General features: G+C 64.4%; 56 protein-coding genes and 2 tRNA genes. 23 read left to right on the top strand and 35 right to left on the bottom strand.

Features of this window, described 5'->3' with window-relative positions; all coding sequences use genetic code 11:
• Nucleotides 1-7 precede the first annotated feature (7 nt).
• Entirely contained in the window at nt 8-190 is a 183-nt protein-coding gene (locus ACSSV4_RS18140) for a DUF3553 domain-containing protein (protein ID WP_454276518.1), read from the bottom strand.
• A 29-nt stretch (nt 191-219) separates the two neighbouring features.
• On the opposite strand from ACSSV4_RS18140, the gene ACSSV4_RS18135 reads away from it, so the two are divergent.
• Nucleotides 220-822: a histidine phosphotransferase family protein gene (locus ACSSV4_RS18135; RefSeq protein WP_454276517.1), complete on the top strand. Its 603-nt coding sequence runs from the start codon at nt 220-222 to the stop codon at nt 820-822.
• An 18-nt stretch (nt 823-840) separates the two neighbouring features.
• Here the strand turns inward: ACSSV4_RS18135 and ACSSV4_RS18130 are convergent, their stop codons facing one another.
• The 7 genes from ACSSV4_RS18130 to ACSSV4_RS18100 all read right to left on the bottom strand — a co-directional run bounded on the left by ACSSV4_RS18130 (nt 841) and on the right by ACSSV4_RS18100 (nt 7,014).
• Nucleotides 841-2,106 (bottom strand): glutamate-5-semialdehyde dehydrogenase, encoded by a 1,266-nt coding sequence (locus tag ACSSV4_RS18130; protein ID WP_454276516.1) that lies wholly within the window; start codon nt 2,104-2,106, stop codon nt 841-843.
• 24 nt (nt 2,107-2,130) lie between these two features.
• Nucleotides 2,131-3,237 carry a glutamate 5-kinase gene (gene proB / locus ACSSV4_RS18125; protein WP_454276515.1) on the bottom strand — a complete coding sequence of 369 codons (1,107 nt, stop codon included), beginning with the start codon at nt 3,235-3,237 and terminating at the stop codon, nt 2,131-2,133.
• A complete protein-coding gene (gene obgE, locus ACSSV4_RS18120; RefSeq protein ID WP_454276514.1) occupies nt 3,225-4,262 on the bottom strand; it encodes a GTPase ObgE in 1,038 nt (345 codons plus the stop codon). The genes proB and obgE overlap by 13 nt, the downstream gene beginning before the upstream one ends.
• Before the next feature lie 38 nt (nt 4,263-4,300).
• Nucleotides 4,301-4,840, bottom strand: a complete 540-nt coding sequence (locus ACSSV4_RS18115; protein ID WP_454276513.1) for a GNAT family N-acetyltransferase — start codon at nt 4,838-4,840, stop codon at nt 4,301-4,303.
• A 189-nt stretch (nt 4,841-5,029) separates the two neighbouring features.
• Complete coding sequence (gene rpmA, locus ACSSV4_RS18110) at nt 5,030-5,299, bottom strand: 50S ribosomal protein L27 (protein WP_454276512.1); 270 nt, start codon at nt 5,297-5,299, stop codon at nt 5,030-5,032.
• An 11-nt stretch (nt 5,300-5,310) separates the two neighbouring features.
• On the bottom strand, nt 5,311-5,949 hold the full coding sequence (locus tag ACSSV4_RS18105) for a 50S ribosomal protein L21 (RefSeq protein ID WP_454276511.1): 639 nt from the start codon (nt 5,947-5,949) through the stop codon (nt 5,311-5,313).
• Between the two features lie 210 nt (nt 5,950-6,159).
• Nucleotides 6,160-7,014 (bottom strand): DUF2059 domain-containing protein, encoded by an 855-nt coding sequence (locus tag ACSSV4_RS18100; RefSeq protein WP_454276510.1) that lies wholly within the window; start codon nt 7,012-7,014, stop codon nt 6,160-6,162.
• A 118-nt stretch (nt 7,015-7,132) separates the two neighbouring features.
• Here ACSSV4_RS18100 and ACSSV4_RS18095 point away from each other — a divergent pair.
• Both ACSSV4_RS18095 and gap read left to right on the top strand, forming a co-directional pair.
• Nucleotides 7,133-7,222: transfer RNA gene (locus tag ACSSV4_RS18095), tRNA-Ser, on the top strand.
• A gap of 563 nt (nt 7,223-7,785) precedes the next feature.
• Nucleotides 7,786-8,790: a type I glyceraldehyde-3-phosphate dehydrogenase gene (gene gap, locus ACSSV4_RS18090; RefSeq protein ID WP_454276509.1), complete on the top strand. Its 1,005-nt coding sequence runs from the start codon at nt 7,786-7,788 to the stop codon at nt 8,788-8,790.
• Here gap and coaD read toward each other — a convergent pair whose 3' ends face one another.
• From coaD to ACSSV4_RS18075, 3 genes are all read right to left on the bottom strand, one after another.
• The gene (coaD, locus tag ACSSV4_RS18085) at nt 8,791-9,282 is read right to left on the bottom strand and encodes a pantetheine-phosphate adenylyltransferase (protein WP_454276508.1); all 492 of its coding nucleotides are present in this window, start codon (nt 9,280-9,282) and stop codon (nt 8,791-8,793) included.
• A 62-nt stretch (nt 9,283-9,344) separates the two neighbouring features.
• Nucleotides 9,345-9,779: a CBS domain-containing protein gene (locus ACSSV4_RS18080; RefSeq protein ID WP_454276507.1), complete on the bottom strand. Its 435-nt coding sequence runs from the start codon at nt 9,777-9,779 to the stop codon at nt 9,345-9,347.
• A gap of 58 nt (nt 9,780-9,837) precedes the next feature.
• Nucleotides 9,838-10,734: a LysR family transcriptional regulator gene (locus tag ACSSV4_RS18075; RefSeq protein ID WP_454276506.1), complete on the bottom strand. Its 897-nt coding sequence runs from the start codon at nt 10,732-10,734 to the stop codon at nt 9,838-9,840.
• A gap of 103 nt (nt 10,735-10,837) precedes the next feature.
• Between ACSSV4_RS18075 and ACSSV4_RS18070 the strand changes: the two genes are divergently transcribed.
• Complete coding sequence (locus tag ACSSV4_RS18070; protein ID WP_454276505.1) at nt 10,838-12,337, top strand: CoA-acylating methylmalonate-semialdehyde dehydrogenase; 1,500 nt, start codon at nt 10,838-10,840, stop codon at nt 12,335-12,337.
• Between the two features lie 262 nt (nt 12,338-12,599).
• Here ACSSV4_RS18070 and ACSSV4_RS18065 read toward each other — a convergent pair whose 3' ends face one another.
• The 5 genes from ACSSV4_RS18065 to sciP all read right to left on the bottom strand — a co-directional run bounded on the left by ACSSV4_RS18065 (nt 12,600) and on the right by sciP (nt 18,227).
• On the bottom strand, nt 12,600-12,722 hold the full coding sequence (locus tag ACSSV4_RS18065) for a hypothetical protein (RefSeq protein WP_454276504.1): 123 nt from the start codon (nt 12,720-12,722) through the stop codon (nt 12,600-12,602).
• Between the two features lie 107 nt (nt 12,723-12,829).
• Nucleotides 12,830-14,920 carry an ATP-dependent DNA helicase RecG gene (gene recG / locus ACSSV4_RS18060; RefSeq protein WP_454276503.1) on the bottom strand — a complete coding sequence of 697 codons (2,091 nt, stop codon included), beginning with the start codon at nt 14,918-14,920 and terminating at the stop codon, nt 12,830-12,832.
• A complete protein-coding gene (gene ligA, locus ACSSV4_RS18055) occupies nt 14,917-17,052 on the bottom strand; it encodes an NAD-dependent DNA ligase LigA (RefSeq protein ID WP_454276502.1) in 2,136 nt (711 codons plus the stop codon). Before ligA ends, recG begins: the two co-directional genes overlap by 4 nt.
• Nucleotides 17,053-17,136: 84 nt before the next feature.
• A complete protein-coding gene (gene ctrA, locus ACSSV4_RS18050) occupies nt 17,137-17,853 on the bottom strand; it encodes a response regulator transcription factor CtrA (protein WP_454276501.1) in 717 nt (238 codons plus the stop codon).
• A gap of 95 nt (nt 17,854-17,948) precedes the next feature.
• The gene (sciP, locus tag ACSSV4_RS18045) at nt 17,949-18,227 is read right to left on the bottom strand and encodes a CtrA inhibitor SciP (protein WP_454276500.1); all 279 of its coding nucleotides are present in this window, start codon (nt 18,225-18,227) and stop codon (nt 17,949-17,951) included.
• A 126-nt stretch (nt 18,228-18,353) separates the two neighbouring features.
• Between sciP and mnmA the strand changes: the two genes are divergently transcribed.
• Nucleotides 18,354-19,499: a tRNA 2-thiouridine(34) synthase MnmA gene (mnmA, locus tag ACSSV4_RS18040; RefSeq protein ID WP_454276499.1), complete on the top strand. Its 1,146-nt coding sequence runs from the start codon at nt 18,354-18,356 to the stop codon at nt 19,497-19,499.
• 25 nt (nt 19,500-19,524) lie between these two features.
• Here mnmA and ACSSV4_RS18035 read toward each other — a convergent pair whose 3' ends face one another.
• From ACSSV4_RS18035 to ACSSV4_RS18025, 3 genes are read right to left on the bottom strand one after another with little or no spacing between them, the layout of a single operon-like run.
• The gene (locus tag ACSSV4_RS18035; RefSeq protein WP_454276498.1) at nt 19,525-19,701 is read right to left on the bottom strand and encodes a hypothetical protein; all 177 of its coding nucleotides are present in this window, start codon (nt 19,699-19,701) and stop codon (nt 19,525-19,527) included.
• Nucleotides 19,698-20,837 (bottom strand): YeeE/YedE thiosulfate transporter family protein, encoded by a 1,140-nt coding sequence (locus ACSSV4_RS18030; protein ID WP_454276497.1) that lies wholly within the window; start codon nt 20,835-20,837, stop codon nt 19,698-19,700. The genes ACSSV4_RS18035 and ACSSV4_RS18030 overlap by 4 nt, the downstream gene beginning before the upstream one ends.
• Nucleotides 20,838-20,847: 10 nt before the next feature.
• A complete protein-coding gene (locus ACSSV4_RS18025; RefSeq protein WP_454276496.1) occupies nt 20,848-21,789 on the bottom strand; it encodes a sulfurtransferase in 942 nt (313 codons plus the stop codon).
• Between the two features lie 192 nt (nt 21,790-21,981).
• On the opposite strand from ACSSV4_RS18025, the gene ACSSV4_RS18020 reads away from it, so the two are divergent.
• From ACSSV4_RS18020 to ACSSV4_RS18005, 4 genes are all read left to right on the top strand, one after another.
• Entirely contained in the window at nt 21,982-22,674 is a 693-nt protein-coding gene (locus tag ACSSV4_RS18020) for a response regulator transcription factor (RefSeq protein ID WP_454276495.1), read from the top strand.
• A 40-nt stretch (nt 22,675-22,714) separates the two neighbouring features.
• Nucleotides 22,715-23,911, top strand: a complete 1,197-nt coding sequence (locus ACSSV4_RS18015) for an FIST N-terminal domain-containing protein (protein WP_454276494.1) — start codon at nt 22,715-22,717, stop codon at nt 23,909-23,911.
• Nucleotides 23,908-26,109, top strand: a complete 2,202-nt coding sequence (locus ACSSV4_RS18010) for a PAS-domain containing protein (RefSeq protein WP_454276493.1) — start codon at nt 23,908-23,910, stop codon at nt 26,107-26,109. Before ACSSV4_RS18015 ends, ACSSV4_RS18010 begins: the two co-directional genes overlap by 4 nt.
• Nucleotides 26,110-26,348: 239 nt before the next feature.
• Nucleotides 26,349-27,890, top strand: a complete 1,542-nt coding sequence (locus tag ACSSV4_RS18005) for a trimethylamine methyltransferase family protein (protein WP_454276492.1) — start codon at nt 26,349-26,351, stop codon at nt 27,888-27,890.
• A 160-nt stretch (nt 27,891-28,050) separates the two neighbouring features.
• Here ACSSV4_RS18005 and ychF read toward each other — a convergent pair whose 3' ends face one another.
• Nucleotides 28,051-29,148 (bottom strand): redox-regulated ATPase YchF, encoded by a 1,098-nt coding sequence (gene ychF, locus ACSSV4_RS18000; protein ID WP_454276491.1) that lies wholly within the window; start codon nt 29,146-29,148, stop codon nt 28,051-28,053.
• Between the two features lie 127 nt (nt 29,149-29,275).
• Here ychF and trpA point away from each other — a divergent pair, with 127 nt between their 5' ends.
• The 3 genes from trpA (at nt 29,276) to ACSSV4_RS17985 (ending at nt 32,392) form a co-directional block, all read left to right on the top strand.
• The gene (gene trpA / locus ACSSV4_RS17995) at nt 29,276-30,067 is read left to right on the top strand and encodes a tryptophan synthase subunit alpha (RefSeq protein ID WP_454276490.1); all 792 of its coding nucleotides are present in this window, start codon (nt 29,276-29,278) and stop codon (nt 30,065-30,067) included.
• Nucleotides 30,068-30,420: 353 nt separating this feature from the next.
• Nucleotides 30,421-31,584 carry an alpha-hydroxy acid oxidase gene (locus ACSSV4_RS17990; RefSeq protein WP_454276489.1) on the top strand — a complete coding sequence of 388 codons (1,164 nt, stop codon included), beginning with the start codon at nt 30,421-30,423 and terminating at the stop codon, nt 31,582-31,584.
• 160 nt (nt 31,585-31,744) lie between these two features.
• Complete coding sequence (locus ACSSV4_RS17985) at nt 31,745-32,392, top strand: 50S ribosomal protein L25/general stress protein Ctc (RefSeq protein WP_454276488.1); 648 nt, start codon at nt 31,745-31,747, stop codon at nt 32,390-32,392.
• A gap of 75 nt (nt 32,393-32,467) precedes the next feature.
• Here ACSSV4_RS17985 and ACSSV4_RS17980 read toward each other — a convergent pair whose 3' ends face one another.
• The 5 genes from ACSSV4_RS17980 to pth form a co-directional block, all read right to left on the bottom strand.
• Nucleotides 32,468-32,839, bottom strand: coding sequence for a DUF2237 family protein (locus tag ACSSV4_RS17980; RefSeq protein WP_454276487.1), 372 nt, complete (start codon nt 32,837-32,839; stop codon nt 32,468-32,470).
• Nucleotides 32,840-32,858: 19 nt separating this feature from the next.
• Nucleotides 32,859-33,179 (bottom strand): antibiotic biosynthesis monooxygenase family protein, encoded by a 321-nt coding sequence (locus tag ACSSV4_RS17975; RefSeq protein WP_454276486.1) that lies wholly within the window; start codon nt 33,177-33,179, stop codon nt 32,859-32,861.
• 104 nt (nt 33,180-33,283) lie between these two features.
• Nucleotides 33,284-34,447 (bottom strand): serine hydrolase domain-containing protein, encoded by a 1,164-nt coding sequence (locus tag ACSSV4_RS17970; RefSeq protein WP_454276484.1) that lies wholly within the window; start codon nt 34,445-34,447, stop codon nt 33,284-33,286.
• 366 nt (nt 34,448-34,813) lie between these two features.
• On the bottom strand, nt 34,814-36,235 hold the full coding sequence (locus ACSSV4_RS17965) for an IS1182 family transposase (protein ID WP_454276482.1): 1,422 nt from the start codon (nt 36,233-36,235) through the stop codon (nt 34,814-34,816).
• A 96-nt stretch (nt 36,236-36,331) separates the two neighbouring features.
• Nucleotides 36,332-37,018: an aminoacyl-tRNA hydrolase gene (gene pth / locus ACSSV4_RS17960; protein WP_454276481.1), complete on the bottom strand. Its 687-nt coding sequence runs from the start codon at nt 37,016-37,018 to the stop codon at nt 36,332-36,334.
• Nucleotides 37,019-37,093: 75 nt separating this feature from the next.
• On the opposite strand from pth, the gene ACSSV4_RS17955 reads away from it, so the two are divergent.
• Nucleotides 37,094-37,774: an FkbM family methyltransferase gene (locus ACSSV4_RS17955; RefSeq protein WP_454276479.1), complete on the top strand. Its 681-nt coding sequence runs from the start codon at nt 37,094-37,096 to the stop codon at nt 37,772-37,774.
• Between the two features lie 55 nt (nt 37,775-37,829).
• On the opposite strand, the gene trpB is transcribed toward ACSSV4_RS17955, so the two are convergent.
• The 5 genes from trpB to ihfB form a co-directional block, all read right to left on the bottom strand.
• Nucleotides 37,830-39,053 carry a tryptophan synthase subunit beta gene (gene trpB / locus ACSSV4_RS17950; RefSeq protein ID WP_454276477.1) on the bottom strand — a complete coding sequence of 408 codons (1,224 nt, stop codon included), beginning with the start codon at nt 39,051-39,053 and terminating at the stop codon, nt 37,830-37,832.
• Nucleotides 39,054-39,134: 81 nt separating this feature from the next.
• On the bottom strand, nt 39,135-39,782 hold the full coding sequence (locus ACSSV4_RS17945; protein WP_454276476.1) for a class I SAM-dependent DNA methyltransferase: 648 nt from the start codon (nt 39,780-39,782) through the stop codon (nt 39,135-39,137).
• Between the two features lie 3 nt (nt 39,783-39,785).
• The gene (locus ACSSV4_RS17940; RefSeq protein WP_454276474.1) at nt 39,786-40,430 is read right to left on the bottom strand and encodes a phosphoribosylanthranilate isomerase; all 645 of its coding nucleotides are present in this window, start codon (nt 40,428-40,430) and stop codon (nt 39,786-39,788) included.
• A 10-nt stretch (nt 40,431-40,440) separates the two neighbouring features.
• The gene (locus tag ACSSV4_RS17935) at nt 40,441-40,791 is read right to left on the bottom strand and encodes a DUF1049 domain-containing protein (protein ID WP_454276473.1); all 351 of its coding nucleotides are present in this window, start codon (nt 40,789-40,791) and stop codon (nt 40,441-40,443) included.
• 3 nt (nt 40,792-40,794) lie between these two features.
• On the bottom strand, nt 40,795-41,076 hold the full coding sequence (gene ihfB / locus ACSSV4_RS17930) for an integration host factor subunit beta (protein ID WP_454276472.1): 282 nt from the start codon (nt 41,074-41,076) through the stop codon (nt 40,795-40,797).
• A 306-nt stretch (nt 41,077-41,382) separates the two neighbouring features.
• Here ihfB and ACSSV4_RS17925 point away from each other — a divergent pair, with 306 nt between their 5' ends.
• Genes ACSSV4_RS17925 through ACSSV4_RS17915 form a run of 3 tightly spaced genes read left to right on the top strand, consistent with a single transcriptional unit; the run spans nt 41,383 to nt 44,220 of the window.
• Nucleotides 41,383-42,324 (top strand): nucleoside hydrolase, encoded by a 942-nt coding sequence (locus ACSSV4_RS17925; protein ID WP_454276471.1) that lies wholly within the window; start codon nt 41,383-41,385, stop codon nt 42,322-42,324.
• Nucleotides 42,321-42,767: a GNAT family N-acetyltransferase gene (locus tag ACSSV4_RS17920; protein WP_454276469.1), complete on the top strand. Its 447-nt coding sequence runs from the start codon at nt 42,321-42,323 to the stop codon at nt 42,765-42,767. Before ACSSV4_RS17925 ends, ACSSV4_RS17920 begins: the two co-directional genes overlap by 4 nt.
• Before the next feature lie 31 nt (nt 42,768-42,798).
• Complete coding sequence (locus tag ACSSV4_RS17915; RefSeq protein ID WP_454276467.1) at nt 42,799-44,220, top strand: protein adenylyltransferase SelO; 1,422 nt, start codon at nt 42,799-42,801, stop codon at nt 44,218-44,220.
• Here the strand turns inward: ACSSV4_RS17915 and ACSSV4_RS17910 are convergent, their stop codons facing one another.
• Complete coding sequence (locus ACSSV4_RS17910) at nt 44,221-44,859, bottom strand: hypothetical protein (RefSeq protein WP_454276465.1); 639 nt, start codon at nt 44,857-44,859, stop codon at nt 44,221-44,223. It abuts the gene before it with no gap.
• Nucleotides 44,860-44,908: 49 nt separating this feature from the next.
• Between ACSSV4_RS17910 and ACSSV4_RS17905 the strand changes: the two genes are divergently transcribed.
• Both ACSSV4_RS17905 and ACSSV4_RS17900 read left to right on the top strand, forming a co-directional pair.
• On the top strand, nt 44,909-45,646 hold the full coding sequence (locus ACSSV4_RS17905) for an endonuclease/exonuclease/phosphatase family protein (RefSeq protein ID WP_454276463.1): 738 nt from the start codon (nt 44,909-44,911) through the stop codon (nt 45,644-45,646).
• Between the two features lie 133 nt (nt 45,647-45,779).
• Nucleotides 45,780-46,217 carry a hypothetical protein gene (locus ACSSV4_RS17900; RefSeq protein WP_454276462.1) on the top strand — a complete coding sequence of 146 codons (438 nt, stop codon included), beginning with the start codon at nt 45,780-45,782 and terminating at the stop codon, nt 46,215-46,217.
• Between the two features lie 127 nt (nt 46,218-46,344).
• Here the strand turns inward: ACSSV4_RS17900 and argE are convergent, their stop codons facing one another.
• The 3 genes from argE to ACSSV4_RS17885 are packed head-to-tail and all read right to left on the bottom strand — an operon-like array spanning nt 46,345 to nt 49,628.
• The gene (argE, locus tag ACSSV4_RS17895; protein WP_454276460.1) at nt 46,345-47,511 is read right to left on the bottom strand and encodes an acetylornithine deacetylase; all 1,167 of its coding nucleotides are present in this window, start codon (nt 47,509-47,511) and stop codon (nt 46,345-46,347) included.
• 2 nt (nt 47,512-47,513) lie between these two features.
• A complete protein-coding gene (locus tag ACSSV4_RS17890; protein ID WP_454276458.1) occupies nt 47,514-49,334 on the bottom strand; it encodes an ABC transporter ATP-binding protein in 1,821 nt (606 codons plus the stop codon).
• 48 nt (nt 49,335-49,382) lie between these two features.
• Nucleotides 49,383-49,628: a hypothetical protein gene (locus tag ACSSV4_RS17885; RefSeq protein WP_454276457.1), complete on the bottom strand. Its 246-nt coding sequence runs from the start codon at nt 49,626-49,628 to the stop codon at nt 49,383-49,385.
• On the opposite strand from ACSSV4_RS17885, the gene ACSSV4_RS17880 reads away from it, so the two are divergent.
• The 4 genes from ACSSV4_RS17880 (at nt 49,627) to ACSSV4_RS17865 (ending at nt 54,681) form a co-directional block, all read left to right on the top strand.
• A complete protein-coding gene (locus tag ACSSV4_RS17880) occupies nt 49,627-51,333 on the top strand; it encodes a peptide ABC transporter substrate-binding protein (protein ID WP_454276456.1) in 1,707 nt (568 codons plus the stop codon). The two genes, ACSSV4_RS17885 and ACSSV4_RS17880, sit on opposite strands and share 2 nt — an antisense overlap.
• 90 nt (nt 51,334-51,423) lie before the next feature.
• Entirely contained in the window at nt 51,424-52,431 is a 1,008-nt protein-coding gene (locus ACSSV4_RS17875) for an ABC transporter permease (protein ID WP_454276455.1), read from the top strand.
• Nucleotides 52,424-53,356, top strand: a complete 933-nt coding sequence (locus ACSSV4_RS17870; protein ID WP_454276454.1) for an ABC transporter permease — start codon at nt 52,424-52,426, stop codon at nt 53,354-53,356. The genes ACSSV4_RS17875 and ACSSV4_RS17870 overlap by 8 nt, the downstream gene beginning before the upstream one ends.
• 1,249 nt (nt 53,357-54,605) lie before the next feature.
• Nucleotides 54,606-54,681: transfer RNA gene (locus ACSSV4_RS17865), tRNA-Thr, on the top strand.
• A 13-nt stretch (nt 54,682-54,694) separates the two neighbouring features.
• Here the strand turns inward: ACSSV4_RS17865 and ACSSV4_RS17860 are convergent.
• Nucleotides 54,695-54,904 (bottom strand): helix-turn-helix domain-containing protein, encoded by a 210-nt coding sequence (locus ACSSV4_RS17860; protein ID WP_454276453.1) that lies wholly within the window; start codon nt 54,902-54,904, stop codon nt 54,695-54,697.
• Nucleotides 54,905-54,980: 76 nt separating this feature from the next.
• Between ACSSV4_RS17860 and ACSSV4_RS17855 the strand changes: the two genes are divergently transcribed.
• Entirely contained in the window at nt 54,981-55,205 is a 225-nt protein-coding gene (locus ACSSV4_RS17855; RefSeq protein ID WP_454276452.1) for a hypothetical protein, read from the top strand.
• Nucleotides 55,206-55,252 lie beyond the last annotated feature (47 nt).

Here is a 55,252-nt window from a genome sequence, read left to right as displayed (position 1 = left end):
ACCTTGATCAGGGATCAAGAACCGGAAGCAGTTCCACCCGTGATCCGTCGATCACAACCTTGCCCTCTTCGCGAAAGTTGACCGTGATGCGCCCGCCGATATTCGACTGTACCTGCCCCACACCCCAATCGGGGCGCTCGGGGTGCTCGACGAACATGCCCGGCGAGAGGATCGAATTCATGTCGCTCATGGCACCCTCCGCGCCGCACGGCATCTGTCATGCCGCAGGATGATCCCGCGCTTGCCGCGCTGATAGGCTCGCGCATCTGTCACGATCTGGCAAGCCCCCTTGGGGCCATCGCCAACGGCCTGGAACTGCTCACGCTTTCGGGCCTGGGCGAGAGCGCGGAACTGACCCTCCTGCGCGACAGCCTGCAGGGCGCGCGCGCCTCGCTCGATCTTGCGCGGCTGGCCTTCGGGCGCGCCGGGACGGTCGGCGATATCACCGCCGAGGCGCTGCACGCTGTCCTGTCGGCGCATTACACGGCCCGCCCGCGCCTGACGCTCGACTGGCAGGTGACCGGCACCATGCCACGCGCCCGCGCCCAGATCATCGCGCTTGCCTGTCTCGCCTCCGAGACGGCGCTGCCGCGCGGCGGCGTGTTGCAGGTCTCGGGCCGCCCGACGGCCACGCGCATCACCGCCACCGGGGTCGGTGTAAGCGTCGATGCCGCGCTCTGGAATGGGCTAGCCGGCGACACGCCCCTGCCCGTCTCGGACCCGCGCCACGTGGAATTTCGCCTGCTGCGCGACTGTCTCGCGGCACAGGGCGCGCGCGCTGAACATTGCCACACCGCGGACCGGCTCACGCTCACGGTCTGACGCCGCCGCTGCCCGCGCTCAGGCCCGCGTCGCGCCGTCGCCCTCGACCAGATACTTGAAACTCGTCAGCTGCGCCGCGCCCACCGGGCCGCGCGCGTGCATCTTGCCGGTGGCGATGCCGATCTCGGCCCCCATCCCGAACTCACCCCCATCAGCGAACTGGGTGGAGGCATTGCGCATCAGGATCGCGCTGTCGAGCCGGGCAAAGAACCGCTCGGCCGCCGCGTCATCCTCGGTGATGATGCAATCGGTGTGGTTGGAGCCGTAGCGCCGGATATGGGCAATCGCGCCGTTGATATCCTCGACCACCTTGGCCGCGATGATACTGTCGAGATACTCGCAGCCCCAATCCTCAGGCTTGGCGGGTACCGTGCCGTCAATCCCCGACAGCGCCTCATCGGCGCGCACCTCGACGCCTGCGTCGATCAGCGCGCGGATCACCCCCTCCCCGATGGTGCCCGCCACGTCGCGATGGATCAGCAGGCATTCCGCAGCCCCGCAAATCCCCGTGCGCCGCGTCTTGGCGTTGAGCACGACGCGCAGGGCTTTCTCCGGATCCGCCGCCGCATCGAGATAGACATGCACGATCCCTTCGAGATGGGCAAAGACCGGCACCCGCGCCTCGCGCTGCACGAGGCCCACCAGCCCCTTGCCGCCACGCGGCACGATCACGTCAATCGTGTCGGTCATGGTCAGCATTTCCTGCACCGCCGCGCGGTCCCGGGTCGGCACGCGCTGAATCGCGTCCTCGGGCAGCCCAGCGGCGCGCAGCCCCTCGACCAGACAGGCGTGGATCGCGCCCGACGAATGAAAGCTCTCCGAACCACCACGCAGAATCACCGCATTGCCGGATTTCAGGCAGAGCGCGCCTGCATCCGCCGTCACATTGGGGCGGCTCTCGTAGATCACGCCGATCACACCCAGGGGCGTGCGCACGCGGCGGATGTGAATACCCGAAGGCTGGTCCCATTCCGCCAGAACCTCGCCCACCGGATCGTGCTGTGCGGCCACGGCGCGCAGCCCCTCGACCATGGCCCTGATCCGGGCCTCATCGAGCGCCAGCCGGTCCATCATCGCCGGGGACAGCCCCTTGTCGCGGCCAAGCGCCAGATCCTCGGCATTGGCGGTCAGGATTGTCTCGCGCCCCTGCCAGACCGCATCGGCGGCGGTCTCGAGCGCATGGCGCTTGGTGGCGGGATCGGCTACGGCCAGTTCGGCGGCGGCGGCACGCGCCCGCGCGCCGATCCCGGCCATCAGCGCGGCAATATCGGTCTGGTCCTTCATGGTCTCGCCCCTCGCAAACAGGTTTCAGATTGCCATATCGTCGCGATGGATCAAAGGCCCGCGCGCCGGATAGCCCAGCACGTCCTCGATCTGATCCGAGCGCAGGTGCTTGATCCGGTCGGCATCGCCCGCGTCATAGCGCGTCAGCCCCTGCCCCAGCACGCGGCCCGTCTCATCGGCTACCTCGACCGGATCGCCCCGACCGAAACGGCCCGTGACCTGCATGACCCCGGCGGGCAACAGGCTGCTGCCCTTGGCCAAGGCGCCCGCCGCACCCGCATCGACGGTAAACCGCCCCTTGGGCTTCATCGCGGCAATCCAGGCCTTGCGCTTTTGCTGCGGATCACCCTGCGCCAGGAACCACGTCGCCGGTGCGCCCTCTTCCAGCGCGCGCACCGGGTGCAGCACGCCGCCGTGGGTAATCGCCATGTCGCAGCCGCCCGCGGTGGCGGTCTTGGCGGCCATCAGCTTGGTCTTCATCCCGCCCTTGCTCAGGCCCGATCCGGCATCGCCCGCCATCGCCTCGATCTCGGGCGTGATCGCCTCGATCACGTCGAACCGGCGCGCGCCCGCGTCCTGCATCGGGTTGGCGGAATAGAACCCGTCCACATCCGACAGCAGGATCAACTGATCCGCCCCCGCCGTCACCGCCACCTGCGCCGCCATCCGGTCATTGTCGCCATAGCGGATTTCATCCGTCGCAACGGTGTCGTTCTCGTTGACGATCGGCACCGCGCCAAACCGCAACAACTGCTCCAGCGTCGCGCGGGAATTGAGATAACGGCGGCGGTCGGCGCTGTCCTCCAGCGTCACCAGCACCTGCGCCGAGGTCAGCCCGTGCCGGGCGAGCGCGGCATCATAAGCCCCGGCAAGGCGGATCTGCCCCACGGCAGCAGCAGCTTGGCTCTGCTCCAGGCTGAGATCGGTCGCAGGCAGCCCCAGCACCCCGCGCCCGAGCGCGATGGAGCCCGACGACACCAGGATCACATCCGTCCCGCGCGCGCGCAACCGCGCCACATCCTCGGCCAGTGAGGCCAGCCAGTCGGCGCGCAACGCGCCCGTGCCCCGGTCGACCAGCAGCGCCGAGCCGACCTTGATCACCAGCCGTTTCGCGTCTTTTACGGTTGCCACGGTGCGTCGTCGTCCTCTGCCGGTCGGTGGCGCAGTCGGTTGGCGTCGATCCGCTCGCGCAGCGCGCGCAGCACCTCGGTGACACCCTCGCCGGACACACCCGACATCAGCATCACCGGCGTGCCGCAGGCGGTCTCCAGTTCATCGCGCAGGAACGCGCGTTCCTCCTCGTCCAGCGTGTCGATCTTGTTGAGCACGGTCAGGCGCGGCTTGTGCGCCAGCCCCTCGCCATAAGCCTCCAACTCATTGATGATGGTCTGATAATCGCGCACGAGATCGCCCGAGCTGCCATCCACCAGATGCAAGAGCACCGCGCAACGCTCGACATGGCCCAGGAAAAGATCGCCCAGCCCCCGGCCCTCGGACGCGCCGTCGATCAGCCCCGGAATATCGGCCACCACGAATTCCACATTATCCACGCCGACAACGCCGAGATTGGGATGCAGCGTGGTGAACGGATAGTCCGCGATCTTGGGCCGGGCATTGGACGTGGCCGCGAGGAACGTGGACTTGCCCGCATTCGGCAGCCCCAACAGCCCCACATCTGCAATCAGCTTCAATCGCAGCCAGATCGTGCGTTCGACCCCCTCCTGCCCGGGATTGGCCCGGCGCGGGGCCTGGTTGGTCGAGGTCTTGAACCGCACATTGCCCCAGCCGCCATTGCCACCCTTGGCCAGCTGCACACGCTGACCGATCTCGGTCATGTCGGCGATCACCGTCTCTTCGTCCTCGTCGAGGATCTCGGTGCCCACAGGCACGCGCAGCACGATATCCTCGCCGGTAAAGCCGGTGCGCTCACGGCCCATGCCGTGCTGACCGTTCTGGGCAAAGAAATGCTGCTGATACCGAAAGTCGATCAGCGTGTTGAGCCCGTCCACCGCCTCGGCCCAGACCGAACCGCCATGCCCGCCATCGCCGCCATCGGGACCGCCGAACTCGATGTATTTCTCGCGCCGAAAGCTGACGCAGCCCGCGCCGCCCGAACCGGAGCGGATATAGACCTTTGCGAGATCGAGAAATTTCATGTGTCGTCCTTACGCAAAGGCCACGCGCCACGCGCGCCTTATGTCATCTTCTTGCTATAGGTCCAGGTCGGCACATTGGCCGCGCGCGCCACGGAATAGCTCTCGGCATCCCCAAGATACTGAAAGCCGCAATTCGTCAAGACCCGGGCCGAGGCGGCATTGTCCTGAAACACGCTGGCGAAAATCGCCTGCGCCTGGTGCGGATTGGCGGCCAGAACCGCCTCCACCGCGGCCGAAGCGACGCCGGTATTCCAATAGGCCGGAGCCACCCAATAGGCGATTTCCGACCGGCCCACATCGACGCGGGTCAGGCTCACCAGCCCCATCACCTCGGTACGGCCCGATTTGGTGCCATCAATGGCCCAGATATCCTCGACCCGGTCCTCGGCCTGCGCCCGCGCGATCAGCGCCTCGGTGCTGCCCGGCGGCAAGGGGTGCGGGATCGACGACGTCCCCCGCGCCACCCGCTCGTCGCCTGCATTGTGCGAGATCAGCCCCGCATCCGACGCCCGCAAGGGCCGCAAATCGAACCGCTCGGCCTCGATCACCGGCTGGTTGACGATGGGTTCCAGTTTCATGCGCTCCTCCTCATGCTCCGGGCGCGTCTCGTGTCTCATCAGATGGGGGCACCGGGTCGGGTCACAAGACGGCGCACTCCTCTTCGCACCCGATTGTGACGCATGCTTGACCGATGCTTGGCCCTGAGACGGAAAAGGGGACCGGCAGCTTTGCCGATCCCCTCATGTCATTGACCTGTCAAGGACGGCTTATTCGGCGGCCTCCGCCACTGGCAGAACCGAAATGAAGGTGCGGCCCTTGATCCCCTTGTGGAATTTCACCGCGCCCTCGGCCACGGCAAAAAGGGTGTGATCCTTGCCCTGCCCCACGCCTTGGCCCGGCCAGAACTTGTTGCCGCGCTGACGCGCGATGATGTTGCCGGGGATCACGGCTTCGCCGCCGTATTTCTTGACGCCAAGGCGGCGACCGGCAGAGTCGCGACCGTTACGGGATGAACCGCCTGCTTTTTTATGTGCCATCTGGTCTCTCCTTAGCCTTTGGTCAGCTCTTGGGCCTGTGCGATCCAGCCTTCACGCTCGATACGGCCCTTGAACGACAGTTTTTCGTCCATATCAGCAACATCGGCCTCCGTCCATGCCGCGATCTGGGCAAAGGACGTCACACCGGCCTCGTGCAGCTTCTTCTCAAGCGCGGGGCCAACGCCCGACAGTTGCTTGAGATCATCACCACCGGCGGCGGCTTTGGGCGCTTCGGCCTTGGCGGCGGCTTTCTTGGTGGGTGCCGTCGTCTCGGTGGCGGCCACGGCCCCGACGGACCCCGCACCGATTGCGGCCTTGACGCCCGACTTGTCGCCGCCCTTGGCGAGAATCTCGGTCACGCGCAGCAGGGTCAGCTGCTGACGGTGGCCCTTGGTGCGCTGCGAGCCGTGCTTGCGGCGACGCTTGACGAAGTGGATGACCTTGTCACCCTTGACCTGATCGACAACCTCGGCCTGAACGGCGGCACCTTCGACAAGCGGCGCACCGATCACCGGCGCGTCGCCGCCCAGCATCAGAACTTCGTTGAATTGAACTGTCTCACCGGCATCCGCCGCAAGCTTCTCGACACGGAGCATGTCACCCGACTGCACCTTGTACTGCTTGCCACCGGTCTTGAGGACCGCAAACATGGGCTCTTCCTTTTTCTTCCGCGCTCTGTGGTCCCTGTGATTACAGGCGTTTCCGGCCCTTTGGCCACCTCGAACGGCGCACCCTCTGAGGGTGTCATGAACAACGAACCCGGCAAGATCATCCCGCCGGGTGGCGGGCGTATGCGACAACGGTGGCGCAAAGTCAAGGCCCGGTCAGGTCAACGCCAATTAATTCCGGGCCGCGCGGTCTCACAATTCCTGCGCGGGCTGCAATTCGGCCATGCGCGCGGCCAGCACTTCAAAGCGGTTGGCCATGATCTCGTACTGCACCGCGTTCATCAGCTCATAGACCCGCGCCATCACCGGATGCTCCAGCGCCTCGACATAGGCGCGCAGGTCCTCGGTCGAGAGGCTCGCATAGGTCGCCGCCGCATTGGCCAGTGCCGAAGCCTCGATCTGCGCCCGCAACTCCGCCTCGCCCTCGGCCATCAGCGCGCGCAGCGCCTGCTCGTCGAGATCGTAGTCGAGCATGCCGGCATAGGACGCGGCCAAGAGGAACCGCACCTGGATTTCCTGCACCGCGCGCACCCCCGTCCCGGCACTGTCCACGGCGGCGTTCATGTCGCGCAAGACCTCGCGCCGATCCTCGGGCATCTCGGTCAACAACTCCAAACCCTCGTCGCGCTTGGCATCGTCGTCCTCGCGCATGTGCGAGGCATTCTCGACCGCCACCAGCCGTTGCCCGAGATCGGACGCGTAGAATTCGGCGGCATGGCTCAGCATCTCGTCGCTCAGCGTCTCGCTCAGCATGTCGAGCGCCGTCTCGCGCATCCGGTCGGTGTCGAACACCTCGCGGGCCACGCGCTCCCACTCATATCCGAAATCGCTGGCCTCGAGGCCCAGCATCGCGGGCGCGTCGGCCGCAGCCAGGGCGATGGAATCGAGCGCCACGCCAAAGCCGGTGACCTCCAGATAGGCCTCCAGCCGGTCCCGGTCCGCAGCCCGCGCGGGCATGGTGGCGGCGCTGATCACCGCTGCGACGAATGCCGCAGAGAGCATCATCGCGTGCAACAGCGGTCGTGGAGCAAGGCGTGGGCGTGACATCTGGCAATCCTTTTTCGCAGTCATCGCCGACAACCTAGGCAAATTCCCACGCCAAACAATGCAAATCCCCCTTGCCCCGCCTGCCAAAGGCGATTACACGCCACCTCCAGACCCCCGCGGAGAGGTGCCGGAGTGGTCGAACGGGGCGGTCTCGAAAACCGTTGAGGATGCAAGTCCTCCCAGGGTTCGAATCCCTGTCTCTCCGCCATAATCCCTTGAAATAGTTTAACAATTTTCCAGATCAGGGATTTCCATTGCCGACCTGGTGACGGTTGTCACGCGATGGTTTCCGGGTGCCCACAAGGGGTCCGACGCGCTATGATCGCCGAAACGTGATCGGGGCAGGCATGGCAGCACGCAACGAACTCTATGCAAAATTTGGCATAACCGCCGAAGCGATGCAGCTTTTCGAACCAGAACTTGGAACGCTTTTCTATCAGTAAGCGCGATCGAAGACGGCTGAGCGTGTCACCATGCCCGAAATCGAGCAGCAGGACGCCATCGGCGTCGGGTGTGGGGATATCGCGCAGATCCTCCGCCTCCGGACACTCTCCATCCCCGCCCTGTCCATCGGTCCGGAATATGGCAGGTCAGCCCACCAGACGGTCTCCAAAACAAGACAAACCATGTCCGGAGCAACAGGGCGGCTTTGGTCGCAACGCGCACAAGACCGGGTGATTTGACAGATTTCGAAATTCGTTTATGTTCGCGCGCATATGTTAGCGCTAACTCATCCGCTGACTCACCACATCATCTATCAAGGAGGGTGCCATGACACTCAGGCTGGCAATCAACGGGTTCGGCCGCATCGGGCGCAACGTGCTGCGCGCGCTGGTGGAGACCGGACGCCAGGACATCGAGATCGTGGCGATCAACGATCTCGGCCCGGTGGAGACCAACGCCCACCTGCTGGAATTCGACAGCGTGCATGGCCGCTTTCCCGGCACCCTCAGCACCACCGAGGACAGTATCGACGCAGGCCGCGGGCCGATCCGCGTGACCGCGCTGCGTGACCCGGCGGAGTTGCCCTGGGGCGACGTCGATATCGTGCTGGAATGCACGGGCCTCTTTACCGACCGCGACAAGGCCGCCGCGCATCTGAAGAACGGCGCGAAGCGGGTGCTGGTCTCGGCCCCCTCGAAAGGCGCGGATCGCACGGTGGTGTATGGGGTGAACCATGATGATCTGACGGCAGAGGATATCATCGTCTCGAACGCCTCCTGCACCACCAATTGCCTCGCCCCGGTGGCCAAGGTGCTGCACGAGAGCGTGGGCATCACGCGCGGCTTCATGACCACGGTGCACAGCTATACCGGCGATCAGCCGACGCTCGACACGATGCACAAGGATCTCTATCGCGCACGGGCGGCGGGGCTGAACATCATCCCCACCACCACCGGCGCGGCGCGCGCCGTCGGGCTGGTTCTGCCGGCGCTTGACGGGCGGCTTGATGGCACGGCCATTCGCGTGCCGACCCCGAATGTCAGCGTCGTCGATCTGACATTCGAGTCCGCGCGCGACACCGATGTGGACGAGATCAACGCCGCGATGGCGGCGGCGGCCGGTGGCACGCTTGGCGGCATCCTCGATCTCACGCGCCGCGAACTCGTCTCATCGGATTTCAACCACAACCCGCACAGCTCGATCTTCGCCACCGATCAGACCCGCGTTCTGGACGCCCGCATGTGTCGGGTGCTGGCCTGGTATGACAACGAATGGGGCTTTTCCAACCGCATGCTCGACGTCGCGGGCGAGATGGGCAAGCACCTCGCCTGATCAGGCAAGCTTGGCCAGCAGTGCCGCTTTCACGGCGGGGGGGACGAATTTCGTCACGTCCCCGCCCAGCCGCGCGATTTCCTTGACCAGTTTCGACGCGATCGCCTGATGATTCGCATCGGCCATCAGAAACACCGTCTCGACCGAATTATCCAGCGCGCGGTTCATCCCGACCATCTGGAATTCATACTCGAAATCGGTGACCGCCCGCAGGCCCCGCACGATGATCTGCGCGCCCACGTCATGGGCCGCGTTGATCAGCAGGTTCTCGAACGGGTGCGCCACGATCTCGGTGCCGGTCTCGGTGCTCAGCGCGCGCGCCTCGGCCTCGATCATCGCGACGCGTTCCTCCAGCGTGAAGAGCGGACCCTTGTCGCGGTTGATCGCCACCCCGATCACCAGCCGGTCCACCAGAACCGACGCCCGGCGGATGATATCGACATGCCCGAGCGTGATCGGATCGAACGTGCCGGGATAGAGGGCTATGCGCATCGGGCCGCTCCTTTATTGCAATCGCGGCTGACGCAACAATATTGCATTCGTGAATGCAAGCCCTAGTAGCCCATGATCATCCCTTCAAGCGCATTCTTCTCCATCGACAGTTCCTCAAGCCGCGCCTTGACCACATCGCCGATGGTGACGATGCCCACCAGCTTGCCATCCTCGACCACCGGCATGTGACGGAATCGGCCATCGGTCATCCGGGTCAGCACCGCGTCGGAACTGTCATTCTTGGAGCAGCAGACCGGGTTGCGGGTCATCATCTCGGAAACCGTCTCGGTCATGCACGACACGCCGCGCACCGCAAGGCTGCGCACGATATCGCGCTCCGAGAGGATGCCCTCGACGGTCTCACCGTCGCGCGACACCACCAGCCCCCCGATCCGGCGTTCCGCCAGCGTCTGCGCCGCCTCCGAGACCTTGGTCTCGGGGGTGATCGTGATCACCGTGCCGTCGCCCTTGGACTTCAGAATCTGCTGAACCAGCATGGCGTGCCCTCCGAAATAAAATATCCTCAAATCAGCGTGATGCAGAACAAAATTTTTGTCAACTGCGCGCCTCGAGCCGGGCAACCTCTTGCCGCAAGCCCTCGCCGAGGGCGGCGGCAAAGCGATTCTGCCGTTCCAGCCTGCGATCATCGGCATGGCGCACCAGATAAAAGCTGCGCGTGAGCGTGAACTGATCGGTCAGGATGCGGGTGACACCGCGCGCCCAGGGCAGTGAGAAATCATGCAGCACGCCGATCCCGCCCGCCTGCCGCACCCAGTGAAGCTGCACCGAGACGGAATTCGACGCCAGGCTCACCCGCTCCACCCCCGCCTCGCTGAGATAGTCGAGTTCCTTGTCGAAGATCATGTCCTGGATATAGCCCACCATCCGGTGCCCGCGCAGATCGCCGAGCGTCTCGATGGGGCCTGCGTTTTTCAGATAGCGGACCGATGCCGCCAGATGGAGCCGGTAATCGGTGAGTTTCTGCACCGTCAGACGCCCCGCCGTGGGCGGGCTGACGGCGATCACCATGTCAGCCTCGCGCCGGGTCAGGTTGAAGACCCGCGGCAGGGCGACGATCTGGATCTCCAGGTCCGGGTTGTCGGCGCCGATCGCGGCGCAGACCTGCGGCAACAGGAAATTGGCGCAGCCATCGGGCGCGCCGATGCGGATCTGCCCGGACATGCTGCCCGCCTGTCCCGCCATATCCTCGGCCGCCTCCTGCATCGCCTGTTCGGCGCGCATCGCATGCGCCATCAGCCGCTGGCCCGACTCGCTCAGCGCATAGCCGGTGGGGGACTTGGCGAAAAGCGGCGCGCCGATCTCTTCTTCAAGCCGCGCCACGCGCCGCCCCACCGTGGCCGGGTCGATCCGCAGCGCGCGGCCCGCGCCCGACAGGCTCTCGGCGCGGGCCACGGCGAGGAAAATCCGGATATCGTCCCAATGCGGCTGCATGGCGGCCCCCTTTGCAGAAATGCAAATCGCTTTTGGAATATTGCCCCTTTTCGCCCGAGTTTTGCAAGACTACCCTGCGCCCAACCCTGAAGGAGGATCCCAGATGCAAGAGCTGACCCATTACATCAACGGCGAGCATGTCAAAGGCACGTCCGGCCGGTTTTCCGACGTGTTCAACCCCGCCACCGGCGAAGTGCAGGCGAAATGCCCGCTGGCCAGCGTCGAGGAGATGGAACAGGCGGTCGCCGCAGCACAGGCGGCACAGCCCAAATGGGGCGCCACCAACCCGCAGCGCCGCGCCCGCGTGATGATGGAATTCGTCCGCCTGCTCAACCGCGACATGGACAAGCTGGCCGAGGCGCTGAGCCGCGAGCACGGCAAGACCTTTCCCGATGCCAAGGGCGACATTCAGCGTGGCCTGGAAGTGGTGGAATACTGCATCGGCGCGCCGCAACTGCTCAAGGGCGAGTTCACCGACAGCGCGGGCCCCGGCATCGACATGTACTCCATGCGTCAGCCTTTGGGTGTGACGGCGGGCATCACCCCCTTCAACTTCCCGGCAATGATCCCGATGTGGATGTTCGCACCGGCGCTGGCCTGTGGCAACGCCTTTATCCTCAAACCCTCCGAGCGCGACCCCTCGGTGCCCTTGATGCTGGCCGAACTGATGGAAGAGGCCGGTTTGCCCAAGGGTCTGTTGCAGGTGGTGAACGGCGACAAGGTGGCGGTGGATGCGATCCTCTACAATGACGTGATCCAGTCGATCGGCTTTGTCGGCTCCACGCCCATTGCCGAATATATCTACGGCACCGGCTGTTCGCAGGGCAAGCGCGTGCAGTGCTTCGGCGGGGCCAAGAACCACATGATCGTGATGCCCGATGCCGATATGGATCAGGCCGCCGACGCGCTCATTGGCGCAGGTTACGGCGCTGCGGGCGAACGCTGCATGGCGATTTCCGTGGCCGTGCCGGTCGGTGACGAGACCGCCGACCGTCTGATCGAAAAGCTGGTGCCGCGCATCGAAAAGCTCAAGGTCGGGCCCTACACGGCGGGCGATGACGTCGATTACGGCCCCGTGGTGACGGCGGCGGCCAAGGAAAAGATCCTCGGGCTGGTGCAATCGGGGCTGGATCAGGGCGCCGAACTCGTGGTCGATGGCCGCGATTTCAACCTGCAGGGCTATGAGGACGGCTTCTTTGTCGGCCCGCACCTCTTTGACCGGGTGACGCCCGATATGGACATCTACCAGCAGGAAATCTTCGGCCCGGTCCTCTCCACCGTGCGCGCGGGCAGCTACGAAGAGGCGCTCAAGCTGGCGATGGATCACGAGATGGGCAACGGCACCGCGATCTTTACCCGCGACGGCGACGCCGCGCGCGATTTCGCCAACCGGATCAATATCGGCATGGTGGGCATCAACGTACCGATCCCGGTGCCGCTCGCGTATCACACTTTCGGCGGCTGGAAGAAATCGGTCTTTGGCGACCTCAACCAGCATGGGCCGGACGCGTTCAAGTTCTACACCCGCACCAAGACCGTGACGGCGCGTTGGCCGTCCGGCATCAAGGACGGCGGCGAGTTCAACTTCAAGGCGATGGACTGATCGCCCAAGGCGGGGGCGCGATACGCCGCCCCTGCCCCCTTTTCCGATACCCGGCGTGAAAAAAACCGCCGCACGTTCCAGCGAACGGCGGCGGCAAGGTGTGGCGGGCCCTCATCCTCTGGCGACATTCGGGGGGAATGAGGCAGAACCCCGAAAACCGGTTGGGACAGGCAGTGCGTACACCTCCCCGATTTGGGACAGGGGAAAGGCGCACGAAGGGCCAGAGGGCGGACCCGCCAGGCAGAAACCTGAAAAAACGCTGTCAGAACATCCCGGGCAGATAGAGCGCGCCAATGAGCGTCACCATCAATGCGGCGGCCCCGATGGCATCGCCGACAATCGTATCCTGCGCGCGAACCGCGGCGGTCTTGATCTGGTGCAACATGGGCTGGCTCCTCCTGATGTCCATCCTGTTGCCTCTTTGTTCTCATATCTTCCGCGCCTTGTAAAGAACTTTATGAGAACATTTGTGAACGGTCTGGAACATTTCGCCTAACCGACTGAAATCAAACGGATCGCCTGATCCTGCTCCATCAGCCACAGGAGCACCCGCGCCGCCCGCCCGCGCGCGCCCTCGAGATCCGGGTCGTCATGCAAGAGCTTGCGCGCATCCGACTGCGCCACCGCCATCAGCGCCGCCTGCGCCTCGAGATCCGCCACGCGAAACTTCGGCAGACCCGATTGCGCCGTGCCGATCAGATCGCCCGCGCCGCGCATCTCCAGATCGACCTCGGAAATGCGAAACCCGTCCTCGGTGTCGCGCATCGTCTCCAGTCGGCGCGCCCCGCCTTCGCTCAGCGGCGCCTGATACATCAAAAGACAGGTCGAGGCCGCCTCGCCCCGCCCCACGCGCCCCCGCAACTGATGCAACTGCGCGAGCCCGAAACTCTCGGCCCGCTCGATCACCATGATCGAGGCATTGGGCACATCCACCCCCACCTCGATCACCGTCGTCGACACCAGCACGCTGGTCTCGCCGCGCTGAAACGCGGCCATGGCGGCATCCTTGTCGTCGGGCGGCATCTGGCCATGCACCAGCCCCACAACCCCCTCGCCAAGCGCCGCGCGCAGACGACGGAACCGCTCTTCGGCACTGGAAAGATCCACCACCTCGCTCTCATCGACCAGCGGGCAGACCCAATAGGCCTGCCGCCCCTCGGCAATGGCGCGGCGCAGGTGATCGACCACCTCGTCGATCCGCCCAATATTCACCAGCGCGGTCTTGATCGGCTTGCGCCCGGGCGGCTTTTCATCCAGCACGCTCACATCCATATCGCCATATTGCGCCAGCGCCAGAGAGCGCGGAATCGGTGTCGCCGTCATCACCAGCACATCCGCCTGCGCGCCCTTCTTGCCCAGTTCCAGCCTCTGCCGCACCCCGAACCGGTGCTGCTCGTCGACAATCGCGAGCCGCAGATCGGCAAATTCCACATCCTTTTGGAACACCGCATGGGTGCCCACCAGAATCTGGATATCGCCGCGCTTGAGCGCCTCCAGCTTGGCGCGCCGCTCCGCCCCCTTGTCGCGGCCTGTCAGGATCTCAAGCACCACGCCCGCGCTCTCGGCCAAGGGCCGCAAGCCCTGCAAATGCTGCCGCGCGAGGATCTCGGTGGGCGCCATCATCACCCCCTGCCCGCCCGCCTCGACCGCGATCAGCAGCGCCTTGAACGCCACCAGCGTCTTGCCCGCGCCGACATCGCCCTGAAGCAATCGGTTCATCCGCATCTCCGAAGCCATATCGCCCGCGATCTCGGCGATCGCGCCGGTCTGTGCGCCGGTCAGGGCATAGGGCAACGCGTCGAGCACGCGCGCCTGCAACGCCCCCGTGCCAACCGTCGCGCGCCCCTTGACCCGGCGCAGCCTGGCCCGCGCCAGCGCCAATGTGAGCTGATGCGCCATCAACTCGTCATAGGCCAGCCGCTCGCGCGCCGGATGCGCGGGCGACAGATCCTGCACCCGCTCCGGCGCATGCGCCGCGCGCACCGCCGCCGCCCAATCGGGCCAGCCCGCCTGCGCCTTCTGCACCGGGTCGATCCATTCGCCCAGCTCCGGCACCCGGGTCAGCGCCGCCTGCGCCGCCTTGGCCATCATGCGCTGCGTCACCCCTGCGGTCAGCGGATAGACCGGCTCGAAGGCCGGAATCTCGTGGGCCTCATCAAGCGGCAAGACATGATCGGGATGCACCATCTGCGCCACCCCGTCGAACAGCTCCACCTTTCCCGAGACCACCCGCCGCGCGCCGGTGGGAAGGCTGCGTTTCAGATAATCGCCCTGGCTGCGGAAGAACACGAGTTGAAAGCTCGTGGCGGCATCCTCGACCACCACGCGATACGGCCCGCCCTTCCGGGTATTGGGCCGGTGCTGGCCCACCGTCACCTCGACCGTCACGACGCCCGGTATCTCCGCGCCCTGCACGGTCGCGCGGCGCGACCGGTCGACGCCGGAATGCGGCAGGGTAAAGATCAGGTCGCGCGGGCGGGCGATGTCCAATGCTGCCAGATGCTGCGCCGTCTTCGGCCCAACCCCCTCCAGCGTGTCGAGCCCCGCAAAGAGCGGAAACAGGATCTCGGGCCGCCCGCTCATGCGTCCCCGATGAGCGCGAGCCACCCGTCCTCGTCGATCGTCTCGATGCCCAGATCCGCGGCCTTCTTGGCCTTCGATCCCGCCCCCGGCCCGGCCACCAGCAGATCGGTGCGCGCGCTGACGCTGCCCGAAACCTTGGCGCCCAATGCCTCGGCCCGCGCCTTGGCCTCGGCGCGGGTCATCTTCTCAAGGCTGCCGGTAAAGACCACCGTCTTGCCCGCCACCGGGCTGCCCGAGGTGTCGGGGCGGGCGGCCTCCTCGACCTCGAGATGCGTGACCAGCCGGTCAATGCTCGCGCGCTCATTGTCTTCGGCAAAGGCCCCGACAAGGCTACGCGCCAATACCTCGCCTACCCCGTCGATCCCCAGAAGCCGCTCCCAGTCCGGGCCCTCAAAGCCCGCCGCGCCATCCATCGCCGCCGTGAACTCCTCCCAGCGGCCATAATTGCGCGCGATGAGGTTGCTGGCCTGCTCGCCCACATGCCGGATACCAAGCGCAAAGAGCAGCCTCCCGAACGGGATTTTCCGTTTCTCTTCAATCGCCTCAAAGAGGTTAGTCGCGCTCTTCTCGCCCCAGCCCTCGCGGTTCTTCAACTGCTGCATGCCACGGCCATACCGCTCTTGCAGGGTGAAAATATCCGCAGGCTCCGCGATCCAGCCATCGTGGTAGAACTGCTCGACCTGTTTCGCGCCCAGCCCCTCGATGTCAAAGGCCGCGCGGGAAACGAAATGCTTGAGCTTTTCCACCGCCTGCGCCGGGCAGACGAGGCCCCCCATGCAGCGGCGCACCGCGTCGCCTTCCTCGCGCACCGCGTCGCTGCCGCAGTCCGGGCAGGTGGTGGGAAAGACATAAGGCTCCGCCCCCTCGGGCCGTTTCGACAGGTCCACATCGGCCACTTTCGGAATCACGTCGCCCGCGCGGTAGACCTGCACCCAGTCGCCCAGGCGGATATCCTTGCCCTCCCGGATCACCTCGCCCGCGGCCGAGCGCCCGGCGATGTAATCCTCGTTATGCAGCGTCGCGTTGCTGACCACCACGCCCCCCACCGTCACCGGCGTCAGCCGCGCGACCGGGCTCAGAGCACCGGTGCGCCCGACCTGAATGTCGATCGCCTCCAGCCGCGTCCAGGCCAGTTCGGCGGGGAATTTATGCGCAATCGCCCAGCGCGGCGTGGTCGAGCGGAACCCGAGCCGCGCCTGCAGCCCCAGATCATCGACCTTGTAGACCACCCCGTCGATGTCATAGCCCAATGTGGCGCGCGCCTGCTCGATCTCGGCATAATGGTCCAGCAGCGCACCCGGCCCATCGCAGAGCCGCGTCAGCGGGTTTGTCGAGAACCCAAGGCTTGCCAGCCGCTCGATCGCACCCATCTGCGTCTCGGCCAGAGGGGCCGACAACTCGCCCCAGCCATAGGCGAAAAACCGCAGCGGGCGCGCGGCGGTGATGGTGGCATCAAGCTGCCGCAACGATCCGGCGGCGGCATTGCGCGGATTGGCGAATGTCTTGGCCCCGCGCCCGGCCTGCCGCGCGTTCAGCGCCTCGAATTCCTCGTGGCTCATATAGACCTCGCCGCGCACCTCCAGCACCTCGGGGGCATGCTCCAGCCGGTCGGGAATATCCGCGATGGTGCGGGCATTGGCGGTGACGTTCTCGCCCACCTCGCCATCGCCGCGCGTCGCGGCCTGCACCAGATGGCCCGCCTCATAGCGCAGGCTCAGGCTCAGCCCGTCGATCTTGGGCTCCGAGGTATAGGCAAGGGGCGCATCCTCGCCAAGACCCAGATAGCGCCGGATACGGGCATCGAACTCGGTGATATCGGCGTCCTCGAACGCATTGCCGAGGCTGAGCATCCGGATGCTGTGCCGAACCTTGGCAAAGCCCTCCGCAGGGGCCGCACCGACCTGATCCGACGGGCTGTCAGCGCGCTTCAGGCTTGGAAACCGCGCCTCGATGGCGGCATTGCGCGCCTTGAGCGCATCATAATCGGCATCGCTGATCTCGGGCGCGTCATCGGTGTGATAGGCGGTGTTGGCGGCCGCCAGAGCCTGCGCCAGCCGCGCCAGTTCGGCGCGCGCCTGCGCCTCGGTCAGTTCCTCGACCTCAAGATCCGCGCCCGCTTTCGTGTCGCTCATCGACCCCTCATCACTTTGACAGGGCCGGTCCCTATGCCCTGCCCTGTCAGAGTGATAGGGCCAGCGTGACCCGAGGTCCAGAGATCAGGCCCCGATGGCCAGTGACGTGCCCTCCATCGCGCCCGGCTCGGGATCGCGCAGCACATAGCCCCGGCCCCAGACCGTCTCGATGTAATTGTCGCCCCCCGTCGCCTCGGTCAGCTTCTTGCGCAGCTTGCAGATGAAAACGTCGATGATCTTGAGTTCCGGCTCGTCCATCCCGCCATAGAGGTGATTTAGGAACATCTCCTTGGTGAGCGTCGTGCCCTTGCGCAGGCTCAGGAGTTCCAGCATCTGATATTCCTTGCCGGTCAGATGCACCGTCTGCCCCGCCACATCCACGGTCTTGGCGTCGAGATTGACGTTGATCCTGCCGGTGCGGATGATGGATTGCGAATGCCCCTTGGACCGGCGGATGATCGCGTGGATGCGCGCCACCAGCTCCTCGCGGTGGAATGGCTTGGTCAGATAGTCGTCGGCGCCAAAGCCGAAGCCGCGGATCTTGCTGTCGGTATCGTCGGCCCCCGACAGGATCAGGATCGGCGTCGCGATCCGCGCCAGACGCAATTGCCGCAGCACCTCATGCCCGTTCATGTCCGGCAGGCCGAGATCGAGCAGAATCAGATCGTAATCGTAAAGCTTCGCCAGATCCATTCCCTCCTCCCCCAGATCGGTGGTGTAGACGTTGAGATTGGCATGGCTCAGCATCATCTCGATGCTTTTCGAGGTGGTGGGATCATCCTCGACCAGTAATACACGCATAAGGCTTCTCCATTCATGGTGCAGGCTTCCCCGCAAGACTGGTCAAAAATGGTTAACCTAGCGTTACCGTCACAGGAACATTTTGCGCATGCCCCTCAGGGTTGTCTATAAGCCTTGAGTAACGTTACCTTGAGCGCATCCTCACCGTGGCTTTCCACTGCGGTCAGCCAGCCCAGGAATTCTTCTTCGCTCAACCCGTAGATGCGCAACGCCTCGGACTGGGAAATCAACCCATAGGCGACCCCCCGCACCACCGCGAGCTTGCGTGACGCCACCCAGCGCCGCGTGTCCCGCGGCGGCAGGTCGGCGCGGCTGAACACCGTGCCATCCGGCAGCGTCACCGCCCTTGGCCCTCCGACTTTCTTGAGATACATCGTTGACACCCCTTTCTGACCACTGGCGGTTAAAATGCCGCGATCGCCCTTAACGACCGGTGAAACCGGGGCTTGAGAGTGATTAGGATTTTCCTATATTCTGCGAGACCCGAGCGGAGGCCCTGAATGGCACTGGACAGCGACACCCCTCTCAATTCCCTGGGCTTTGCCAAAAGCCCGGCCGAGACGCGCGTCGTCGTGGCGATGTCCGGCGGCGTCGACAGTTCGGTCGTGGCAGCACACCTGGCCTCCGAGGGCTACGATGTGGTTGGCGTCACCCTGCAACTCTACGATCACGGCGCGGCGCTCGCCAAGAAAGGCGCCTGCTGCGCGGGCGTGGACATCCATGACGCCCGCCGCGTGGCCGAGGATCTGGGCTTTCCGCATTACGTGCTCGATTACGAGAACATCTTTCGTGATGCGGTGATCGACGAATTTGCCGACAGTTATCTTGCCGGGGCCACGCCGGTGCCCTGCATCCGCTGCAACGAACGGGTGAAGTTCAAGGATCTGCTGGAAACCGCCCGCGACCTCGACGCCGATTGCATGGCGACAGGCCATTACATCCAGCGCAAGATGGGCGCGCAGGGCCCCGAGTTGCACAGCGCCACCGACGCCGCGCGCGACCAGTCCTATTTCCTGTTCTCCACCACGCCGGAGCAGCTTGACTACCTGCGCTTTCCGCTTGGCCATCTGCCCTCCAAGCAGGCCACGCGGGATCTGGCGGCGCAATACGGCCTGCAAGTGGCCGACAAGCCCGACAGCCAGGACATCTGTTTCGTGCCGAACGGCAACTATGCCAGCGTGATCGAGAAGCTGCGCCCCGGTGCCGCCGAGCCGGGCGAGATCGTGCATGCCGACGGGCGGGTCCTTGGCACACATGACGGCGTCATCCACTACACCATAGGCCAGCGCCGCGGCCTCGGCATCGGCGGGTTGGAAGAACCGCTCTACGTGGTGCGCCTCGACGTCGACCATCACCGCGTGATCGTCGGCCCCAAGGAGATGCTCGCCACCCGCCGCGTGCCGCTGCGCGAGATCAACTGGCTGGGCGACGAAGCCCTCACCTCGCGCGCCGAATGGCCGGTGATGGTCAAGGTCCGCTCGACCCGCCCGCCGCGCCACGCGGTGCTGCGCCCGCTCTCCGAGACCGAGGCCGAGGTCGAGTTGCTCACCCCCGAGGAAGGCGTCTCGCCCGGTCAAGCCTGCGTGTTCTACGCCCCCGAAGGCAGCCGCGTTCTGGGGGGGGGCTGGATCTGGCGGGGATACTGACAGCCCCCGACGCCATGACCCGCCGCTATTGCGCGGGCGGCGGCGGGGCGGCGCAATGCCCGCCCGTCGCCGCCAATCCTGACCCGAGCGCCAGCAACGGCGGCGCGGTATAGGGGTTGAGCGGCTGCGACTGCGCATGATCGAGCCCCAGCAGACCCACCAGCCCGAGCGCCACCAGCAGCGTCACGTGACGGCGGATCATCGCTTTGCCTCCAGCCCCAGCATGGGGCGCAGCCGGATCCCCACCCACGACCCTGCAAAGGCCGCAACGAACCACACCCAGCCATGCGCCGAGCCGGTGCCGATCCCGCTGAAGAACGCGCCGATATTGCAACCAAAGGCCAGCCGCGAGCTGTAGCCCAGCACCAGCCCCGCCACGATCACCGCAAGCCACGCCCGCGCCGGCAACAGGCCCACCGGCGACGCCAGCCCGGATCGCCACCACGCCACCAGCGCCGCACCGCCAATTAGCCCCAGATCGGTCAGCGAGGTGATATCGGTGAGCAGGCTCGCCTCAACCTGCGCGGCATTGCCCGGTGCCGCCCAGAAGGCCGAGCCCGACAGATCGCCGCCCATGGCCACCACACCCTTGGCCACCCAGAGCCCGAGGCCATAAACCACGCCCCAGGGCTGCCCCGCCACCATCAGGTGCAGGATCGCCAGACCCGCCAGCACCAGGATCGCGCCCCAGTAGCGGCGCGGCAGCCGGTGTGATCCCTTGACCCCAATGAGCAGCGCCAGCACCGCCACCGCCGCCAAGCCAGCCAGCGTGATCATCAGACCCTGTGTGCCCTCAAGCGCCACCACCGGCAGACTGCCCAGAGAGGTCCACCACGACAGGTGATAGGCCCCGCCGAAACTGCCGATGGCAAAGAACGGCAGCGCCACCGCGCCCACGGCATTGCCGCTCCCGGCATTGACCAGCGTGCCCGAGCCGCAACCCAGAACCACCTGCATCGCCGCGCCAAACACAAACGCCCCGCCGATCATCGCGAGGCCAATAGGCGCATGCGCGCCCTTCAACTCGGCCCCGTTCGCGGCCAGCAGCGGAAAGGCGGCAAGCGCCACGATCCCGATGCAGATCAGCTGCGCGACCAGCCCCGAGGCGTCACGCTCCAGAATCATCCGCCGCCACGGCCCGGTAAAGCCGAAGCGGAAGCCCTCGAGCGCCAGCCCGAAGCCGAGACCGATCAGCAGCACCATACCGAAACGCGGCCCCGCAAAGAGCGCCACGGCCAGCACCAGCGCGACCACGGCCAATATCATGAGAGCCCGCGACAGCCCGCCCGGGGCGGTGTCGACAGGGGCGGGGGCGGGGGCAGCGGGCGCGGTGCTCATTGGCCCACGCTCAGTACTTGCCGATGATCTTGTTCATCATATTGTGGAACAGGCCCGGCACATGAGCCATCTCGTGACCAGCATTCGACCAGCCGACCATCGATTCGGGATACATCCGCACGCCCTCGATCCCCGCCACCTCGCTCAATGCGAACCAGTTGGTCGCGGCCCAGTGGCCGGTATTGCAGAACGACACCAGCTTGTCGCCCTGCTCAAAGCCGTTCTCGGCAGCCAGTTGACGGACCAGCTCCGGCTTGATGCGCGCAGGCTCGTCCTGGCCGAACCAGCGATCATGCGTGAAGTAGCGCGATTGCGGCAGGGTGCCGGGCATCGCCGCCGCCCCGTGCTTGGTCTCGCCCTTCCAGAAGGCCTCGGGCCGGGCGTCGATCAGTTCGGCCTGCTCCTCGCCATTGACGATCGCCTGCACATCCTCGCGGGTCGCGAGCCACCTGTCCGAGAAACTGACGGTGATCTCGCTCGGGGTCACCGCCGGGGCCTTGCCCTTGGCAACCTGTTCCCCGGCCTCGACCCAGCCGTTCATGCCCCCGTTCAGGATCGCCAGCGGGCTGACGCCGCTCGATTTCAGCGTCCAGTAGACCCGCGCGGCCGCGCCGAAATCGGTCTGGTCGCTGCCCTGATGGACAACCACCACACGGTCATCCGCGTCGATGCCAAGGCCGCGCAGCACCTCGGTCAGATGATCCTCCGAGACCAGTTCGCCGGGATTGTCCGACGGGCCACGAAACAGGCCATAAGGCGCGCTCAGCGCGCCCGGCACATGGCCCGCCTCATACGCCCCCTCGGCCCGGATATCGACCACCACCGGCGCGGTCTCATCAAGTGCCGCGCGCAGTTCGCCGGGCTCCAGCAGCGGGCCGAACTGCGCCTGCGCGCTGACGGGCAAAACGGCCATCGCGCCGGCAAGGCAGGCATTACGGATAAGGCTGAACATGACAGGCTCCTTTCATGTCGCGGACATGCCGCGTTGCGCATAATCTATGCCACTCTCCGGGGGGCAACAAGGGCGCACGGCCTCACAGCCGCTTGACCGGGCACCGCCGCCCGAGACCGACTTTCCGCCAGTAGGCGCGGCGCGGCGCATTTGCTAAGCTTGGCACGCAACATATCAGCGAGGCGGTGAAGAATGTCCCAGACCGAACAGAGCGGCTGCAGCTTTTCCTCCGTGCTCATCATCGACGACCATCCGCTGTTTTGCGACGCGCTCGCCATGACGCTGCGGGCGGTCGCGCATATCGGCGAGATCACCACCGCCGACCGGCTCGACCGGGCGCTTGCCCTGCTCGCCCAAGGCTCCGGCCCCGATATCGTGGTGCTCGACCTCAACCTGCCGGATGTCGACGGGCTCGACGGGCTGATGCGCCTGATGGCCGCGACACGCGCGCCGGTGATCGTCATATCTTCGATGACCGACAGCCGATTGGTGTCTCAAGTGATCCGGGCGGGTGCTGCGGGCTACGTGCCCAAGCACAGCCAGCGCGAGGTGTTTCGCGCCGCTTTCGACGCGCTGCGCCGGGGCGAGCGCTTCCTGCCCGAGGGGCACGCCCCGCAGGAGGACGGCATCGCCGCCGAAACCGCCGATGCCCTGCAACGCCTCGCCACGCTGACCACGCAGCAGAGCCGCATCCTGCAACTGATCTGCGAGGGCAAGCTCAACAAGCAGATCGCCTATGACCTGTCGATCGCCGAAACCACCGTCAAGGCGCATGTCACCGCGATCATGCGCAAGCTCGGCGTGCAGAACCGCACCCAGGCGGTGCTTCTGGCCAAGCAGATCAGCTTTGCCAGCGTCTTGCACGCCGAGGGACAAAGCGCATAGGCTCGCGCGGTATCGCTTATCCCGGGAGGAGGGCCGCGCGATGGATCAGGTGGCCCTTGAGGGCAGCGACCGGACCTGGACACAGGGCATCGTGCGCACCGCCTTCGCGGCGGCCGCAGACGCGGCCCCACTCGCGCAGCTTCACGCGGCACTTGGCGGCGATGCGCGCGCGTTCGAGCTGATCATCCTCTTCGTCACCCCCGAGGCCGAAACCGCCCCCCTCATCGCCGAGGCAAAGCGCCTCTTCGCGCCCGCCAGGGTGATCGGCTGCACCACCGCAGGGGAGCTGACCGACACCGGCTATCGCGAGGGCGGGATCGTCGCCATCGCCCTGCCCCGCTCGCATTTCCGCGCCGAAACCCTGCTGGTGCCCGATCTGTCGCATCTCGACGCGCAGGCGCTGATCGACCGGATGATCCAGAACCGCAGCGCGATGGCACGGGACGCGCCGGGATGGGAGCATGAATTCACTTTCCTGATGATCGACGGCCTGTCCACGCGCGAGGACGCGCTGACCGCCGAACTCGCCATCGGGCTGGGACCGGTGCCGCTCTTTGGCGGCTCGGCGGGCGACGGCACGCGCTTTGCCCGCACCCATGTCCTGCATGACGGGCACGCGCATGACCATGCCGCGATCCTGACGCAGGTGCGCAGCCGCTGCCCGGTCCGGGTGTTCAAATCCGATCACCTCCTGCCCACCGAAAAGCGCATGGTCGTCACCGGCGCCGACCCGGCGCGCCGCATCGTCCACGAGATCAACGCCGAACCGGCGGCGCGCGAATATGCCCGCATCCTCGGCAAGGACCCCGAACAACTGACCCCGTTCACCTTTGCCGCCCATCCCCTCGTGGTGCAGATCGGCGGGCAACACCACGTCCGCGCGATCCGGCAGGTGGCCGAGAACGGCGATCTGGTCTTCTTCTCGGCGATCGACGAGGGGCTCGTGCTGACCCTGGCAGAGCCGCGCCCGATGACCGAGCATCTGCGCGAGGAAATGGCCACGCTCGCCGCCCCCGGCCCGCCCGACATCATCCTCGGCTGCGATTGCATCCTGCGGCGGCTCGAGGCGCAGGAAAAGCAGCTGACCGGCGCGCTCTCGCACCTGCTGTCGGCCAATCGCGTGATCGGCTTCTCGACCTATGGCGAACAGCTCAACTCGATGCATGTCAACCACACGCTGACCGGCGTCGCGATCTACCCCCCCGACCCCGATATGCCGCAGGAGGGCGCGCCATGATCGACTCGCTCCTTGACCCGCGCGACCCGCCAGAGCGGCAGACCGAGAAGCTGCTCAAGATCGCCGGCGCGCTGATGCGGCGGGTCGAGGAATCGACCGATGCCTCGGGTGCCGCCTATGCCCAATTCCAGCGCGCCGCGATGCTCGAACAGGAGGTGCAGGCCCGGACCCGCGATCTCGAACGCGCGCTCGACCTGCTGAACGACTCGAACGCCCGCCTGTCGCAGGCCCATGCCGAGACCGAGGCCGCGCGCTCGAACCTCGCCAATGCGATCGAGACGGTGCAGGAGGGCTTCGCGCTCTTCGATCCGGCGGAGGCGCTGGTGATGTGCAATTCGCGCTTCGGCATGCACATGCCCGATATCCGCGACCGGCTGAAACCCGGTCTGAGCTTTACCGACTATGTCCATCTGGTCAGCCGCTCGCGCCATCTCGCCCTGCCCGAAACCCTCTCGCCCGCGCAATGGGCCGCCCGCCGCATGCAACGCCACGCCGACGATCACGTGATCTTCAACGTGGGCATGACGCAGAACCGCTGGGTTCAGGTCTCCGAGCATCGCACCGGCGATGGCGGCACCGTCGTGCTGCAGACCGACATCACCGATATCATGCGGCTGGAGCGCCAGGCCCGCGACCGGCTGCTCGACGATCAGGCCCGGCTGATCCGCGCCACGCTCGAACATCTCAATCAGGGGCTCTGCATCTTCGACAGCGCCGGTCGGCTGGTGGGCTGGAACGGTCTGGCCAGCGAATTGCTGGCAGTCCCGGCGCATCGGTTCCGGATGGGCGCGGAGGTCGAGACCCTGTTCGGCCCGCTGCGCGCGGATGCCCTGCGCGATCCCGCCCTTTGCACGCAGGATATCGCAAGCTGGGTCGCCCGCGACGGCCCCCGCCCGCCGCTGGCCTTCGAGATCCGGCGCGGGCGCGACCGGATCCTGTCGCTCTTCGGTCAGGACATGCCCGACCACGGCTTCGTGATCTCGCTCACCGATGTCACCGCCGAACGCCGCGCGGTGCAGGCGATCTACGAGGCCAACGCCACCCTGGAAGCGCGCGTCGCCGAGCGCACCCGCGCCCTCGAGGCCGCCCTGCGCGAGGCCGAGCGCGCCAATGCCGGCAAGTCCCGATTTGTCGCCGCCGCCAGCCATGACCTGCTGCAACCCCTGTCGGCGGCCAAGCTCTACATGGCGGCGCTGCAAGGCGCGGTGCCCGACGCCGCCGCCCAAACCATCCTCGACAAGGCGCAGAACGCCCTTGGCAGCGTCGAGCACATCCTCGAGGCGCTGCTCGACATCTCCAAGCTCGATTCAGGCAACGCGGCGGTGCATGTGGCCCCGGTCCCGCTCGGGCTGATCCTGGCGCAATTGCACGATGAACTGGGCCCGGTAGCGGCGCAAAAGGGCCTCGATTTGCGGGTCGTCGGCACCTCGGCCATCGTGTGCAGCGACATGACCTATCTGCGCCGCATCGTGCAGAACCTGCTGTCGAACGCGATCCGCTACACCGGGTCGGGCCGGGTGCTGATCGGTCTGCGCCGACAGGCACACTCGGTCCGGCTCGAGATCCGCGATACCGGGCCGGGCATCCCCGCCGACAAGCAGGATGTGATCTTTCGCGAGTTCCACCGCCTCGACGCCGATGCCAGCGCCGCCGAGGGGATGGGCCTCGGCCTTGCCATCGTCGAACGCGCCTGTTCGCTGCTGATGCACCCGCTCCGGCTCTGGTCCGAGCCCGGTCGCGGCACCTGTTTCTCGGTCGAGTTGCCGCTCGCCGCGCAGCGCGATCTCACGGCCCCCGCCCCCGAGCCACCGGGTGCCGCGCCGCACTCCGATCTCGGCGCGATCATCGCGCTGCTGATCGAGAACGACGCGCCGCTGCGCAACGCGATCACCGTCACGCTCGAGACCTGGGGCGTGCATGTGCTCGACTGCGCGAGCGGGTCCGAGGCGATTGCGCTGTTGCAGGAGATCGGCGTCGCGCCGGATGCGATCATCGCCGATTACCAGCTCGACAATGGCGGCCTCGGCACCGAGGCGGTGCGCGACCTGCGCGCGATCCACGGCCCGATCCCGGCCTGCATCGTCAGCGCCGACCGCTCGCACGAGTTGCGCGAGCATTGCGCGTCGGCGGGTCTCAACGTCCTGCACAAGCCGCTCGATCCCAATGAGCTGCGCGCCTTCCTGCGTCAGAGCACCTGACGCCCCGATCCAGGTCCGGGGTGGGCGGTCGATTTGCGACACGCGTCGGAATCAGGACAGACAGACCAGGGGGAATCGGATCTTCTGAGCCAACCTTGGAGGACAGCCCATGCATCCACGCAGCAAGATCGCGCTGATCATTCGCACGATTGGGGCGGTGCGTGGCCTTGCGGCACGCGGGCGACCGGGCCGGGACTGATCCCGCCCCCCTTCCCCGATCTCTTTCAAAGGTATCCGACATGACGACCCAGACCAAGACGCGCCGCGCCGGTGGGCGCGAGGCCCGCCGCACGGCCCGTGCCAACCCGCTCTCCGACGCGCTCCGCCCGATCCGCCCCGGACTTGAGGGCGGCACCTACCGACCACTCTCTGATGCGCAGATGCAGCGCATTCATGCAGCCGTGCTCGACGCGCTCGAACAGATCGGCCTTGCCGACGCGCCGCCCTCGGGTGTGGCCTATCTGACCGGCGCAGGTGCCGTGCAGGGCGAGGACGGGCGCATCCGCTTTCCCCGCGCGCTGATCGAGGACACGATCGCCCGCGCCAACCGCACCCTCACCCTCTATGGCCGCGAGGCGCGGCATGATCTCGAGCTTTCGGGTCACCGCGTGCATTACGGCACGGCGGGCGCTGCGGTCAGCGTCGTCGATGTTCACACCCGCACCTATCGCGACAGCACCCTGCAAGACCTGCACGACGCCGCCCGCATCGTCGACCAATTGGACAACATCCACTTCCTGCAACGCCCGATGGTCTGCCGCGACATCACCGACAACCGCGAGATGGACCTCAACACGCTCTACGGCTGCTGCGCGGGCACCACGAAACATGTCGGCGTCTCATTTACCGAGCCGGGCTTCGTCGGCGACGCGATGGAGATGCTGCACCTGATCGCGGGCGGCGAGGACAAATGGCGCACCCGCCCCTTCGTCAGCAACTCCAACTGCTTCGTCGTCCCGCCAATGAAATTCGCCACCGAATCCTGCCTCGTGATGGAGGAATGCATTCGCGGCGGCATGCCGGTCCTGCTGCTCTCGGCGGGACAAGCCGGGGCAACCGCCCCCGCCCCCATCGCCGGGGCCATCGTGCAGGCCATGGCCGAATGCCTCGCGGGGCTCGTCTATGTGAACGCGGTCAAGCCCGGGCATCCGGCGATCTTCGGCACATGGCCCTTCGTCAGCGACCTGCGCACCGGCGCGATGTCCGGAGGCTCAGGCGAACAGGCGCTCTTGTCGGCGGGCTGCGCGCAGATGCACAAATTCTACGCCCTGCCCGGTGGTGCTGCGGCGGGCATCGCCGATGCCAAGCTGCCCGACATGCAGGCCGGATGGGAACAGGCCATGTCGAATGTCATGGCCGGTCTCTCGGGGCTCAACATGGTCTACGAGGCGGCGGGCATGCATGCCTCGCTTCTGGGCTTCTGCCTCGAATCGCTCATCCTCGGCGATGACCTGATCGGTCAGGCCCTGCGCTGCACGCGCGGCATCGAGGTGGATGAGGACACGCTCAGCGTCGAGGTCATTCGCGCCGCCTGCATCGGCGGGCCGGGGCACTATCTGGGGGCGGCGCAAACCCTTGGCCGGATGCAGACCGATTACGTCTATCCCAGCCTCGCCAACCGCTTCTCGCCCAAGGAATGGGACGAGCTGGGCAAGCCCGACCTGATCGAGAAGGCCACCGAGAAAAAGATGAAGATCCTGTCGGAACGCTCGGCGGCCCGGTTCGACCCGGTGACGGATCGCGCCATCCGCGAACGGTTCAGGATACATCTTCCGGCGTGAGGGCTCCCGTTGCCGCACCCCGCCCGAAACGCACCGAAGGTGCCGCCCGATCACGCGGCACCTTCTCAGGTCGTCACATGGTCGCATCGGCCCGATTTCCACCACCGACGCGATACCGACAGAATACCGACGTGATACAGACCGCCGAAATTCGCCCCGCTCAGGTGTTGAAGAGGAAGTGCAGCACGTCGCCATCCTTGACGACATAAGCCTTGCCCTCGGCCCGCATCTTGCCCGCATCCTTGGCCTTCTGCTCACCGCCAAGGCTCACAAAATCCTCGTAAGCGATTGTTTCAGCGCGGATAAATCCCTTCTCGAAATCGCCGTGAATGATCCCCGCCGCCTTTGGCGCGGGCGTACCGCTCGGGATGGTCCACGCCCGCGCTTCCTTGGGCCCGACGGTGAAGTAGGTCTCCAGATGCAACAGCTCGTATCCGGCCCGGATCAACCGATCCAGCCCCGCCTCTTCCAGCCCCATTTCCTCAAGGAAAACAAAGGCTTCATCCGGATCAAGCTGGCTGATCTCCTCCTCGATCTGGGCGGAAATGACAACGCTGCCCGCGCCCTGTTCGGCGGCCATCCGCGCCACCGCTTCTGAATGGGCATTGCCCTCGGCGGCATTGCTTTCCTCGACATTGCAGACGTAGAGCACCGGCTTGGAGGTCAGCAATTGCAGCATCTTCCACGCCTTGAGATCCTCGTCGTCAATCTCTACCGTCCGCGCCGGCCTGCCCTCTTCAAGCACCGCCTGCGCGAGGGCGAGCAGCCGGTCCGCCTGTACCGCCTCCTTGTCGCCGCCCTTCAGCTTGCGCACCAGTCCAGCCCGTCTTTTCTCAATGGAATCAAGGTCCGCCAGCATCAACTCGGTCTCTATCACCTCGGCATCTGCGACCGGATCGACCCGGCCCTCGACATGGGTCACGTCACCATCCTCAAAGCATCTCAGCACATGCGCGATGGCATCGACCTCGCGGATATTGGCCAGAAACTGGTTACCAAGCCCCTCGCCCTTTGAGGCGCCCTTCACCAGCCCCGCGATATCGACAAAGGTCATCCGTGTCGGAATGATCTGCTTCGACCCGGCAATCGCCGCCAGCTTGTCAAGCCGCGCATCCGGCACCGCCACCTCGCCGACATTGGGCTCGATCGTGCAGAACGGAAAATTCGCCGCCTGCGCGGCAGCGGTCCGGGTAAGCGCGTTGAAGAGCGTGGATTTGCCGACATTGGGCAGGCCCACGATTCCCATCTTGAAGCCCATGACAGCCCCTTTCCTGCGGTGAATTGCGCGCATCTACGGGTTTGTACGGGGCAAGGTCAAGCCGGGCATTGATTTCCCCCGCGCTTTGCGCCAAACCCGCACGGACCCATTCGAAGGACAGGCCCGCATGACACGTATCGACGCGAAATTCGCAGAGCTGAAAGCCGCCGGGAAGAAGGCGTTCGTCTCGTATATCATGGCGGGTGATCCGGATTACAATCGCTCGCTCGAGGTGATGAAGGGGCTGCCAGCGGCGGGCGTCGACATCATCGAACTGGGCGTGCCCTTCACCGATCCCATGGCCGACGGTCCGACCATTCAACTCGCGGGGCAACGTGCGCTTGCAGGCGGCATGACGCTGGAAAAGACGCTGCAAATGGCGCGCGAATTCCGCGAAGGCGACGACACTACACCGATCGTGCTGATGGGCTATTACAATCCGATCTACAATCGCGGCGTGGAGCGTTTTCTGACCGACGCCAGAACCGCCGGGATCGACGGCCTGATCGTGGTCGACCTGCCCCCCGAAGAGGATGACGAACTTTGTATTCCGGCCTCAAGAGCCGGGCTAAACTTCATCCGCCTCGCCACACCGACCACGGACGACAAGCGCCTGCCCAAGGTGCTCGAAAACACCAGCGGGTTCGTTTACTACGTCTCGATCACCGGGATCACCGGGGCGGCGGCGGCAGAGGCGGCAGCTGTGGGCCCGGAAGTCACCCGCATCAAGGCGCAGACCGACCTGCCGGTGATCGTGGGCTTTGGCATCCGCAGCCCGGAGACCGCGCAGACCATCGCCAGCGTCGCGGATGGCTGCGTCGTGGGCTCTGCCATTGTCGGCGAGATCGCCAAGGGCGCGCCGGTTTCGGGCGTGCTCGATTTCGTGCGCGGTCTGGCGGCGGGCGCACATCGGGCGTGATTGGCCTGGAGCGGACCTTCGCCTCTAGCACCAATGCGCGGAATCAAGGCGCGGAACGCGCCGCCGCGCAGCGCCCGACCCCTTCAAGGCCCCCACCTGAAAACACAGTTGCCCCCGGGCGGACGCTTTTGCAACGTTTCAAGTATTTGAAAACGCAGAAATATTTGACTAATATAAAGTGCCTTCCGGTAAGGGTGCGGCGCCACCCGCGGTCGGGCACCGCGCGGATCAGCCCTGAATCCGCTAACGACAGCCTCAGGCCAAACATTCCCCCATCCCTGCGACACCGCCAATGATTGCACGCGCGTGCCGGGGTTGGTAAAGCGGGTTTACCAATTTCCGGAGTGCCGCCCATGCCCGTCATCACCAATATCGACGATCTCAAGCAGATCTACCGTCGCCGCGTCCCCAAGATGTTCTATGACTACGCGGAATCGGGCAGTTGGACCGAGCAGACCTTTCGCGAGAACACCACCGATTTCGACCGTATCTACCTGAAACAGCGCGTCGCAATCGACATGACCGGGCGCAACCTGTCGACAAAGATGATCGGGCAGGATGTGGCGATGCCGGTGGGGCTCGCCCCGGTTGGCCTGACCGGCATGCAGCATGCCGATGGCGAGATCAAGGCGGCGCGCGCAGCCGAGAAATTCGGCGTGCCCTTCACCCTCTCGACCATGTCGATATGTTCCATCGAGGATGTGGCCGAGAACACCGAAAAGCCGTTCTGGTTCCAAGTCTACACGCTCAAGGACGACGATTTCATGCAGCGGCTGTTCGACCGGGCGAAGGCGGCGAACTGTTCGGCGGCGATGATCACGGTCGATCTTCAGATGCTGGGGCAGCGTCACAAGGATCTCAAGAACGGCCTCAGCGCCCCGCCCAAGCTGACGCCCGCCAGCGTGGCGAACATGATGACCAAGGTGCAGTGGGGGCTGGGCATGCTGGGCACCAAACGACGCAGCTTCGGCAATATCGTGGGGCACGCCAAAGGGGTCTCGGACCCCTCCTCGCTCAGCACATGGACGTCAGAGGCGTTCGATCAGGCGCTCGACTGGGACCGGATCCGCGTATTCCGCAAGATGTGGGACGGCCCGCTCATCATCAAGGGCATCATGGACCCGCGCGACGCCCTTGAGGCGCTCAATGTCGGGGCCGATGCCATCATCGTGTCGAACCACGGCGGACGGCAGCTTGACGGCGCGCTCTCGGCCATTCGTGCGCTGCCCGCGATCATGGATGCGGTGGGCGACAAGATCGAAGTGCATCTCGACAGCGGCATCCGCTCGGGTCAGGACGTGCTCAAGGCGCTCTCGATGGGAGCAAAGGCCACCTATATCGGCCGCGCCTTCGTCTACGGGCTGGGGGCCATGGGCGAGACCGGTGTCACCAAGGCACTGGAGGTGATCCGAAAGGAACTCGACACCTCGATGGGCCTTTGCGGGCGACGCGACGTGAACGATCTCGACCGTGATATCCTGATGGTGCCCAAAGGCTTCTCGGGCGAATGGGAGTGATACCCGCGGCAACCGGCGGAATTTGAGTATTTTTGCCATAAAGAAGCCGAGACGCATGGATTTTGGCCCTTTTCAAGGGCGGCGGCGTGCTCTATAGGCGCAATTTCATGCGGGGCTACAGCCTTGGAGGAGCCCCGCTCTAACCTATGGAGAATTCAAAATGGCTGGAGAAATTCCTGATCTTCACGCCCAGGAACGCACGGGGACGGGCAAGGGCGCCGCTCGTGCGGTGCGCCGTGCGCATCTGGTTCCGGGTATCGTGTTTGGCGGCGACAAAGAGCCGCTGCCCATCCAACTGCCCTATAACGCGCTGATCAAGCGCCTGAAAGCGGGACGGTTCAAGTCCACGCTCTTCAATCTCAAGGTCGACGGCCATGAGGACGTGCGCGTGATCTGCCGCGATGTGCAGCGCGATGTCGTCAAGGACTTGCCGACGCACGTCGATTTCATGCGCCTGCGCCGGACCACCAAGATCAACCTCTTCATCCATGTCGAGTTCGAAGGCGAAGACGAGTGCAAGGCGCTGCGCAAAGGCGGCGTGCTGACCTTGGTGCGCCCTGAGATCGAGCTTGTGGTGACCGCAGGTGACATTCCCGAAAAGGTGGTCGTAGACCTGACAAAGATGGAAAACATCGGCGACACTCTGACGATTTCCATGGTCGACCTGCCCGAAGGCACCAAGCCGACGATCGACCGCGATTTCGTGATCTGCAACATCTCCGCCCCCTCTGCTCTGCGCAGCCAGGAAGAGGACGAGGATGAGGATCAGGTCGAAGAGAGCAGCGACGAGGCCACCGAAGAGGCGTGACCTCCTGCCCACCTTCGCTAAAACACAGCACGCGGCCGCCGGAAACGGGGCCGCGTTTATCATGGCGCGTGCGGATCAGGCTGGCGCGTGTTGTTGCAGGACCTTCAGCGGCACGATGTCGAGCGCGCGCTGATGCGTCGCCTCGAGCCGCACCTGCGGCGCGCAGCCCTCGTCATGGGCCTGCAGGAAGCGCGCCGCGCACAGGCACCACTGGTCGCCGGGCCTGAGCCCGGCAAAACCGAATTCCGGGCGCGGCGTGCTCAGGTCGTTGCCGACATATTTCGAATAGGCTAGGAATTCGGCGGTCATCAGCGCGCAGACTGTGTGACTGCCGTGATCCTGTGTGCAGGTGTTGCAATGTCCGTCGCGGAAAAACCCGGTGAGCGGGTCGCTGGAGCAGGTAGACAGCGTTCCGCCCAGCACATTGACTGATTTCTCCATCTCCATCGCAAGCCCCTCCTATATGTCAGCGTTCTTCAAGAACCGTCTCGAAACCCTCGAACTGCGGCGGTCCCATCAGCGCCTCGCGCGTCGTCCGGTTGCCCGAGTCCTTGTGCGCCGCGCGGAATGCCTCGGACTTGGTCCAGGCGTCAATGGCGTCGCGGCTATCCCAGATCACGTGGCTGGAATAGAGCCGGTGCCCCTCGCCCTCGGGTCCCTTGAGCAGGCGGAACTCGCGAAAGCCCGGTACGCTGTCCAGAAGGCTCTCGCGCTCGGCCCACATGCGCTCGAACTCGGCCTCGTGGCCGGGTTTCACCTGAAATCGGTTCATTGCGATCAATGTCATGTCTTGCCCTTCTGTTCCCGTATCGTGTGAAAGGCTGGCTTGGCCCTTTTCGGCCGACGGCTTGCAAGGTCACTATAGCGCCGTGGGCGCGCGCGGCAAGCCGGTCAGAGCGCAGCGGCGATGCGGCGCAGCATGGCGATATTGCCGGTCGTGACGCCCGGTTCGCGAAAGCCGCGATCGGCGGAGGTCACCACGATCACCGCGTCGCGCGCCCGGTCGATATAGATATATTGCCCGTAGATGCCTTGGCCAAAGACCTCGCCCGCGCGCGCATCCGCAGGCATCCACCACTGATAGCCGTATTTCAGCGCGCCCTCGGGCGTCGGTGCGCTCGGGATGGTGGAGGCTTCGATCCAGTCCTCGGGCACCACCTGTCGCCCTTGGAAGTGGCCCATCTGTTCGACCATCAGGCCAAAGCGGGCATAGTCGCGGGTCGTCACGTTGAGCCCGCCAAGCGCAAAGGCTACGCCTTCGCCATCGCTCAGGTAATAGGGCTCTGCCTCGAAGCCCAAGGGCTGGATGATATGCTCGGACAGAAGCGCGGGCACGTCGCGCCCGGTCGCCCCGCGCAGCACCATGGCCAGTGCATGGGTGTCGATCGAGACATATTTCCAGCGCGTGCCCGGCTCTGCCGCGCGCGCGGTCAGACCGGCGGCGAACCCGTCCATCGTGCCGCCGAGCGCCAGCACCCGGCCCATCCGGTTGATGTCGGAATCGTAATCCAGATAATCCTCGTCGAATTCCAGCCCGCTGGTCATCTGCAAGAGTTGGCGAATGGTGGTTCCGTCATAGGCGCTGCCCTGCAATCGCGCAGCGTAGCGAGTCACCGGATCGTCAAGCGAAGCGATCTGCCCCTCGGCCACGGCGATGCCGACGAGCGCCGACAAGAAGCTCTTGGCGACCGACCAGCTGATCCGCCGGTCCTCGGCCCCGGTGCCCCGGAGATAGCTCTCATGCACGATCCGGCCCTCGTGCAGCACCAGAAGCGAGGTGACATGCCGCTCATTGATCCATCTCTCGACACCCTCGGGCAGGGTCATCTCGGGGCCTTGCGGCAGGCGAAAAACCGGACCGTCGCCGCGCGGCACCGGCAGGGTCAGAAAGGCGCGGTCCATGTTGGAGAAATTCGTGACGATCCGGCCCTCGTCAAAGAGCGTGTTGACCGCCCAGAGTCGGGTGAGTTCCTCACGTTTCCAAAAACCCACGACCAGCAGTGCAAGCACCAGCGCGAGCAGGATCCGGATCGCCCATCTCATGAGTATGCGCATGGTGGCTTCCTCTATTGGGTGGAAGCAGAGCCGATCGGCGGGCGGGAATCAAGCCTGACGCGGGAACATGATGGGCATGGAGCGGTCATAGCACCCCGCCAGAAGGTGCCGCGTGATCGCAGGGCCGCAGACTGGCGATGCAACCTGTGTGGCAGGTACTTTATCCCGGCAAAACCCGTGTAACCCCAACACGTTGCACAACCCCTCAAATCGCCAGGCCGCAGGAAGGACCAGCGATCGCGCGGAACCTTCGCTGCGACTCGCGCGGGAAGGCTTGAACGACCGCTCCCCACCGATTCTGTGGAAAAACTAACGTTTGCGAGCGCAGAAATGGCTGTTCCAAATGCGGCGCGAGCGCCTTTCCTGTCAGGCTTTTCGCGTTTGCTGCGGTGCGGGAAAGATCTTGGCCAGTTTCCGGAGGTTCTGGGCGGTTGCGGCGAGGAGGAATTCGTCATTTGCGCCGCATGGACCACGTAATCGCAGTCGGCCTAGGCCAAGGATGCGTTTGAGGTGGGCAAATAGCATCTCGACCTTTTTTCGGAGCTTCATCGAGATGTCGTATTGGCGGGTCTTGGCGATGTCGCGGGCGACTTGGCGGGCGTCTTCATGCTCTTCGCGGGTGATCTTGCGCGCCTCGGCGTTGGGGCAGCATTTGGCTTTGGATGGGCACGCCTGGCAGACGTCCTTCACTGCGCGGTAACGGGCTGTGCCCTTGCCGGTTGGTCCCCGGTTCGGGTCCGAGTAGTTGCGGCGGAACTGCTTCAGCTCATGGCCCTCGGGGCAGATATATTGGTCGTTCTCGGCGTCCCACTCGAACTCTGCCCGCGTCCAAGTGCCGTCGTTGCGTCCGGACTTGTCGAAGACCGGGATGTGCGGCGCGATCTTGCGATCGACCAGCCAGCCCAGCATCGGCCCGGTGCCGTAAGCCGTATCCGCGATCAGGCGTTCGGGGTGCAGATCGAACCTGGCCTTCACCCGCTTCAGCATGGTCTTGGTCGATCCGACCTCGGCCTGCCGGATCGACCTTGTGGCTTCTACATCGACAATCACGCCATGATCCGTGTCGATCAGGTAGTTGTCGGAATAGCTGAAGAAAGCGGGCCCCTTGCGCGCGGCGGTCCACTGGCTGGCCGGGTCCGAATGCGAGGTGAACTTGGGCTGCACCTCGCTGGCAGCGCCGAATGCGTTCGTGCATTCTCTCGAACCGGTGGCGTTCATGCACTCACCATCCAGCGTGTCGAGATACTCGCGCACGGCACGGGGCGCGTCAGCCGGGTCGATGCTCGCCGCGTTCCAGTCGTCCTTCGGCGTCGAGTTCTGCTTGTTGGCATCGGCCTCGATCAGGCTGGCGTCGATGGCCAGGCGTTGGCCACTGACCAGACCCTCCGCGATGCAGCGCGCGACGGTCGTCTCGAACAGGTGGCGCAGACGTTCGCTGTCGCGGAACCGCCCGTGCCGGTTCTTGGAAAACGTCGAATGATCCGGCACACGGTCGCTCAGATCGAGGCGCCAGAACCAGCGATACGCGAGGTTCAGATGCACCTCTTCGCACAGCCGCCGTTCGGACCGGATGCCGAAGCAATACCCGACCAGCAGCATCCGGATCAGCAGTTCGGGATCGACCGACGGACGGCCGGTGTGACTGTAGAAACCGGCAAGATGGGTGCGGATGCTGTTCAGATCGACAAACCGGTCGATGGAGCGAAGAAGGTGGTCTTGCGGAACGTGATCCTCAAGCGAGACCTCGTAGAACAGCGCCGCCTGTGCTTCCTGCTTCGGTCCTAACATTGCTCAATTCTCCCGCTGGTCAGAAGAATTGAATCAGCAACTTACGCTTCGATCAAGCACGAGTTTTTCAACAAAATAGGCCAAAACCACTATTCCCTAGCGAAACCGGTCCACGAGCCTCTGCAACGGGCTGCGTGCGGCTTCTGGCGCATCTTGCGATGGCTCGGCTTCCGGCTCTGGCGTGGGCTTTGCCTTGCGCTCCGGCTTGGGCCGCGCCGGGGCCGTCCGCTGCGCGACGGCATTCTGGAACCGATCCGCTTTGCCCTGCGCGAGCCAGGGCGCGCCGTCGGCAACGCCGCGCATCATGTCGTCGAGCCAGCCCTGATCAGACTTGGCGAAATCCTGCAGGACATACCCCGCCACCAGGTCCTTGTGGCCCGGATGACCGATGCCAAGCCGCACGCGGGCATAGTCTGCCCCGATATGGGCATGGATAGAGCGCAGCCCGTTATGGCCTGCATGCCCACCGCCGGTCTTGACCCGCAGCTTGCCGGGGGCGAGGTCGAGTTCATCGTGAAACACCGTCACGTCGCCCGGCGTCAGCTTGTAAAAACGCATCGCCTCGCCCACCGACTGGCCGCTGAGGTTCATGAAGGTGGCGGGCTTCAGTAGGATCACCTTCTCGCCCTCCAGCACGCCCTCGCTGACGTGGCCCTGGAATTTGGCGCGCCACGGGCCAAAGCCATGCTCCTCGGCGATCCGCTCAACCGCCATAAAGCCGATATTGTGGCGGTTGCCCACATATTTCGCGCCTGGATTCCCAAGGCCCACAAAGAGCTGCATTGCCGATCTCTCCCGCATCATCCTAGGATGGTCTAGGGTCTTGGCCCGGCGGAATCAACCAGGGCGCGGGGCGGCATGGCAGAGTATGAGATCGACGGCCTGACGCTTGATGTGCCCGACAGCCTGATCAATGATCGAATCGCGGCGAAACTGGCCTCGGGCAAATACGAAGGGCAGGAGGCAGCGGCGGCCCGCATGCGCCTGCGCGAAGGCCAGCGGGTGCTGGAACTGGGCGCGGGGATCGGCTACATCGCGACGCTCTGCGCGCGGGTGGCGGGGGCCGACAACGTGACCACGGTCGAGGCGAATCCCGCAATGCTGCCAGTGATCCGCGCCAATCTCGACCGCAACGGGGCGGAGGCTGTGACGCTGCTGCACGGCGCGGTGACGGGGCGTGCGGACACTAGGGCCGCCATCGCCTTTGACGGAGCGCGCAGTTTCTGGGCCGGGCATATCGCCAATGAAGCCAGCGCGCCCGACCGGCTGGTCGAGGTGCCGACACTCCGGCTCGATGCATTGCTGGAGCGGGTACGCCCGTATCTGGTGATCATGGATATCGAAGGGGCCGAGGCGCATCTCTTCGACGCGCCCTGGCCTGATCACGTGACCTCGGTGATGATGGAACTGCATCCGGGGCGCTATCCGGATACTGTGATCCAGCGGATCGTCGATTGCATGTCCGCCTCCGGGCTGACCTATGATCCCGGCCCGTCGCGCGGGCGCATCCTGTGCTTTCGCCGGGTGCGCGGGCGCTGAGCGCCCGCGCCACGTCGTCGAGCACTCCGCGTGAAGCGAATGAACCCGACATGCCTTAGGTCTGGATGTCGAAGCCCAGATGTTTGGCCACGGTGAAGATGTCCTTGTCGCCACGTCCACACATGTTCATCACCAACAGGTGATCTTTCGGCAGGTCGGGCGCGATCTTCATCACATGGGCAAGGGCGTGGCTGGGCTCCAGCGCCGGAATGATGCCCTCCATCGCGCAGCTCAACTGAAACGCTTCGAGCGCCTCGGTGTCGGTGATCGAGACATACTGCGCGCGCTTGGTCTCGTGCAGCCAGCTATGCTCGGGGCCGATGCCGGGATAATCGAGACCCGCCGAGATCGAATGTCCTTCGAGAATCTGCCCGTCATCGTCCTGCAACAGATACGTGCGATTGCCATGGAGCACGCCGGGCCGCCCACCGGTCAGGCTTGCACAATGCTCCATCCGGTCGTCAACGCCATGTCCCCCGGCCTCGACCCCGATGATATTGACGGTTGGATCATCCAGGAACGGATAGAACAGCCCCATCGCATTCGACCCGCCGCCAATCGCGGCCACCAGCGTATCGGGCAGACGCCCTTCGGCGGCCTGCATCTGCTCTTTGGTTTCCTTGCCGATGATCGACTGGAAATCGCGCACCATCGCCGGATAGGGATGCGGCCCTGCCACGGTGCCGATGCAATAGAAGGTGTCGCGCACATTCGTGACCCAGTCGCGCAGCGCATCATTCATCGCATCCTTGAGCGTGCCGCGACCGCTTGTCACCGGCACCACCTCGGCCCCCAAGAGCCGCATGCGGAACACGTTCGGCGCCTGCCGCTCGACATCATGCGCGCCCATATAGACCACGCATTTCAGGCCGAACTTGGCACAGACGGTTGCGGTGGCAACCCCATGCTGCCCCGCGCCCGTTTCCGCGATGATCCGCTTCTTGCCCATACGCCGCGCAAGGATTATCTGGCCCAACACATTGTTGATCTTGTGCGCGCCGGTATGGTTCAACTCATCCCGCTTGAGATAGATCTTGGCCCCGCCCAGATGCTGTGTCAGCCGGTCGGCATAATAGAGCGGCGACGGGCGGCCCACGTAATGCGTCCACAGATCGTGCATCTCGTCCCAGAACGATGGATCGGTCTTGGCATGCTCATACTGCTCTTCCAGTTCCAGAATGAGCGGCATCAGGGTTTCCGACACGAAGCGCCCGCCGAAATCGCCGAACCGGCCCTTTTCGTCGGGACCAGTCATAAAGCTGTTGAAGAGATCGTTCATTGTCTCGGGCCTTTGTCATTCGGGAAAGTCTGACGTTGAATATGGGACGCGCGGGGGATTTTCCAGCGAAAAGCGGGGCCTTCAGAGCCGGCGGATCACATAGAGCCGCGACCAGAGGTCCGGTTCGGCCAGTAGAAAGGGCAAGAACGGCTCGGACCGCTGCGCGATATGGATTTGGCCACTGTCCACCAGCGATTCCAGCACCGATTGAAACCCCTGCGCCTTCCACGTCGCCTCAAGCAGGTTAAAGACCGCGAAACCGCCGGGGCGCGTCACGCGGGCCAGATGAATAAGGCTCTCGGGCGGGGCATGACCGGGGCCAAAGGCACCCACGCAAACAAACCCGGCAAAGCTGTCATCGGCAAAGGGCAGACCGCTGCCCATCTCCGCCTCGACCAGATCGGCGTAATGCCCGGTTGCCTGCGCCGCCGCCAACATACCGGGCGAGAGATCACAGCCGGTTATCGGCCCATAGCCCAGAACTCTCAGGCTCTCGCCCACCAGCCCGGTGCCACAGGCGGCATCCAGCACCGGACCTTCGCTGGTTCCCATGAACCGCGCAAACATCGCGGCCCCAAGCGCAGGAAGCCGAAATCCCCGCGCCAGATTATCGGCATCATAGCTCTGCGCCCAACCGTTATAGATCGCGCGGGATTGCTCGGGCGTCTTGGCCCCGTAAACGTCGCTCAAATCGTCCATCATCTCGGCCTCCACTTGCGGGGCCAGCATGACCTAGCCTTGGGCGTTGTCAATAAAGGCACGGATCAGACCCGCATCCTTGATCCCCGGCGCGGCCTCGACCCCGGTCGAGACATCGAGTTGCCGCGCGCCCGTGCGCTCCACCGCTAGGGCCACATTGTCGGGGGTCAATCCCCCCGCCAAGAGCCAGGGCAAGGACCAGTCACGTCCCGCGATCAAGCCCCAGTCAAAGGCCAGCGCATTGCCCCCCGGCCGTGTCGCCCCCGGTGGCGGCTTGGCGTCGATCAGCAATTGATCAGCCACGCCGCTATAAGAGTCGATCTGCGGGAGATCGGCCGCTTCGGCAATCCCGATGGCCTTGATCACCGGAAGGCCGTAGCGCGCCTTGACCTCGGCCACCCGCGCCGGGCTCTCGTTTCCATGCAATTGCAGGAAATCGAGCGGCACCTGATCCGTCAGCGCATCGAGTGTCGCGTCATCGGCATCCACCGTCAGCGCCACCTTGGCCACTCCCGGCGGCACCTCGAGCGCTAGCGCGCGCGCCTTGTCGGCCGAAACGTGGCGCGGCGATTTCTCGAAAAAGACAAATCCGACATAGGCCGCATCGGCGTCCACGGCTGCGGCCACGTCAGTGACGGCGGTCAGCCCGCAGATCTTGACGCGAATGTCCTTGCTCATGGGCGCGAGTTTAACTCGCTTGGTCAAGAAGCGCCATAACCTCGTCCTTGTCCTTGTGCCTCTCGCCCTTCAGCCGCTTGACCTCGGCACGCAGGCTGGCCAGTTCGCGGGCCTGACGCGCGGCCGCCGCACGTTCGCCCGCCTCGCGAATCCATTCCCAGATGAAGCCCACGATCAGACCCGCCAGAATGCCGCCGTAAATCACGACGAAAAGCGGCACGTCATAGGTCGGGTTGAGCGCGGCAAAGCCTGCCAGCTCATCGGGCAGCACCCGCAGGGTGACGACCCCGCGATTGGCCAAAGCGATGAGCACGAGGGCAAGCGCGAAGACGGCGATGGAGGCGTAGCGAATATAGCGCATGGATCAGTTTCCGTTGAGCCGGTCACGCAACAGCTTGCCGGTCTTGAAGAAGGGGACGAATTTCTCTTCAACATGCACGCTTTCGCCGGTGCGCGGATTGCGACCGATCCGCGCGTCGCGCTTTTTCACCGAGAAGGCGCCGAAGCCGCGCAACTCGACCCGGTTGCCGCAGGCAAGCGCATCGGTGATCTCGCTGAAGATGGTGTTCACGATACGCTCGACATCGCGCTGATAGAGGTGCGGATTCTCGTCGGCGATTTTCTGGATCAGTTCCGATCGGATCATCGGTGGTCTCCCCCGGCCATTCTTGTGAGTGCTTGGCAGTTGCGGGCGACTATAGCCAGAATGGCGGGAAACCCAAACAGAAAGCCGACGCCAAGAGGCGGAAAACTATGTAATATTTCGTCGTGTCGCGCGGAAACTCGCCCCCGTGCCCGGTCACAGGCCAGTGCTGCGGCGCGGCATCAACGCCACACAGGCAGGGAACGAGATGATTCGCCACCTTCGGCAGAGGCCGGGTGCGGGCACCGAAGCGGTGGACATTGCCGGGCGCAGACCGCATTGTCTGCGCACCTCGAAGCGGAGCGACGCGTGGCACCCAGACCGATCCTCATCGACACCGATCCCGGGCAGGATGACGCCGTGGCGATCCTGCTGGCGCTCGCTGCGCGCGACACGTTGGAGGTTTTGGGGCTGACCTGCGTGGCGGGCAATGTGCCGCTGGAGAAAACCGCTCTCAATGCCCGCAAGATCTGCGAATTGGCGGGCCGATCCGATCTGCCGGTCTGCGCGGGCTGCGACCGGCCGATGGGCCGCAATCTGGTCACAGCCGAACATGTCCACGGGCAAAGCGGCCTCGACGGCCCCGACCTGCCCGCGCCCCGGATGGCATTGCATGAGGCCCCTGCAGTGGATTTCCTCATCGACAGACTGCGCGGGCATCCCTCCGGCACCGTCACGCTGGTCGCGCTCGGACCTTTGACCAATCTCGCCACCGCCTTCACTCGCGCGCCGGATATCGTCGGGCGGGTGCGGGAAATCGTGCTGATGGGCGGCGCGCACACCGCGCTCGGCAATGTAACCCCGGTGGCCGAGTTCAACATCCACGTCGACCCTACCGCCGCCGATATCGTCCTGCGCGCAGGCGTCCGTGTTGTGATGGTCCCGCTCGACGTCACGCACAAGGCACTGGTGACGCCCGCACGCAATGCCGCGCTTCGCGCGCTCGGCACAGCAGTGGGTTGCACCGTGGCGGATCTCACCGGCTTTGCCGAGCGCTACAATCCAGCCCGCTACGGCGCCACAGGTGCTCCCCTGCACGATCCCTGCACCATCGCCTGGCTTTTGCGCCCTGAACTTTTTGCCTCCCGCCTCGTCAACGTCACTGTCGAGACACACTCCGACTTGACCCTCGGCATGACCGTGATGGACTGGTGGGGCGTTACCGGCCGCACCCCCAATGCGACCGTGCTGTACGACATCGACACGGACGGATTTTTCGATCTTCTGACTGAAAGGCTGGCCACGCTATGACCGCACTCACCCTGGCGCGTCCCGACGATCTGGAGCGGCTGGCAAGTCTTGTCGCAGCCTTTCACGAGGAGGCGGGCATCGCGCAGCAGGACGAGACGCGCCGTGCCGCGCTCCTGCCTCTGCTCGAGGGCAGCCCGCATGGCGCTGCCTATCTGATCGGCCCTCCGCGCGCGCCCATCGGCTATGTCATCCTGAGCTTTGGCTGGTCGATGGAATTCGCCGGGATGGATGGCTTTGTGGATGAAATCTACATCCGCCGCGCCGTGCGCGGGCGCGGTATCGGCTCGGAGGTGCTCAGCACGCTGCCCAAGGCGCTGGCCGGCGTGGGGCTGCGCGCCTTGCATCTGGAGGTGCGGCGTGACAATCACCGGGCGCGCGGATTTTACGAGAAGCTTCGCTTTCGGCCACGCGAGGATTACATGCTGATGACCCGCGAGATGTAGACATTCGCAAAGTTGACCTTACGTTGTAACCATGACACTTCAGATACCCTTCGATAACAGCTATGCCGCCTTGCCCGCACGGTTCTACACCCGGCAAACCGCCGTGCCGGTGCGTGCGCCGCGCCTGATCCGGTTCAACGCGGCGCTTGCCGCCGATCTCGGGATCGGGGCCACGGATGACGCCACGCTGGCGCAGGTCTTCGCGGGCAATACGGTCCCGCCCGGCTCGGACCCGCTGGCGCAGGTCTATGCCGGCCATCAGTTCGGCGGCTTCTCGCCGCAACTGGGGGATGGGCGCGCGCTCTTGTTGGGTGAGGTCGTGGACCGCGCAGGCCAGCGCCGCGACATTCAGCTCAAGGGATCGGGCCCAACGCCCTACAGCCGGATGGGCGACGGGCGCGCCTGGCTTGGGCCGGTGCTGCGCGAATATGTGGTGTCCGAGGCGATGCACGCCCTCGGCCTGCCCACCACCCGTGCGCTCGCCGCCGTCGAGACCGGTGAGCCGGTCTACCGCGAGACCGGCGGCATGCCCGGCGCTGTGCTGACCCGTGTTGCCGCCAGCCATCTGCGCGTCGGCACCTTCCAGTATTTCGCCGCGCGCCGCGACATCGAGGGGCTGCGCGCCCTCTACGACTATACCGTCACCCGCCATTACCCGCAGATCGAAGGCCCCGCCCATCTGCTGGCCGAGGTGATCCGGCGGCAGGCCAAGCTGGTGGCGGGCTGGCTGTCGGTGGGCTTCATCCACGGCGTGATGAACACCGACAATACCGCCATTTCCGGCGAGACGATCGACTATGGCCCATGCGCCTTCATGGATGTCTATCACCCGCAACAGGTGTTCAGTTCGATCGACGCGCATGGCCGGTATGCCTATGACAACCAGCCGCATGTGATCGTCTGGAACATGGCGCAATTCGCAACTGCCCTTGTGCCGCTGATGCCCGATCAAGATGCCGCCATCGAGGAATTCACGGCCCTTGTCCATGCCATGCCCGACCGGATCGAGACCGAATGGCGCCGCAGCTTTGGCCGCAAGATCGGTATCGCAGATGCAAGCGCCGAGGACGCCGCCCTCGTCGCCGACCTGCTCACGCGCATGGCCGAGGGACGCGCCGATTTCACCAATACGTTCCGCGGCCTGCTCGACGGCACCGCGCGCGATCAGTTCCTCGAGCGCGACGCATTCGATACATGGGCAGACGGCTGGCGTGCGCGGATCGCAAGCGAACGCGACCCCGAGGCAGTGATGCGCGCCGCCAATCCCGCCGTCATTCCGCGCAATCACCGGGTGGAGCAGATGATCGACGCGGCCATCTCGGGCGATTACGAGCCCTTCGGGCGGCTCCTGTCGGTGCTGGCAAACCCCTTTGACGATCAGCCCGACGCGGCCGATCTCAAACGCCCGCCAGAACCTGCGGAGGTGGTGCGCGCCACGTTCTGCGGCACCTGATCACTTGTCGCGCAGCCGCCGGAACAGGCGCGGGTTGCGGCGGATGAATTCGTCGATTACCCCGGTAAACCCGCCATAGGCCCGCCCCTTCAGATACGCGAAACCCGACGCCGCCCCCAACCCCGCCCCGATCATGTCGATGATCAGGTCGCCCATCGTGTCCATCAGCCCGGATTTCTGCATGTTCAGGCCGAAACTCTGATCCATGGCGAATTCGAAAATCTCCCACAGCGTACCGATGGACAGCCCGAAGCAGAAGGCAAAGAACGCCACCGCCCAGGGCGGCGCGGCATAGCGGTCGCCCTGAAACATCATGAAGACCAGCACAAAGCCGATCAGCCCGAACCCGATGGCCGAACCTGCATGCATCACGATATCCCACCACCAGAACCGCTCGTAGAAATCGAGCACCTCCCCGGCAAAGAGCGTGGCCCCGACAAAGATCACGATGGCCGTGAGGAAACTGGGTGGCACGTCGATCTCGGCCCATCTCGCCACCAGCACTGGGGCCATTGACAGCGCCATCGTGGCCAGCGCAATGAAGGCCAGCGACCATTCCCGCGTAACCAGCGCATCGAGCGCGATCAGCCCGAGCGCCACCCAGATCAGCCGGGTGAGCAGGGTCTGGTCGGAAAACATGCTGCCTCCTGTTGTTTTTCGATGCTATCAGGAAACAATGAGGGCGTCGATGATCCGGATTGCAAGTTATAATCTTCAGAAATGTGTGGGGCTCGACCTGCGGCGCAGGCCGGACCGCATTCTGCGCGTGATCGGCGATCTCGCCGCGCATGTGGTGGTCTTGCAAGAGGCCGACAAGCGCCTTGCGCCCCGCATGGCCGCCCTGCCCCACGACATGGCCGAGGCCGAGGGCTGGCAGGTGGTGGCATTCGGCCAGCCCGGCGGCTCGCTCGGCTGGCACGGAAACGCGATGCTGCTGCGGCCTGGCCTGCGGGTGATCGAGACCCAGCATATCGAGCTTCCGGGGCTGGAGCCGCGCGGCGCGGTGCGCGCAGATCTCGAGACCGATCTGGGGCGTTTGCGCGTGGTCGGGCTGCATCTGGGGCTGGTGCGGCGTTACCGGCTGTTGCAGGTGGCAGCGATCATGCGCGCTGTCGCACGGCTGGAGCCCTGCCCCACCGTGCTGGCAGGCGATTTCAACGACTGGCGGGGCGGTGCGGCACTCGACGCGGTGGCACAGGGGGTGGAGTTCGTGGCCACCCGACCAAGCTATCCGGCCCCGCGTCCCGTCGCCCGGCTCGACCGGCTGGCGATCAGCCCCGATCTTGTGCCGTTGCGAACCGGCGTGCATATCACGCGGCCCGCGCGGGTCGCGTCGGATCACCTGCCGGTCTGGGCGGATCTGGGGCTGCGCCAAACCCAGGGCGCGCATGGCGGTGCGCGAGCACGACCTCAGACGTCGCTCTGAGCAGATAACAAGAATGTCATTGGCCATTCCAGTGCATGGCCACCACGTTCCCGGCGCAATACGCAGGGCCCGGCAGAACCCTTGCCGGGACCTGATGCAAACGACACGGATCAATACAGACTGGAGGCCACTCGTGACCGCATCCCCGAATTTTGCCTTGTTCCTCGTGCGCATCAGCTTTGGTGCGTTCATCTTGCTCTGGGGGCTGAGCAAGGTCATGCGCCCGGACGGGGCAGAACGACTTTTCGCGACCTATTACGGCATTGACGGATTGGGCCATCTGCTTGCCATCGGTCTCGGCAGCCTGCAGGCCCTGGTCGGGCTCGCGATTCTTCTCAGGCTGGCGCGCACGTTCAGCTATGGTGTCGGCGTGCTGATCCACGGCACATCCACGATTGCGACGATGCCACATCTGATCATGCCCCTGGCGGAAGGATCGAACCTTTTATTCTGGTCCGGCGTGCCGATCCTGCTCGCGGCCATCGGTTTGTTTCTTGCCCGGTGCAAAGATACGCTGCTGTCGCTTGACACCTATCGCAACGAGGACGGATCGCGGCTCGCACGTGGCTGACCCGGCGAGCAATGCGCTGCGGGACCGGTCAGTTGACGTGTCGCTATGCGTCTCTGCCCCTGTGGAGGTCGCTGGCTTCGCGCCATGACGGCCGGATAGTAGGAGACGGGCTTGGCGCGCGCGTGATCTATCCCCTTTGGAGCCGCGCCACGAGATCGCGCATGAACGTATGGCCCGCCTCGAACTGCGCCACGGTGATGAACTCATCCGGCTGATGCGCCTGCGCGATATCGCCCGGCCCGCAGATCACCGCCGAATAGCCGCGCTCCTGAAACTGACCGGCCTCGGTGCCATAGCTGACCACGTGGCTGCCATTGTCGCCGGTGATCTGGCGCGCGAGGCGTTCCGCCGCGCCGCCCTCCTCGGGTTTCAGACCCGGCACGCGGAACTTGCGGCGCAGTTCGATCCTTGTATCGGGATGAACCGCCTGCATTTCGGCCTCAGCCTCAGAGACACGCGCCTCGAACCGCGCGCCCCACTCCTCGGGATCTTCGCCCGGCACCACACGGAAATCCATGCCGAAACGGCAGTCCTTGGCGGTGATGTTATGCGCCGTGCCGCCCGAAATTGTGCCCACATGCAGCGTCGTCCAGGGCGGCTCGAACATTGACCCCAGCTCCGACGGCGTGCGCGCCCGGTTCTCGGCGTTTTGCTGATTGGCCCAGTCGATCAAGGGTGCCGCGGCCATGATCGCGTTGACGCCGCGATGCATGATCGAGCTGTGCACCTCGAAGCCCACCACGTGCACGTCATAGCCCAGACCACCCTTGTGGCCGGTCACCGCCTGCATCGTCGACGGCTCTCCGATAATCGCCAGCTCCGCGCGCGGCAGCACCTCCAGCATCCGCTCGATCATCGGCGGCGCGCCGACACAGCCCACCTCCTCGTCATAGCTCAACGCCAGTTGCAAGGGCCGCGCGACGCCCGCATGATGCGCCTCGACCAGCGCCCAGATCGCGAGCGCGTCAAAACCCTTCATATCGACGCAACCGCGCCCGAAATACTTGCCGTCCCGCTCCGCTACGGTAAACGGGTCAGATGTCCAGGGTTGCCCGTCTACCGGTACCACATCGGTGTGCCCCGAGAGGACCACGCCGCCCTCAACCTCGGGCCCGACATGGGCGAAAAGCGCGGCCTTTTCCCCGGTTTCGTCATAATGGCGATGCGCGGTAATGCCGTTCTCGCGCAGATAATCCTCGACCCAATCCACTAGCGGCAGATTGCTGTCACGGCTCACGGTGGGAAAGCTCACGAGCTTGCTCATCAGCTCGACCGGCGAAAGTCTCTGGGTCATGCTCAATAGCCGCTATCGGAGGTCAGCACGAAATGGCCCGGGTCCACTTCCTTGTATTCCGACGGCCCCGGCTCGTATCCGACAGGGTGGATCGGCGAGGGAATCGGCTTGAAATTCAAATCCTTCTCGGATTTGCGGCGGCGCGGATCGGCAACCGGCACCGCCTTCATCAGCGCCTGCGTATAGGGGTGCTGCGGGTTCTCGAAGACGGCGGCACGCGGGCCGCGTTCGACGATCCGGCCAAGGTACATCACGCCGACATCATGGCTGACGCGCTCGACAACCGCCATGTCATGGCTGATGAAGAGATAACTCAGCCCCAGTTCTGCCTGCAATTCCATCATCAGGTTCAGCACCTGCGCCTGCACGCTCACGTCAAGCGCGCTCACCGCCTCGTCGGCCACGATCAGCTTGGGGTTCAGTGCCAGTGCACGCGCGATCGCCACGCGCTGCCGCTGCCCGCCTGACAACTCATGCGGGAACCGCCGCAGGAACGAGCGCGGCAATTCCACCCGGTCAAACAGCATCGCCACCCGATCATCCATTTCCGACCGGCTGGCAAGGCCGTAATTACGCATCGGCTCGGCCACCTGATCGGCCAGCTTCATCTGCGGGTTAAGGCTCGCGAACGGGTCCTGAAACACCATCTGCATATCGACGCGCGCCTTACGCAGCGCGCCGGGATCGAGCGCGATGATATCGGTGCCATCCAGCACCACCTCGCCCGCCATCGGCTCCACCAGCCGCAGGATCGACCGCCCGGCGGTGGATTTGCCACACCCGCTCTCGCCCACAAGGCTCAGCGTGCGGCCCTTGGCAAGCGAAAAGGACAGATCCTCGACCGCGTGCACATTCGCCACCGTCCGGCGGAAAAACCCGCCCTTGACGGCAAAGCGCGTGGTCAGGCCCTTGACGTGCAACAGTTCCTCGTCACTGCCCTCGATCGGCTTGATATCCTGCGAATCCGCGCCCACCAGCTTCATCGGCTCAGGATATGCCTTGCCCCGCATCTCACCCAGCTTCGGCACAGCAGCCAGCAGCGCGCGGGTATAGTCGTGTTGAGGCGCCTCGAAGATCTGCTCGACCGGCCCCTCCTCGACCTTGTTGCCCCGGAACATCACGACCACCCGGTCGGCCATCTGCGCCACCACGGCCATATCATGGGTGATGAAGATCACCGCCGTCCCTGTCTCGCGCTTCAAGCGGTCCATCAGCGCCAGGATCTCGGCCTGAATGGTCACGTCGAGCGCCGTCGTGGGCTCGTCCGCGATCAAGAGGCGCGGCTTGCAGGCGAGCGCCATGGCGATCACCACGCGCTGTCGCATCCCACCCGAAAGCTCATGCGGATACTGATCGAGACGGCGCTCCGGCTCGGGGATACGCACCTCCTTGAGCAGTTCAAGCGCCCGCGCACGGGCCTGGCGCCTGTCCATGCCACGATGCACGAGCAGCCCCTCGGCCAACTGCCGCCCCACGGTGAACACAGGGTTGAGCGCGGTCATCGGCTCCTGAAAGATCATCCCGATCTCGTTGCCCCGGATCGTGCGCATCAGCCCCTGTTCGGTCTGGGCAAGGTCGATCTGCCCCCCCTCGCGGCGATCAAACAGCATCCGCCCCCCGGCAATGGTGCCGCCGCCATATTCGATGAGCCGCATCAGCGACAGCGACGACACCGACTTGCCCGATCCCGATTCGCCCACGATGCAGACGGTCTCGCCGGGATTGACCTCGAAAGAGACATCCTCGACACCCACCACCGGGCCATCCTTGGTCTCGAAGGTGACCCGAAGATTCTCGATCCGGGCAATTGGGATGTCCAGCATGCGGCGCGGCCTTTTTCTCATCCATGACGGGCAATGGTGAAACGCTACTCACTTTGGCGCACCGCTGTCAAACCATGTCGGGGTGATCACGCGCGATTGTCGGATTCGCGGAATGCGCCCCTTGCTTTTTGCCCGAATCCGGTCTGTGATGCACGAACCGGCGGGGATACGGTGAAGGTGCTTACGTGCGCCCGACAGTCTTTTTCCGCCACACCAAGCCCGGCAAAAGTCGGCAAAATCGAAAACGAGATAGCCGAACCAGAGCTGTCCAACACCGGAGGAATCAAACCCCATGACCCTGAAATCCTTGCTTCTCGGGGCAACCGCCGCGTCGAGCTTTGCCCTTGTGGCACATGCCGAACGTGGTGCGGATGGCCATGTCAACCTGATCTACTGGCAGGCGCCGTCGATTATGAACCCCTATCTTTCGGGCGGCACCAAGGAGATCGAGGCGGCGAGCCTCGTGATCGAACCGCTTGGCCGCTACAACACCAAGGGCGAGATGGTCCCCTATCTGGCCGAGGAAATCCCCACCGTCACCAACGGCGGCGTGGCCGAGGACCTCACCTCGATCACCTGGAAGATCAGGCCGGGCATCACCTGGTCCGATGGCACGCCCTTCACCGCCAAGGACGTGAAATTCACAGCCGAATACTGCATGCACCCCGAGGTCGGCTGCGCGCAGCTTGGCAAATACGAGGGTGTGGAGTCGGTCGAGGTGATTGACGACCTGACCGTCAAGGTCAATTTCTCGCAGCCGACGCCGGTGCCCTACGGGCCATTCATGGGTGGGCAGGCGCCGATCATTCAGGCAGAACAATTCGCCGATTGCATGGGGGCCAAGGCGCCGGAATGCACCGATGCCAATTTCGCGCCCATCGGCACCGGCCCGTTCAAGGTGGACGAATTCCGCCCCAATGACGTGATCTCGCTCTCGGCGAACCCGAACTATCGCGACCCGGCAAAGCCGCGCTTTGCCACCATGACCTTCAAGGGTGGCGGCGACGCCACCGCAGCCGGCCGCGCCGTGCTGGAAACCGGCGAATTCGACTATGCCTGGAACCTGCAACTCGCCCCCGACGTGATCGCCAACATGGAGGCGGCAGGACAGGGCGTGGCGATGTCGGCCTTTGGCACGCTGGTCGAACGGATCGAAATGAACCTCACCGATCCCTCGCCCGACCTGCCGGAAGGCGAACGTGCCACCGCCAAGCATCCGCACCCGATCCTGACCGACATGCGCGTCCGCAAGGCGCTGTCGATGGCGATTGACCGCGAATTGCTGACCGAAATCGGCTATGGCAAGGCGGGTCGCCCGACCTGCAACCTCGTGCCCGCGCCGGAGATCTTTGCCTCGGACAATACCGAATGTCTCACGCAGGACATCGAAGGCGCCAAGGCGCTCTTGGAAGAGGCTGGCTGGACCGACACCAATGGTGACGGCATTCGCGACAAGGACGGCAAGAAACTGTCGCTCCTCTACCAGACCTCGACCAACGCGGTGCGTCAGGATTTCCAGGCCCTGATCAAACAGTGGTGGTCCGAGATTGGTGTTGAAACCGAGTTGCGTAACATCTCGGCCAGCGTGTTCTTCGGCAGCGATCCGGGCAGCCCGGACACCTTCCCCAAGTTCTATGCCGACGTGGAAATGTATGCCAACAACTTCGACGGCACCGATCCGCAAAGCTATCTCGCGGGCTACACCTGCGAAAAGGCCCCGCGCCCCGAAACCCAGTGGCAGGGCGAGAACATCAACCGCTTCTGCGATCCTGCCTATGACGAATTGGTGAAGGAACTGGGCCGCACCGCCGAATTGGACAAGCGGGCGGAAATTGCCAAGAAGCTGAACGACATGCTGACCAAGGACAGCTATGTCATCGTCCCGCTGGTGGACCGTGGCCGGGTCTCGGCCCGCTCCAACACCCTTGGCGGGGTCGAGTTGAACACCTGGGACACCGAACTGTGGAATGCCGCAGACTGGTATCGGATCAAGGAATGATCTGAACCGATCGCCACCCCGGCCCTGCGCTCGGGGTGGCGCCTTTACCCATAAAGCAACAATAAGAACGACCCGCAAAAGGCGCCGCGCATGCTGACTTTTACGATCCGACGGCTCGTGCTCTCGATCCCGACGCTGCTGTTCATCAGCCTTGTGATCTTTCTCCTGCTCGAACTTGCGCCCGGTGATCCGATGGCACAGGTGCCCCTTACCGTACCGCCCGAGGTCAAGGAAAAGATGCGCCTGGCGCTCGGGCTGGGGGAACCCACCCATATCCGGTTCGGCAAATGGATGTGGCAGTTCTTCGTCGTCGAACCGATGATTCTCACAGACCACATCCTGGGCACGGCACTTGCCGAGGGTCAGCAGCGCGTGCTCAGTTGGCAGTTCCGCTCACCGGTGATGGACGTAATCGTCCAGCGCATGCCGCAGACCCTATGGGTCGTGGCGATGTCCTATGTCGTGGGCATCCTCATCGCCATGCCCATCGGCATATATTCCGCTTACCGGCAATATTCGCTCTTCGATCAGGCCGGCACTTTCGTCACAATGGTCGGCTATTCGGTGCCGCCGTTCTTCTCGGGCGTGCTGGTGATCGTGATCTTCTCGGTGCAACTTGGCTGGCTGCCCTCGATCTATGACACGACCTTGCAGGTCGTGGATTGGACCACCTTCAAGAAGCAGATTCTGCAGATGGTCATGCCTGTGATGGTACTGGCCCTGCAGACCACGGCGCAGATCAGCCGCTTCATGCGCGCCTCGATGCTCGACAATCTCAACCAGGATTACGTACGCACCGCGCGCGCCAAGGGGCTGTCGGAATGGGCGGTGGTGATGGTGCACGTGCTGCGCAACTCGATGATCCCGGTGGTCACGGTGATCGCGCTCGGCGTACCCTATATTTTTGGCGGCGCAATCATCACCGAGCAGATCTTCAAGGTGAACGGGCTTGGCCAGCTTCTGATCACCGCCATTCAGGCCAATGACCTGCCGATGGTGCAGACAGTGACCTTCATGATCGCGGTGCTCATCGTGTTCTTCAATATCGTCGCCGACGTCCTCTATGGCGTGCTCGACCCGAGGATCCGCTATGACTGAGACCCCCAAACCGATCACCGCCCTCGCGGATGCAGGCCCGACCGCGCCCCCCAGCAGCCAGTGGCGCGATGTCTGGGACCAGTTCAAATCGCATCGTGGCGCGCTCGTCGGCGGTATCGTGTTGCTGTTCATCATCTTCGCGGTGTTCCTCGGACCCTATATCTGGCCCTATGACGCCACCTATATCGATATTCGCGCGCGCAATCAGGGACCCAGCCTCGCGCATCCCTTCGGCACCGATCAGCTGGGCCGCGATACGCTGGCACGCATGCTGGAGGGGGGCCGAACCTCCGTCGCCGTCGGCTTGACGGCGATGCTGCTGGCGCTGGTGCTGGGCTCGCTGATCGGCGTTCTGGCCGGGTTCTTCCGCCGCCTCGACGGGCCGCTCATGCGCTTTACGGACCTCTTCCTGTCACTGCCGCTGCTGCCGCTTCTGCTGGTGATGGTGCTTTTGTTCCGCGAGGCGCTGAACGGCATGTTTGGCCCGGAAATGGGCATCTTCATCCTGATCGTGGTGGCCATCGGTGTCACTAGCTGGATGCCCACGGCGCGGATCGTGCGCGGCGATGTTCTGGCCCTCAAGGAGCGTGAATTCATCCTTGCCGCCCGCTCCATCGGGACCACGAATTTCAACCTCATCACCCGGCATATCCTGCCCAACGTGATGTCACCGATCATGGTGTCTGCGACATTGGGCATCGCCAATGCGATCATCACCGAAAGCGCGCTGTCGTTCCTCGGCCTTGGCTTTCCACCCGATTTTCCGACCTGGGGGCGGCTGCTGAACGACGCCACGCAATACCTGCAGGACTACCCCGAGCGGGTGTTCTGGCCCGGCCTTGCGATCTCGCTAACGGTGCTGTCGATCAACTACATGGGCGACGGTCTGCGCGATGCGCTCGACCCGCGCATCCGGGGGCGCTAACGCGTTTCGACGCAACGCTGAATCGTCAGAATTCCCTTGGGGTCTGCTGTGAGGGTCACAGTGGACGCCCTTGTGGCTCGGGATCATCATGTCCTTGCGTGACGATCGGTTGCTGTCAAATGTCTCACCTCTTCATGCGGCATTCTGCAGCCCATCGGCCCTGATCGAGATCCCCTGATGAGGGCCTCAATCACCCTGATGCCTGGAGGGCGCTATGAAACACAGCTTTGCCTCTCCTTCGATTCGACCGTTCCACAATCATGACAGGCTTCGCCAAATCGGATGGCGCTGGCCTGACAGGTCGGCGGCCATAACGTCGACAGGTTCCGTCTCGTGTTAGCGAGGTCCAAGCGCTACGTTTGCGCACCTTCGTCAGAGCGACAGCAATTAGCCGATACGGTTTCTTGTCCAGCACCGTATTGACCAAGCCCGTCGCCGATGTCGGATTTGGTTTCACATCGCGCCTGAGCGCCGTCTTCCCCGTCGGCATGCACTCTTCGCGAGGATCCGTCCGCTCGTTTGATATGACCCTGGACCCGGCTTTGCCACCGGTCGAGTTCTACTAAGTCGCGAACCGGTTCCCTAAGGTCCGCGCGTCGTCAACATCACCCAGATTTGCCGGACCATCCTGATGGCCATTGCAGATGCCATCAGCAATCTCCACGTTACACGCCAACATGCGTTACAACCCGTTGCCCTCGACCATCTTGCGCTGTCCAAACCAGCCCAATCGCGACATTGCACCACTGATCAAAAGGCATCGAATTTCGGCCCGACCGGCCTTGGCCAAAAATGGCCCAAGCGCATATGTTATTGTCCGGAATCTGAGGTTCAGGAGGCTTTGAGAACACTCCGTCTACAAACGCGATGCCAGTCAGGTTCACATTCAAAAATAGATCGTTTGCGCCGTTGCCAATCGCATCGGCTGGCGCGCGGAAAGAGAACGACGCGACCTCCCATCTTGGGAACACCGAAGGTGGTCACAAATGGCATGCCTTCCACAACACCCTTAAAAGATTCATGCGGTTCGAATCGTACGATGGATCGGCTCGCAACACCGTGCCCGTTTTCGTTGTTGCCCAAGGCGGGCGCATGGGTTAAACGACGCCTCGTTGCCGGTGTAGCTCAGTTGGTAGAGCACGTCATTCGTAAGTAGCGGGTCCGCTCGTGAATGACTTTAAAAAGCAGTCGCTTGCAGGTGGCGCGTTGGAACTAGTAGGGCCATAGTAGGGCCGTGACAGAGAAGGAGGCCGCACTAGCTCAGCTGGTAGAGCATCGCATTCGTAATGCGGAGGTCAGGGGTTCGAATCCCTTGTGCGGCACCACCCCTTCAAGCTATTAATTCAATTCCAGTAGCTTCGACGGCTCGACGCCCAGCGCGTTCGCGAGCTTCGCAACAATGAGAACTGTTGGGTTTCGTATGCCGCGCTCAACCCCACTGACATAGGTGCGGTGCAGGTCGGCCTCAAACGCAAGCTGTTCCTGCGAGAGACCCTTGGCCTCCCGGTGTTGCTTCACGTTTCTGCCCACGACCGCTTTGATATCCATGCGGGCATAGCGCGGATATGCAGCTTATTGATCTACAGACTATGAGTCTCATTTTCATTGTCACCGGAGTCTGGATATGCTGACTTTGAAGCACCTAGAGAATATGACAGGTGCCATTGTGACTTCACAAATAATGCGATTTTTGATTGCCGTAGTCGAGCTGGTGATGCTGTTTGTCGTTCTAGCCGTGATTCTGGTTTTATCGCCCTTCTCCGCCTTGGTTGTTGCGCTGGTGTTTTGCCTACTAGGGCTTAGAGGTGGTCGCAGAAATTCGGACCAGTTGTTAAGGTGGATCGTATGACGAGAGAGACGATCCAAAATGACAAAGAGAAAGACGCATACGCCTGA

Source organism: Roseovarius sp. MBR-154 (assembly GCF_053628595.1).
The sequence above is the reverse complement of the archived record's forward strand: the minus strand, read 5'-3'. Positions and strand labels throughout refer to the sequence as shown.

Bases quoted from the DNA above. Each gene is read 5' to 3' on its own strand.
- ACSSV4_RS17985 (WP_454276488.1), top strand. From the start codon at position 31,745: ATGGCTGGAGAAATTCCTGATCTTCACGCCCAGGAACGCACGGGGACG.
- mnmA (WP_454276499.1), top strand. From the start codon at position 18,354: ATGGCACTGGACAGCGACACCCCTCTCAATTCCCTGGGCTTTGCCAAA.
- ACSSV4_RS18130 (WP_454276516.1), bottom strand. From the start codon at position 2,106: ATGAAGGACCAGACCGATATTGCCGCGCTGATGGCCGGGATCGGCGCG.
- ACSSV4_RS17885 (WP_454276457.1), bottom strand. From the start codon at position 49,628: ATGGGGTTTGATTCCTCCGGTGTTGGACAGCTCTGGTTCGGCTATCTC.
- ACSSV4_RS18035 (WP_454276498.1), bottom strand. From the start codon at position 19,701: ATGATCCGCCGTCACGTGACGCTGCTGGTGGCGCTCGGGCTGGTGGGT.
- coaD (WP_454276508.1), bottom strand. From the start codon at position 9,282: ATGCGCATAGCCCTCTATCCCGGCACGTTCGATCCGATCACGCTCGGG.
- ACSSV4_RS17910 (WP_454276465.1), bottom strand. From the start codon at position 44,859: ATGTTTTCCGACCAGACCCTGCTCACCCGGCTGATCTGGGTGGCGCTC.
- ACSSV4_RS17980 (WP_454276487.1), bottom strand. From the start codon at position 32,839: ATGGAGATGGAGAAATCAGTCAATGTGCTGGGCGGAACGCTGTCTACC.
- ACSSV4_RS17855 (WP_454276452.1), top strand. From the start codon at position 54,981: ATGCTGACTTTGAAGCACCTAGAGAATATGACAGGTGCCATTGTGACT.
- recG (WP_454276503.1), bottom strand. From the start codon at position 14,920: ATGAGCGGGCGGCCCGAGATCCTGTTTCCGCTCTTTGCGGGGCTCGAC.
- argE (WP_454276460.1), bottom strand. From the start codon at position 47,511: ATGACCCAGAGACTTTCGCCGGTCGAGCTGATGAGCAAGCTCGTGAGC.
- ACSSV4_RS17890 (WP_454276458.1), bottom strand. From the start codon at position 49,334: ATGCTGGACATCCCAATTGCCCGGATCGAGAATCTTCGGGTCACCTTC.
- ACSSV4_RS18005 (WP_454276492.1), top strand. From the start codon at position 26,349: ATGACGACCCAGACCAAGACGCGCCGCGCCGGTGGGCGCGAGGCCCGC.
- ACSSV4_RS17920 (WP_454276469.1), top strand. From the start codon at position 42,321: ATGACCGCACTCACCCTGGCGCGTCCCGACGATCTGGAGCGGCTGGCA.
- ACSSV4_RS18140 (WP_454276518.1), bottom strand. From the start codon at position 190: ATGAGCGACATGAATTCGATCCTCTCGCCGGGCATGTTCGTCGAGCAC.
- ctrA (WP_454276501.1), bottom strand. From the start codon at position 17,853: ATGCGTGTATTACTGGTCGAGGATGATCCCACCACCTCGAAAAGCATC.
- ACSSV4_RS17965 (WP_454276482.1), bottom strand. From the start codon at position 36,235: ATGTTAGGACCGAAGCAGGAAGCACAGGCGGCGCTGTTCTACGAGGTC.
- ACSSV4_RS18075 (WP_454276506.1), bottom strand. From the start codon at position 10,734: ATGCAGCCGCATTGGGACGATATCCGGATTTTCCTCGCCGTGGCCCGC.
- ACSSV4_RS17875 (WP_454276455.1), top strand. From the start codon at position 51,424: ATGCTGACTTTTACGATCCGACGGCTCGTGCTCTCGATCCCGACGCTG.
- ACSSV4_RS17935 (WP_454276473.1), bottom strand. From the start codon at position 40,791: ATGCGCTATATTCGCTACGCCTCCATCGCCGTCTTCGCGCTTGCCCTC.
- ACSSV4_RS18015 (WP_454276494.1), top strand. From the start codon at position 22,715: ATGGATCAGGTGGCCCTTGAGGGCAGCGACCGGACCTGGACACAGGGC.
- ACSSV4_RS17940 (WP_454276474.1), bottom strand. From the start codon at position 40,430: ATGAGCAAGGACATTCGCGTCAAGATCTGCGGGCTGACCGCCGTCACT.
- ACSSV4_RS17975 (WP_454276486.1), bottom strand. From the start codon at position 33,179: ATGACATTGATCGCAATGAACCGATTTCAGGTGAAACCCGGCCACGAG.
- ihfB (WP_454276472.1), bottom strand. From the start codon at position 41,076: ATGATCCGATCGGAACTGATCCAGAAAATCGCCGACGAGAATCCGCAC.
- ACSSV4_RS17915 (WP_454276467.1), top strand. From the start codon at position 42,799: ATGACACTTCAGATACCCTTCGATAACAGCTATGCCGCCTTGCCCGCA.
- ACSSV4_RS18135 (WP_454276517.1), top strand. From the start codon at position 220: ATGCCGCAGGATGATCCCGCGCTTGCCGCGCTGATAGGCTCGCGCATC.
- ACSSV4_RS18105 (WP_454276511.1), bottom strand. From the start codon at position 5,949: ATGTTTGCGGTCCTCAAGACCGGTGGCAAGCAGTACAAGGTGCAGTCG.
- ACSSV4_RS17955 (WP_454276479.1), top strand. From the start codon at position 37,094: ATGGCAGAGTATGAGATCGACGGCCTGACGCTTGATGTGCCCGACAGC.
- ACSSV4_RS18070 (WP_454276505.1), top strand. From the start codon at position 10,838: ATGCAAGAGCTGACCCATTACATCAACGGCGAGCATGTCAAAGGCACG.
- ACSSV4_RS18010 (WP_454276493.1), top strand. From the start codon at position 23,908: ATGATCGACTCGCTCCTTGACCCGCGCGACCCGCCAGAGCGGCAGACC.
- ychF (WP_454276491.1), bottom strand. From the start codon at position 29,148: ATGGGCTTCAAGATGGGAATCGTGGGCCTGCCCAATGTCGGCAAATCC.
- gap (WP_454276509.1), top strand. From the start codon at position 7,786: ATGACACTCAGGCTGGCAATCAACGGGTTCGGCCGCATCGGGCGCAAC.
- ACSSV4_RS18030 (WP_454276497.1), bottom strand. From the start codon at position 20,837: ATGAGCACCGCGCCCGCTGCCCCCGCCCCCGCCCCTGTCGACACCGCC.
- ACSSV4_RS18025 (WP_454276496.1), bottom strand. From the start codon at position 21,789: ATGTTCAGCCTTATCCGTAATGCCTGCCTTGCCGGCGCGATGGCCGTT.
- ACSSV4_RS17880 (WP_454276456.1), top strand. From the start codon at position 49,627: ATGACCCTGAAATCCTTGCTTCTCGGGGCAACCGCCGCGTCGAGCTTT.
- obgE (WP_454276514.1), bottom strand. From the start codon at position 4,262: ATGAAATTTCTCGATCTCGCAAAGGTCTATATCCGCTCCGGTTCGGGC.
- pth (WP_454276481.1), bottom strand. From the start codon at position 37,018: ATGCAGCTCTTTGTGGGCCTTGGGAATCCAGGCGCGAAATATGTGGGC.
- ACSSV4_RS17905 (WP_454276463.1), top strand. From the start codon at position 44,909: ATGATCCGGATTGCAAGTTATAATCTTCAGAAATGTGTGGGGCTCGAC.
- ACSSV4_RS17945 (WP_454276476.1), bottom strand. From the start codon at position 39,782: ATGCTGGCCCCGCAAGTGGAGGCCGAGATGATGGACGATTTGAGCGAC.
- ACSSV4_RS18065 (WP_454276504.1), bottom strand. From the start codon at position 12,722: ATGTTGCACCAGATCAAGACCGCCGCGGTTCGCGCGCAGGATACGATT.
- sciP (WP_454276500.1), bottom strand. From the start codon at position 18,227: ATGTATCTCAAGAAAGTCGGAGGGCCAAGGGCGGTGACGCTGCCGGAT.
- ACSSV4_RS18115 (WP_454276513.1), bottom strand. From the start codon at position 4,840: ATGAAACTGGAACCCATCGTCAACCAGCCGGTGATCGAGGCCGAGCGG.
- ACSSV4_RS17860 (WP_454276453.1), bottom strand. From the start codon at position 54,904: ATGGATATCAAAGCGGTCGTGGGCAGAAACGTGAAGCAACACCGGGAG.
- ACSSV4_RS18020 (WP_454276495.1), top strand. From the start codon at position 21,982: ATGTCCCAGACCGAACAGAGCGGCTGCAGCTTTTCCTCCGTGCTCATC.
- ACSSV4_RS17970 (WP_454276484.1), bottom strand. From the start codon at position 34,447: ATGCGCATACTCATGAGATGGGCGATCCGGATCCTGCTCGCGCTGGTG.
- ligA (WP_454276502.1), bottom strand. From the start codon at position 17,052: ATGAGCGACACGAAAGCGGGCGCGGATCTTGAGGTCGAGGAACTGACC.
- ACSSV4_RS17870 (WP_454276454.1), top strand. From the start codon at position 52,424: ATGACTGAGACCCCCAAACCGATCACCGCCCTCGCGGATGCAGGCCCG.
- trpB (WP_454276477.1), bottom strand. From the start codon at position 39,053: ATGAACGATCTCTTCAACAGCTTTATGACTGGTCCCGACGAAAAGGGC.
- ACSSV4_RS18100 (WP_454276510.1), bottom strand. From the start codon at position 7,014: ATGTCACGCCCACGCCTTGCTCCACGACCGCTGTTGCACGCGATGATG.
- trpA (WP_454276490.1), top strand. From the start codon at position 29,276: ATGACACGTATCGACGCGAAATTCGCAGAGCTGAAAGCCGCCGGGAAG.
- rpmA (WP_454276512.1), bottom strand. From the start codon at position 5,299: ATGGCACATAAAAAAGCAGGCGGTTCATCCCGTAACGGTCGCGACTCT.
- ACSSV4_RS17990 (WP_454276489.1), top strand. From the start codon at position 30,421: ATGCCCGTCATCACCAATATCGACGATCTCAAGCAGATCTACCGTCGC.
- ACSSV4_RS18080 (WP_454276507.1), bottom strand. From the start codon at position 9,779: ATGCTGGTTCAGCAGATTCTGAAGTCCAAGGGCGACGGCACGGTGATC.